This is a genomic window from Micromonospora sp. NPDC048905 (assembly GCF_040649655.1).
Lineage (GTDB): Bacteria > Actinomycetota > Actinomycetes > Mycobacteriales > Micromonosporaceae > Micromonospora.
Window position 1 is genome coordinate 227214 of the sequence record NZ_JBEZFV010000007.1, and the last position, 56813, is coordinate 284026.

Sequence of the window (56813 nt, forward strand, 5' to 3'; positions counted from 1 at the left end):
GCACCGAGAACGTCCTCGCGGTGGCGCCGCCCCAGCTCAGCCCGGACGGCCGGACCGCGCTGCTCGGCGTGGTGCCGAAGACCGGCCCGACCGACGAGGCCACCGAGACCCTGGTCCACGACATCCGCAGCGCGGTGGGCGGGATCCGCGACGCGGACGTCCTGCTCACCGGCGCCACCGCGATCGGTATCGACGTCTCCGAGAAGCTCTCCGACGCACTGCCGGTCTACCTGCTGCTGGTGGTCGGGCTCTCGGTGCTGCTGCTGATGCTGGTGTTCCGCTCGCTGCTGGTGCCGGTCAAGGCCGCGTTGGGCTTCCTGCTCACCGTCGCCGCCACATTCGGCATCACGGTGGCCGTCTTCCAGCAGGGGCACCTCGCCGACCTGGTCGGCCTGGACACGCCTGGTCCGCTGATCAGCTTCCTGCCGATCCTGCTCATCGGCATCCTGTTCGGGCTCGCCATGGACTACGAGGTGTTCCTGGTGTCCCGGATGCGGGAGGACTTCGTCCACGGCAAGTCCGCCCGGCAGGCCACCATCAGCGGCATGGGGCACGGCGCCCGGGTGGTCACCGCCGCCGCACTGATCATGATCTCGGTCTTCGGGGGCTTCGTCTTCCTGGAGGACCCGGTGATCAAGTCGATGGGCTTCGCCCTCGCGGTCGGCGTCGCCATCGACGCGTTCGTGGTCCGGATGACGATCGTCCCGGCGGTGATGTCACTGCTCGGTGACCGCGCCTGGTGGCTGCCGAGCTGGCTCAACCGAGCCCTCCCGAACGTCGACATAGAAGGCGAGGGCCTCCGCACCCACCTGGAAGAACGCACCCCGACCCACGTCTGACCCCGCCCCCGACCCAACGCGGTCGATCATGGAGTTGTGGTGCCCGTTGTGCCCCGATCAGAGGCCTTCGTCCAGCACCACAACTCCATGATCGACGCGATCGAGCGGCCGTCAGACCCCGGCCGGGTACGTCTCCATCTCGCCGGGGGCGGCCGGCACCGGTAGCGGGTGCAGAGCTGTCGTCTCGTCGCACCAGATGAAGGCGTCGTAGCGGTCGCCCAGGCGGCTCGGCACGTAGTTGCCCCAGGACTCGAAGGACGGGTCGTAGACGACCCCGATCGCCCGATGGTCCACGGTGTCGGTCACCCAGCCCGGCTGGTCGTCACCGCCGAAGATCAGCACCGCCCGGTCCGGCATCAGCTCGTGCAGCCGCCGCTCGACCGACCCCTCCCGAGCCGGTGGCACCACCATCGGCTCGGGAGGCGAGCCCCACCGGGGTGCGGCGATCACCGTGCCCCGGTAGCTGCCGAAGCCGATCAGCGCCACGGCGTCGTCGCCATGCCGTTCCCGGGCCAACTGACCAATGTTGACCATCCCGTCCGCGGCCATGTCGGTGGCCCGCGCGTCCCCCACGTGCGTGTTGTGCGCCCAGACGATGCCCCGGGCATCCGGGCCGTACCGGTCCAGCAACCGGTCCAGGGTGTCCTGCATGTGCGTGTCGCGGATGTTCCACGAGTCCGGCCCGCCGGCCACCATCGCCCGGTAGTACCGCTCCGCGCCGGCCACCACCTCCGCGTTCTGCCAGGCCGAGAAGCGGTCCGGCCCGTCGGAGAGGGCGTGTTCACGGGTCCGGGCGAGCAGACGGACCACCTCCTCCTCACAACGGGCGGAGACGAACCGGCTGGCCGCGCCGTACTCCTCGACCCTCTTGCCGTACGGCTCGAAACACCGGTACGCGTCCTGCGCCGCCTCCAGCGACGTCGGGTCCTCCTCCCCCAGATAGTCGAAGATCGCCTGCATCGACTCCCAGAGGCTGTACACGTCGAGCCCGTGGAACCCGGCGCGTTGGTCCTCCGGCCGCTCCACGTTCCAGGCCCGCAACCAGGTGGCGAACCGGGCCACCTCGGCGTTGGCCCACATCCAGGTCGGCCACCGCTCGAACTGGTCGAGCGCGAGCTGCGGCTGGAGCGCGCCGCCGGGCGCGGCGGTCACCGACCGGTGCACCCGATCACAGTCCGGCCAGTCACCCTCCACCGCGACGAAGGAGAACCCGCACTCCGCGATCAACCGTCGGGTGAGCTGCTCACGCAACCGGTAGTAGTCGTAGCTGCCGTGGGTGGACTCGCCGATCATCACCACCCGGGCGTCTCGTACGCGTTCCAGCAACGGGTCGAAGTCGCTCGGCGCGCCGAGCCGCTGAACCAGCATGCCAGCGGCTACCCGGCCGCCGCTGGGGCAAACCGTGGGCGCGTCGCGGGCCGACACGCCGACCGCCGGGCCGTCGCCCGTGCCAGCCGCCACGGTGTACGCCCACCGCGAGCGGGTAGCCGGCCGGCATGACCGTCACCGGCGTTCAGTTGCAGGAGTACCTGGCCGGGCTCGACTACCCGGTCTCCCGGGAGGACCTGGTCCGCTGGGGCCAGGAGAACGGGGCCAGCACGGCGATGCTGCAGATGTTGCAGGCGTTGCCACCCGAACAGTTCGCCTCCCCCGACGAACTGGCCGCAGCCCTGACCACCCTCAGCTAACCGCCCTCTTCCCGGTGATCAAGAGGTTTGCGTCGTTGGCAGGTCGTTTCGTGACGCAAACCTCTTGATCACCGCGATCCAGCCCTCGATCCAGCCCTCGATCCAGCCCGCGACGCAGTCCGCGATCTAGTCCGCGATCCTGCAGGGTGGGTCGGGGTTATGGGAGCAGGACGGTGCGGGCTTCTGCTCGGGCGGTTTCGGCGGCGGCGATGATGGCGACGACCTCTCGGCCGAAGTGGACGTCGCAACGGTGGTCCCGGGCGCCGGTCCGTACCTGCTCGACGAGTTGGTCGATCGCGACACCGAACGCCGTGGCGGCATCGTTCTCGCCGAACGGGACGTTCTCGATTCCGTTCTCGCCGTAGAACACGAACTCCCGGGCCATCGACTCGGTCGGGGCGTCCAGGGAGAGCGAGGCGCTGCTCGTGGCACCACCCTCGTGGGTGAGCAGCAGGTGCACCATCCCGCTCGGCCCATCCATCGCCGCCACCTGGGTCACCCGGCCCAGCACCGGCAGGAGGATGGAGAGCGCGTGCGGGGCGATGTCCCAGAGCGCGCCGTGCTCGCGACGCCACAACGACCCGCCGTACGGGCTGCCGTCCTGGAAGATCGAGGCGAACGCGGTGGTCCGACCGTGCTGCCACCCCCCGACGGCGGCGGTGGCGGCGAGGAAAGCTGTCACGTTCGGCTGGAACCGCTGGGTGAAGAAGACGACCGAGGCGACCCCGGACTCCTCGGCAGCGGTGACGACCCGGTCGGCGTCGGCCACGCTGAGCGCCAGCGGCTTGTCCAGCAGCAGGTGCCGCCCGGCGGACGCGGCCCGGACCGCGATGTCGGCCTGGACGTCCGGCGGCAGCGCGACGGCGACCGCCTCACACTGCTCGATCAGCGCGTCGACGTCGGCGTAGGCCGGCACGCCGTACCGCTCGGCCAGCGCGGAGGCCCGCTCCGGGTTACGCCCCCACACCCCGACCAACTCCGCGTCCGGGTGTGCGTGCAACGCCTTCCCGTGCGTCTCGATCGCCCAGTGACCGGTGCCGAACAAGCCGAACCGCAGCACGTGTACCTCCGCTGTTTCCCCGTCCCGCGGCAACGCCACGGACGTGATCCACGCTAGTCGCCGCGGTGGTCATGACGGCGGCGGGTTCGACCAATCGAAGCAGCTACCTCCCCGTTTCCACGGACCCGCTCCGGGCAACGCCACGTCCGATCGCCGCCAGACACCTCAAGCGCGGCGAGGCAGTCTCGACGGCATGCCGAGCACTGATTCGACACTGACCAGCGGCCCCGTCGCCTTCACACACTGGTACGACTTCGCCGAGGGCGGGCCCGTGCACAGCGCCCTGCTGCCGTTTCCGTCGACGGCACCCGCGCCGTTCGAGGTCGCTCGCTGGTCGGTGGCGCCGAACACGTCGAACGACCTCGATGTCCATCGGTCGCGCGAGGTGTGGATCATCGTGTCCGGCACCGGAACCTTGACCTTCGGCGACCAGACGAGCGTTCTGCGGCCCGGGGACGTCGCGGCGTTCGACAGCGGGGTGCCGCACCAGCTCCGGAACGACGGACCGAACCCGCTCCTCGCCGTCTCGGTCTACTGGTTGCCGGACGGCGACTGACGTCGGCCCCGGTCCGCCGAAGTGTCCCGAACGCCCGTCGACGGCCACCCACCGAGGCAGGGTCATCCGATTACTACGGCGGTTAGTAGGCTGTGCCGGTGACCGAGGCAACGACCGGGCAGGTCCGGTGACCAGCGCGAGCATCGACTCGCCGGTGGACGGAATCGTCGCGACCGTGTCGATCGTGCTGTCGCTACTCGTCGCGGTGTGGGCGCTGGTGGCGGCGGTGCGCCAACGGCCGCCGGACCGGGTGCAGTTCGTCGGCCTGGGCGTACTCGAAGTGGCATTGCTCGTGTTGAGCGTGCTGGCCCTGGTCGCGGTCGGCGGCGGGGACCGGCCCGGTGAGCCCGGGGCCTTCTTCGGCTACCTGGTCACGCTCGTGAGCCTGCCGCCGTTGGCCTGGGTGCTGGCCCGGATGGAGCCGACCCGTTGGGGTTCGGCGATCGTCTGCGCGGTCTGCCTGGTGGCCCCGGTGGTGGTGGTCCGTTTGCAGCAGACCTGGGAGGTGCTCGGTGGTTGAGACACGACCGGCCGGACGCGCCACGAACGCCGGCCCCGGTCGGCTGCTGATCGCGGTCTACCTGCTCTTCGCCATCGCGGCGACCAGCCGGGCGGGTCTGCAGCTCGCCACCAAGTTCGACGAGGCGCCGGTGGCGTACCTGCTCTCCGGGGTGGCCGCGCTCATCTACATCGTGGCGGCGGTCGGGTTGGCGCGGGCCGGGCACACCGGCCGACGGGTCGCGCTGGCGTGCTGCTCCGTGGAGTTGGTCGGGGTGGTCGCGGTCGGCATCCTGAGCCTGGCCGACGAGGAGCTCTTCCCGGACGAGACGGTCTGGTCGCAGTTCGGCAGCGGGTACGGCTACATCCCGCTGGTGCTGCCGGTGCTCGGCCTGATCTGGCTCTGGCGCACCCGCCGCGCACCCGCCTGACAACGACGACGAGGGCGCCGCCGGCAGTGCCGGAGCGCCCTCGTCGGGGGTACACAGGTACGGGTCAGTCCCGCGGGCCGCCCGCGACGTAGATGACCTGACCGGAGACGAACCCGGCACCCTCGCTCGCCAGGAACGAGATGGTGTGCGCGACGTCCTCCGGGAACCCCGGGCGACGCACCGGGATCTCGGCCGCCGCGTGCTTCTTGAAGTCGTCGAAGTCGACCTTCATCCGGGCGGCGGTGGCCGCGGTCATGTCGGTGACGATGAAGCCGGGTGCGACCGCGTTCACGGTCACCCCGAACGGCCCCAGCTCGATGGCGAGCGTCTTGGTGAAGCCCTGGAGGCCGGCCTTGGCGGCGGCGTAGTTCGCCTGACCCCGGTTGCCCAGCGCGGAGGTGCTGGAGAGGTTGACGATCCGCCCCCACTTGCGGTCCACCATGTGCTTCTGCGCGGCCTGGCTGAACAGGAACGCGCCCCGCAGGTGCACCCCCATCACGGTGTCCCAGTCGGCGTTCGTCATCTTGAACAGCAGGTTGTCGCGCAGCACACCGGCGTTGTTGACCAGGACGGTGGGCGCGCCCAGGTCGGCGGCGATCCGGGCCACCGCTGCCTCGACCTGGTCCCGGTCGGAGACGTCGGCGCCCACACCGAGCGCCCGGCCACCGTCGGCGACGATGGCGTCCACCGTGTCCTTGGTGGCCGACTCCTCGATGTCGACGACGGCGACGGCCATCCCGTCGGCGGCCAGCCGTCGGGCGGTGGCCGCGCCGATGCCGCGTGCGGCTCCGGTGACGATGGCGACGCGGGGCTCCTCCGACATGATTACCTCCCGGTAACGTGGGGTCGATCGGAGGAGCTTAACGTCAACAGGCCGGCCCCCGGCATAGGCGAATCCACCGGTATCCGTAGCCGGAGACCTTCACCGCGCCGAGCTTGCCCAGCTCGCCGTAACCGCGGTCGGTGAGCACGTCGATCGGCATGTCGGCCTCCGGTTCGAGGCTGCTCAGGTCCACCTCGACGTCGTCGGTGCCCAGGTTGTGCACGAAGACCATGGTCCCGGTCGGCCCGTCCGCCCGGTGCGCGAGCACACCGGCGGGCACCGCCACGTCGATGTGCGTCGTCGAGCCGGACCCGATCTCCGGGGCCTCCCGCAGGGTACGGATCATGCGCTCGAACCAGGCGAGCAGCGACTTCGGGTCGCCGCGCTGGGCGGTGACGTTGATGTTCTGGTAGCCGAACTCACCCTTGTCGATCACCGGGCGGACCAGCTTCTCCGGGTCCGCCGTGGAGAAGCCGGCGTTCGGCTTGTACGACCACTGCATGGGGGTACGGATGGCGTCCCGACCCCGCAGCGACAGGTCCTCGCCCATCCCGATCTCCTCGCCGTAGCGCAGCACCGGCGTGCCGCGCATCGAGAACTGGAGGGCGTACGCCAGCTCGATGCGCCGCCGGTCGTTGCCGAGCATCGGGGCGAGCCGGCGACGGATGCCCCGGTCGTAGATGCGCATGGTCTCGTCCGGGCCGAACTCCGCGTACACCTGGTTGCGCTGTTCGGTCGTCAGCCGGGACAGGTCGATCTCGTCGTGGTTGCGCAGGAAGGTGGCCCACTGCCCACCGACCGGCAGCTTCGGGGTGTCGTGCAACGCGTCGATCAACTGCTCCGGGTCCTGCCGGGCCAGGGAGAGCATGAGCCGACCGTTGAGCATGAAGTCGAAGAGCATGTGGATCCGGTTGCCGGACCCGCTGGCGTCGCCGAAGAACGTCGGCAGTTGGTCCGGCTCGACGTTCGCCTCGGCCAGCAGGACGGCGTCGCCGCGCCGCCACTGCACGTGCTGGCGCATCTCGGTGAGGAACTCGAAGTCCTTCGGGGAGTTCGGGTTGCCCGGCTCGGTCAGCTCGATGATGAACGGCACCGCGTCCATCCGGAAGCCGGAGACGCCGAGCTGGAGCCAGAACGACATGATCTTCTTGATCTCCGCCCGGACCTGCGGGTTGGCGAAGTTGAGGTCCGGCTGGAACTTGTAGAACCGGTGGTAGAACCACGCCTTCGCGGTCCGGTCGTAGCTCCAGGTCTCGTCCTGCTCCCCCGGAAAGACCATGCCCTGGCGCCGGTCGTCCGGCTCGGTGTCCGACCAGACGTACCAGTCGCGGTACGGGGAGTCCGGCGAGGACCGGGCGGACTGGAACCACGGGTGCTCGTCGGAGGTGTGGTTTACCACCAGGTCGATGATCACCCGGATGCCCCGGTTCTGGGCCTGGTGCAGCAGCTCGGCGAAGTCGCCCAGGGTGCCGAAGCGCGGGTCCACGTTGTAGAAGTCGGTGGCGTCGTACCCGTCGTCGCGGTTGGGCGAGGGGTGGATCGGGTGCAGCCACAGGCAGGTCACCCCGAGCCGGGCCAGGTAGTCCAGCCTCCCGATCAGCCCACGAATGTCACCGACGCCGTCACCGTCGGAGTCGGCGTACGTGTCGATGTCGAGGCAGTAGACGACGGCTTCGGAATACCAACGGTCACCCATGCCGAAGGAACATCTCCGTTCGATCACCGCGGCAAACCCTTGGTTATCGTGCCTGTCATGGGAAACGACCTGGTACCGCCGAGCACACCGTTGGACTGGTCCGCGGGCAGGTGGCTGCACCCACCGGTACGCGTCGAGGACGGTCCCGCCGGCCAGCTCGTCGTCGAGCCGGCGGCGGAGAGCGACTTCTGGCGGCGGACCAGCTACGGCTTCGTCCACGACAACGGCCCGGCGCTGCTGGCACCGCTGCCGGTCGACACCGCCATGGAGGTGAGTTTCCGGCTCGACTTCGCGGCGCAGTTCGACCAGGCCGGTGCGCTCGTCCGCGTCGACGAACGGACCTGGACCAAGGCCGGCGTCGAGATCAGCGACGGTGAGGCGCAGGTCGGCGCGGTGGTGACCCGGGAGTTCTCCGACTGGTCGGTGGCGCCGGTGCCGCAGTGGGCGGGCCGGGAGGTGACCGTCCGGGTCAGCCGGGCCGGCGACGCGCTGACCGTCCGTGCCCGCGCCGACGACGAGCCGTGGCGACTGGTCCGGCTCGCCCCGCTGGATCCGGCGGCCGAGGCGGTGGCCGGGCCGTTCTGCTGTGCGCCGTCACGCGCCGGCCTGACCGTGGTGTTCACCGGCTGGCGGCAGGGTCCGGCGGACACCGCTCTGCACCCCGAGGTGTAGCAATAGCCTTGCCGGGTATGACAATCCGATCCCCCGCAGCCGACCGGAAGGACGACCATGGCGTACGCCCAGAGTGGCGACCCGGCCGAGTTCACCGGGTTGACCGGTTGGGTGGCCTCGGTGATCGAGGCGATGGGACCCGTGGGCGTGGCGCTGCTGGTGGCGTTGGAGAGCATCGTCCCGCCCATTCCCAGCGAGATCGTGTTGGCGCTCGCCGGCTTCCTGGCCCACGAGGGCAAGTTCAACGTCCTGCTCGTGACGCTGGCCGCGACGGTCGGCTCGCTTGTCGGCGCGCTGGTGCTGTACTGGCTCGGTGCGGCGCTCGGCGAGGAGCGGCTCAAACGGTGGTTGGACCGCATCCCGCTCGTCGACAGCGACGACCTGGAGAAGGCCGACAAGTGGTTCGAGCGGCACGGCCGGTGGGCGGTGCTGATCGGCCGGGTGGTACCGGTGGTCCGCAGTCTGGTCTCCGTGCCGGCCGGGGCCAACCGGATGCCGTTGGGCGAGTTCATCCTGTTCACCACGATCGGCAGCGGGGTGTGGAACGGGCTCATCGTCGGGGCCGGCTACGCGCTCGGCAGCCGTTGGCAGGACGTGGAGCGCTACAGCGACTGGTTCAACTACGCGATCGGCGCCGCCTTCGTGGTGGTGGTGGTCCTGTGGGTGATTCGCAAGGTTCGCAAGCGGCGGGAGCGCGACGACCGGCGGTCGGTGACCGCCGGTCGCTGATCCGCTACCGGTCGGCCGCCGCCGCAACTGCCTGCGGGCGGCGGAGCACCGCCTGTTCGACCGCCGACCACACGCTCGTGGTCACCAGGTAGATCACCGCGGCGAGCGGCAGCACCAGCGCCACCAGCACCGTCGTGAACGGCAGCAGGGGCAGCAGCCGCCCGAGCACGGCCGCTCCCGGCCCCTCGGTGGGCGTACCGGCCACCGTGCCGACGGCCGCCGCGGCGCGCCGCGCCCGCCGCGACGACCACCAGGCCACCGCCAGCAGCACGGCCAGCAGTACGGCGAAGAGCGGGCCGGCCGCCCCGGCCACACCGTCGCTGAGATGGTGGCCCAGCGGCACCCCGGCGAGCCGCTCGTCGAGCAGCCCGGTGCCGCCCTCGTTCGTGGCGAACAGCCGGTAGAGCACCAGCAGGAACGGCGCCTGGAGCAGCAGCGGCAGGCAGCCGGCGATCGGGTTGGCGCCGGCTGCTGAGTACAACGCGAACACCTCGCGCTGAACCTTCGCCGGGTCGTCGGCGTACCGCCGCTGGAGGTCTCGCACCTGCGGGGCGAGCGCCGCGCGGCGCCGCTCGCCGCGGACCTGCGCGACGGTGAGTGGCGAGATCAGCAGCCGGACGGCGATGGTGAACAGCACGATGGCGGCGGCGGTCGCCATCGTGCCGGCCAGTGGGGTGAGCAGGTCGGTGAGCCAGGACAGTGCCGTGCCGGCAGCGCCGACGACGTCGTGCAGTGGTGCGAAGGCAAGCATGGACAAACCCCTCGGTCCGATTCCGGTGGGGTCCTCCCCCGAGCGACACCCGACAGCACGGGCGACGCTCGACAGGGGGACCTGTGACGGCGGGATCGGCCGCGCGGCGGCGTGGCGCTACGCGGCCGAGGGGTGTCCCGGGGCACGGGGGCGGGGGCGACCGGCGGCGTCCGGGTCGATCTGCCGGGGCATTCGGCGGCCACGGGACCGGGCGCGCAGCCCGGCCCACCGCGGCCCGGTGCCGGGGGTGCCCGACCTGCCCAGCACCCGCGCCGCGAGCACCACGGCGAGCAGCACCAGGGCGGTCAGCGCGGCACCGGCGAGCAGGTCGGTCGGACGGCCGGCGAGCAGGGTGAGCTGGGCGAACGCGACCATCCACGCGACCCCGACAAACCCCAGTGGCACCGGCACGGGCTCAGCATAGGACCCGCTGTCACGTCGTCCCGCCGAAATCGACGGCACACCCGAGCACGACGAGTCACGCCACGTTTCCCGGTGTCGCCACGTTGGGTAACCAGACAGCGGACCGACGCGGATGGACCGCGACCGGTAGGAACGGACGGTGGTGTCGATGACCGGTCAGGTGGCGGAGGCGCCCAGCGAGACGGCTGCGGCGACCGGATTGCTCACCGTGGGTGTCGAGGAGGAGTTCCTGCTCGTCGACCCGCACACCGGGGCCGCGGTCCCGGCCGTCGACCTGGTGATGGAGCAGGTGCCGGCCGAGCTTCGCGGGCAGGTGGAGCGGGAGTTCCAGACCAGTCAGATCGAGATCGGCAGCCCGCCCGGCCTGGAGCTTTCGTCGATCCGGCACTCCCTCGGGGTGCTGCGGCGGGCGCTGTCCGACGCCGCCGAGCGGGCCGGCGTACGCCTGCTCGCCATCGGCACGGGTCCGGTGGACGGTCCGGTGCCGCCGGTGGTGGACAAGCCCCGCTTCGACCGGATGATCGAGCGGTTCCGGCTGCTCGTCCCGGGCCCCGGCAACAACGGCATGCACGTGCACGTCGGCGTCCCCGATCCGGAGACCGGTGTGCAGGTGCTCAACCACGTACGCCCGTGGCTGCCGATGCTGCACGCGATGACCACCAACTCCCCGTTCTCCCGCGGGGAGGACACCGGCTACGCGAGTTGGCGCTCGGTGGAGTGGGAGCGCTGGCCGTCGGTGGCCCCGACCCCCTATCTGGAGTCGCACGAGCACTACCAGCGGCTGATCCGACAGTTGATCTCCAGTGGGGTGATGCTCGACGAGGGGATGCTCTACTGGTACGCCCGCCTGTCGGCGAAGTACCCGACGGTGGAGCTGCGGATCGGCGACGTCTGCCCGTCGGTGGACGACGCGGTGCTGGTCGCCGCCCTGGTCCGGGCCCTGGTGGCGACCGCGATGGCGGATGTCGAGGCTGGGCGGCCGGCGTTGCAGACCGACCACCACCTGCTGGTCGGCGCACACTGGCGGGCCGCGCACGACGGCCTGGAGGGCGACGCGGTCGACGTCACCACCGGCGAGGTGCGCCCGGCCTGGGAGCTGCTGGACCGGCTGGTGGAACGGCTGCGGCCGGCGCTTGAGCAGCACGGCGACTGGGCCGACGTGACCGACCTGCTGGGCGGGTTGCGGCGGCACGGCAGCGGTGCGGCCCGGCAGCGCGCGGTGTTCGAGCGCACCGGCCGACTCACCGACGTGGTGCAGGACGTCGCACGACAGACCCGCGGCTGATCAGCACGTGACAGGATGAGGCCGTGGCGCAACGGCTGATCGTCATCGGCGGGGACGCCGCCGGAATGTCGGCGGCGTCCCAGGCCCGACGCCGCCGCGACCGCGACGACCTGGAGATCACGGTCTTCGAGCGGGGCCACTTCACCTCCTACTCGGCGTGCGGCATCCCGTACTGGATCAGTGGCCTGGTGTCCGGCCCGGAGGCGTTGATTGCCCGGGACCCGCAGACGTTCCGCACGACGTACGCGATGGACGTCCGGCTGCGCCACGAGGTCACGGCCATCGACCTGGACCGCCGCGAGGTGGTCGCCCGCGACCTGGAGGGCGGCGGCGAGGTCCGCGAGCGCTTCGACGACCTGATGTACGCCACCGGCGCGGTGCCGGTGCAGCCGCCCTGGGCGGCCACCGACGCTGGCGGCGTGTTCGGCATGCAGACCCTCGACGACGGGGCGGCGCTGCGCGACTGGCTGGAGGGTGAGCCACGGCCGCGTCGGGCCGTGGTGATCGGCGGCGGCTACATCGGCGTCGAGATGGCCGAGGCGCTGATGCAGCGCGGCCTGTCGGTGACCCTGGTCGAGGCGGGCTCACAGCCCATGGCGACCGTCGACGGCGACATGGCCGAGCTGGTCGCCGACGCGATGCGCGGCCTGGGTGTCACGATCCGCACCGACCTGCCGGTGACCGGCCTGGAGCAGCGCGACGGCCGGGTGTCCGCGGTGGTCACGGCCGAGGGGCCGATACCGGCCGACGTCGTGGTCCTGGGCCTGGGAGTACGCCCGAACACCGCGCTCGCCGAGGCTTCCGGGTTCCCGATCGGGACGACCGGCGGCATCCGGGTGGACCGGCGGATGCGGGTGACCGGGCTGTCCGGCGTCTGGGCGGCGGGCGACTGCGTGGAGACGTTGCACCGGGTCAGCGGGATGCCGGTACACGTGCCGCTGGGCACCCACGCCAACAAGCAGGGCCGCGCGGCCGGGATCAACATCGGCGGCGGGTACGCCACCTTCGCCGGTGTGATCGGCACGGCCGTGACGAAGGTCTGCGACCTGGAGGTGGGACGCACCGGCCTGCGGGAGCGGGAGGCCACCCTGGCCGGTTTCGACTTCGTCTCGGTGGTCGCCGAGTCGACCAACCGGGCCGGCTACTACCCCGGTGCCCGGCCGATGACCGTCAAGTTGATCGCCGAGCGGCCCAGCGGCAGGTTGCTCGGCGCGCAGATCGTCGGCTGGTCCGAGGCGGCCAAGCGGATCGACACGCTGGCCGTGGCACTCTGGAACGGCATGACGGTGGACGATATGACGTCACTGGACCTGGGCTACGCTCCGCCGTACGCGCCGGTGTGGGATCCGGTGCTCGTCGCCGCCCGCAAGGCGGTCGACGCGCTCGCTGCCCTCGACCGCTGACCGGTGCCCGCCGTGGAGGACCCGTGACCCAGACTCCGACCCGGCCGACGACGCGTCGGCGCCCGACGATGGTCGACGTGGCCCGGCACGCCGGGGTCAGCCTGAAGACGGTCTCGCGGGTGGTCAACGACGAGCCGGTGGGTCAGGAGCTGGTCAGCCGGGTGCTGGCCGCCATCGCCGAGCTGGGCTTCCGGCGCAACGACATCGCCCGCAACCTGCGCTCCCGGCAGCTCAACGCCACGGTCGGGTTGCTCATCGAGGAGATCGCCAACCCGTTCTACGCGACAATCGCCAGCGTTGCCGCCGAGATCGCCGCCGCGCACGGCACGATGCTGATCACCGCCTCGTCGGAGGAGGACCCGGAGCGGGAACGCGCCCTGCTCCAGGACTTCACCCAGCGCCGGGTCGACGGGCTGCTGGTGGTGCCGGCGGGCCTCGACCACTCGTTCCTGCGGCGCGAGGTCGAGTTGGGGATGCCTGTGGTGTTCCTGGACCGGCCGCCGCAGGGGCTGCACGCCGATGCCGTGCTGTTGGACAACCGGGGCGGCAGCCACGCCGCCGTCGCCGCGTTGCTGGATCAGGGGCACCGCCGGGTGGGCCTGCTGCTCGGTGCGCCGAGCGTGCCCACGATGCGCGAACGGTTGACCGGGGCGCGGGCGGCCCTGGCCGCGGCCGGGGTCGCACCGGACGAGTCGCTGGTCTCCGAGAGGCTCATCGCGCCCGAGGAGGCCGGGCGGGCGGTCGCCGCGCTGCTGGACCTGGCGGACCCGCCGACGGCCTTCTTCTGCGCCAACAACCGGCTCACCGTCGGCGCGCTCCAGGAGCTGCACCGCCGGGGCAGCGACGCCGCGCTTGTCGGCTTCGACGACTTCGAGCTGTCCCACCTGATGCCCCGGCCCCTGACCGTCGTCGCCTACGACACCCGGGAGCTGGCCCGGGTCGCCACCGAGCGGCTGTTCCAGCGGATCGCCGGAAACGACGAGTCCGCGCCGTCCACCACGGTCCTCCCCACCCAACTCCTCCGCCGCGGCCTCCCCTAACCCAACCCCCGCTCGCCCCGCCCACCCCCACCCCCACCCCCACCCCCACCCGGTCGATCATGGAGTTGTGGTGGGCGTTTGACTGCACTTCGCGGCGTTTGTGAGGCACCATAAGTCCATGATCGACCCGGCGAGCCTGGGCCCCGGCGCGGTGGGGGGCGGGGTGGGGGCGAGGGCCGGGGTTTTACGGGGTCGGGTTGAGGAGGGCGTCGACGTCGGCGCGGTGGGGTGGGTCGGCGCCCTGGCGGGCGCAGGTCAACGCGGCCACCGTCGCGGCCTGCCGCAGCACGACGTCCCACTGCTGCTCGGTCACCCCGGCGAGCCGGTCGGCCGGCCGGTCGCCGAGCGCGTCGAGGTCGGCCAGCGCGGCCAGCAGACCGCCGGTGAACGAGTCACCGGCGCCGACGGTGTCGACGACCGTGGTGCGTACCGCCGGTTGCTCGTGCAGCGATCCGTTCGGGGCGAGCAACCAGACACCCTCACCACCCCGGGTGACCAGCGCGCAGGACACCCCGGCGTCGCGCCACTCGGCCAGTACGTCACCCACCGACCGGTCCGGGTAGAGCCACGCCAGGTCCTCGTCGCTGGCCTTCACCACGTGCGCGAGGGGCACCTGGCGTCGTACCCTGGCCTGCTCGGCCGCCCGGTCGGTGACGATGCTCGGCCGCAGGTTGAGGTCGATCGAGACGGTGAGCCCGTCGCGGCGGCGTTCGCGGGCGAGCAGGTCCTCCAGTACCTGCGCACCGGGTGCCAGCGCGAGCGCGAGGGATCCGGTGTGCAGCGCGGTCGCCCCTGACCCGGTGAGGTCGGGCAACTCGTCCGGCGTCCACTGCCAGTCCGCCGTGCCGGCCAGCCGGAACTCGTAGCTGGCCTGCCCGCTGGTGTCCAGCGTGGCCTTCGCCACCGAGGTGGGCTCCGGGGCGCGGACCGCCCAGTCCAGCTCCACCCGGTTGGCGCTCAGGTGTGCGGCGAGCTGCCGACCGTACTCGTCGGCCCCGAGCCGGGCCAGCAGCCGTACCGGCTGGTCGAGCCGGGCCAGGGTGACCGCCACGTTCGCCGGGGAGCCTCCCGGCACGGCGCGCTCCCCCTCGGCCGTGACCACCAGGTCGATCAGCGCCTCACCCGCGACCACGATCATGCGGTCACCTCGCCCGGCGCGAGCGGGCCGGGGCCACCGAGCCCGGTGGCCGAGCGGGACAGCAGCACCGCCTGGTACGCGTGGTAGACGTCCGGCCGACCGTGCCAGACCGTGTCGGCGGGCAGGTTCTGCGGGTCCAACTCGTGCCGCCAGCCGGTGCCGTCGATCAGGTAGCGGCGCGCGTACGCCCAGAAGACCCGGTACCAGTCGGCGTAGACGTCGTCGCCGGTGCGGCGGTACAGGGTCACCGCCGCTCCGACGGCCTCGGCGAGCACCCAGTGCATCCGGGAGCGCACCACCGGCCGGTCGTCCCAGTCGATCGTGTAGACGAAGCCGTCGGCACCGTCGACCGCCCAGCCGCGGCGTACGGCGGCGGCGAACAGGTGTTGGGCGTCGGTGAGCAGCCAGCGTGGCGGCTGCGGCAGGACCGCTTCCAACTCCAGCAGCAGCCGGGCCCACTCCAGCCAGTGGCCCATGGTCGAGCCGTACGGCCGGAACTGGTCGGCGGGCTGGTCCCGGTTGTAGTCGAGCAGCGGCGTCCAGTCGGCGGTGAAGTGCTCGGGCAGCCGCCAGTCGTGCCGGGCGGCCTCGGTGTGCGGCAGGTGGTAGGCGATCCGCAGGGCCCGGTCGGTCCAGCTCGGGTCGCCGGTGGCGGCGGCAGCGGCGAGGAACGCCTCCACCATGTGCATGCTGCTGTTCGCGCCGCGGTAGTCCTCGGTCACCGTCCAGTCCCGGTTCCACGACTCGCGGACCGCGCCCACCTCGTCGTCCCAGAACCGGTCCCGCACCACGGTCAGGACGTCGGCGAGCAACTCCTCCGCGCCGGGCCGTCCGGCGCGCGCGGCGCTGGATGCGGCGAGCAGCACGAACGCGTGGTCGTAGCCGGCCTTGTGGTCGTCGACGGGCGCTCCCTGCTGGTCCACGGCGCTGAACCAACCGCCGAACCGGTCGTCGCGCAGCAGGGTGCTGAGCGCGGCGATTCCGTGGTCGACAAGGGCGGCGGCGTCGGGGTCGCCGCCCAGGTGGGCGAGCGCGGCCACGTGGGTCATCCGGCAGGTGATCCAGGTGTAGACGGGTTCACCACGGTCCGGGGTGCGGTCGTCGGTCAACCACCAGAAGCCGCCCTCGGCCCGGACCGCGCGGCGGGCCGTGTCGAGCAGCGTGCGGGTCTGGTCGGCGAGGAAGTCGTCCAGGTCGGGCAGGTCGGGTGCTCCTGCGGGGTTCGTGGTGGCGTCGGATCGGGGCACGTCGGTCATCTCAGCTGGTCACCGTCGGGTAGGAAAGGGACATACGGCCAGGATCGGCGTACGGACCGGGTCCGCGCCGCAAAACCGTCAACGGTACGGCGTGACGCCGCAGACGCAAGGGAGGATCATGAGTGCGATTCATCCCTTATGACCGTTGACATCGTTGTCACTTCTCAACCCTGCTCCGGCAGCCGGCCGACTGTCAATTCCGGCCATCCGCGTTGCCTGGCGTCAGCGTTCCTCACGCGCCACCGAGGTCGGTCAGACCGATCTCGGCGGGAGGAAGCTCGTGGATGCCCGGGCCGGCACGCAGGCCCTCGAGCATGAGGACCAGGAAGCGGTCCACGCTGCGTTGGGTGAGTTCGGCGCGCAGCCCGGGTAACGGCCGCAGCAGCAGTGCCATCATCAGGGTCAGGTCGCTGGCGCCCACGTCGCGGCGCAGATCGCCGTCGGCCTGTGCGCGGCGGACGAGCCGGTCGAGGATCTTCAGCAGGGCTTGCCGCAGCCGCTGCTCCTCGGGCTCGGTGTGCAACTGCTCCCAGGTGCTGGTGAACCAGATCGACAGCCAGGTGGCCAACCGCAGCTCGGCCGCCGCCCGGCGGACGAAGCGCGCCAGCGCCCGCCACGCGTCCGGCTCCTCGTCCTCGGCGTCGCGAGCGATGGCGACCACACGGTCGAAGCCGTCCAGCGCCACTCCGCGCACCAGGGCCTCACGGTCGGGAAACCGGCGGTAGAGGGTGGCGGCCCCGACACCGGCGCGGCGGGCCACCTCCTCCATCGGCACGTCGACGCCCCGTTCGGCGATGAGCGCCCGAGCGGCCTCGATGATCTGCTCGCGGTTGTGCCTGGCGTCGGCCCGGAGCCTGCTGCCCTCGTTCGTCACTCCACCAGTATACGGATGAAGTTCTGTCACTTACACTTGCCAGGTGGAGGAACATCTATCACTTAGGAGTCCGCCGATGAGCACCGAACTGGCTCAGATGCTGCACCGAATCGGGCACCACGGGCGCGTGGCAGCCGACGTGGAGACGCTGTTCGCCCTGCATCAGGCCTGGCGGCACACCGTGCCGTACGAGAACCTCGACATCCAGCTCGGCCGGCTGATCGCCCTCGACGCGGAGGCGATCTTCGACAAGCTCGTGCGGCGTCGACGCGGCGGCTACTGCTACGAGCAGAACGCCGGCCTGGCCACGCTGCTGCGGCTGACCGGCTTCCAGGTGACCATGGTGGAGGCCGCCGTTCTGCGCGCGACGCGCGGCGAGGCGATGTGGGGCAACCACAACGCGCTCCTGGTCGACCTGGACGGTCGGCGCTGGCTGGCCGACGCCGGCATCGGCGACGGATTCGTCCAGCCGTTGCCGATGCGGGAGGGTCCGCACGCGCAGGGGCGCCTGACCTACCGGCTCGAACAACTCGACCCGGACACCTGGCGATTCCACCACCACCCCGGCGGCACCATCGCCTCCTACGATTTCCGCCTGCGACCACGGGACATCGCCGACTTCGCCGCCCGCTCCCGGGACATGTCCACGTCCCCCACCTCGGCGTACGTCACCACGCTCATGGCCGCCCGGCCGATCGCCGGCGAGACCCTGATCCTGCTGTCCCGGACCCTGCGCCGGCTGGGCGCCGACACCAGCAGCCCGCGCACGATCACCGACGTCGACGACTTCGCCCGGACGCTGTCCACGCACTTTCTCGTACCACTCGACGACCTCGGCCCGGACGGCGTCGCGCGCCTCTGGCAGCAGACCGGCACCCAGGACGACCTGTGGCGCGCACGCGTCCGCAACACGTCCTGAGCGGGAGCGGGGGCCTGGTCAGGACGTGGACGACACATGGTCCCCGCGCTCCCGGCCGAAGCCCGACTGAGCCGCGACGGCAGCCCTTACCGGTCGGGTCAGTAGTAGTTGTCGATCGGCTGACGCGCCTCGTCGAACAGCGCCGGCCCCTCGTAGCGGACCGCGGGCAACGGCGGGGTGGCCGGCTTGACCTCTTCGAACTGCTCGCTGGACAGGGCGTACACCACCCGCCCGAGCCCGGAGCGGTCGATCGCGGTCGCGCACATCGGGCAGGGCTGGCAACTGGTGAACATGGTGGTGCCGGCCGCCACGTCGGGCGCGAGTTCCCGGGCGGCCCAGCGGGCCAGCTTGAGTTCCGGATGGGCGCTGATGTCCGAGTCGGACACCACCGTGTTGTGGTCCTCGATCAGCACCGTGCCGTCCGCACCGACGAGCAACGACCCGAACGGCCGTTCGCCGGCAGCCCCCGCCTGGCTGGCGATCTCCACGGCGCGGCGGAGAAACGTCTCGTCGTCGGGTGTCATCGAACCTCCTGGGTCGTGGCGTACGCGGCCACGGCCGCGAGGGTCCGCCAGGCGCGTTCGGGTTGGCGGATCTCGGCCGGGTCACCGTTGAACGGGTCGAGCACCACCGCCTCCGCGCCGAGCAGCCGGATCTGGTCGAGGTCGGCGACGATCTGCTCGATGGTGCCGACACCGGCGAGCCGGTCCGGGGCAGTGACCGGTTCGCGGGTTTCCTGGAGCGCGATGCGCGGCACCAGCGCCGGCTCGGGGAGGCCCAGTTCCTTGGCGATGGTGCCGAGCCGCCCGGCCGCGTCCGCGAGTTCGCCGGGCGTGAGTCGCAGCGGATGCCACGCGTCACCGAGCCGAACGGCGCGACGCATGCCGGCGTCGCTGTTGCCGCCGACCCAGATCGGGACCGCCGGGCTGTCGTAGTCGCCGGTGTCCTGCCAGGCGTCGCGCATAGCGCGCAGATGGTCGTCGGTCAACGCGCCGCGTCGTTGGAACGGGACGCCGAGCGCCTCGAACTCCTGCCGGGCCCAGCCGACGCCGACCCCGAGGACGAGCCGGCCGCCGCTGAGCCGGTTGAGGTTCGCCGCCATCCGGGCGGTGAGCAGCGGGTGCCGGTACGGGACGATGAGCACCGTGGTGCCCAGCCGGAGCCGGCGGGTCACCCCGGCCAGCCAGGACAACGTGGTGAACGGCTCGTAGAACGGCGCCGGGTACTGCTGGGCCACGTCCGGAGTCACCGCGATGTGGTCGGAGACCATCAGCAGGTCGAACCCGAGGCCCTCGATTGTCTGCGCCCACCGTCGCAGCACGTCGGGGTCGGTGCCCGGGCCGAAGTTCGGGACGTTCACGCCGATCTGCACGGGCCTACGCTAGCCACTGTGGACGAGCCTGGGAACGCCCAGTCCCTTGATCGACTACTCCGCCCATGATCGCGCTCGATTCAGGATGTAGTGGTCTGCCCAACCCAGGAGGCCACTCTTTCCTTGTTCCAGCACGATCAAGGGCGGCTCGGGCGGCTCGGGCGGCCTGGGCGACGCGACCGGCTCAGCCGGCTTGGCAGGTGCGGCACCAGTAGAGGTTGCGCCCGGCCAGCTCACCACGGCTGACCTCGGTGCCGCAGACGTGACAGGGCGCGCCGGGGCGGCGGTAGACGTACACCTCGCCGCCGTGCCGGTCCACCCGGGCCGCCCGGCCCATCGCCTCCGGCAGGTGTACGTCGCGCACGGTGTCGATCCGGCCATGCTCGACCGCGAGCCGCATCAGCCCGACCAGGTCGGCCCAGAGCGCGTCCCAGCCGGCGCGGGTCAGCCGGCGGCCGGGCATCGTCGGCGGCAGTCCGGCCCGGAACAGCGCCTCGGTCACGAAGATCAACCCGGTGCCGGCCACCACCGACTGGTCCAGCAACAGCGCCGCGAGGGGCGTCGGGCTGCGCGAGATCCTCCGGTACGCCCGCTCCGGGTCGGCGTCGGCTCGTAGCGGATCCGGCCCGAGGCGGTCCCTTAGTGCGGCCACCTCGGGTGGGCTGATCAGCTCGCAGGCGGTGGGTCCGCGCAGGTCCAGCCAGTGTCGATCGCTGGCCAGCCGCAACCGCACCTGGCCGATCGGCTCGGGCGGCTCCCCCGATCCGTCGGTGAACTTCCCATAAAGCCCAAGGTGTACGTGCAGAGTCAGCTCGCCGGCGTAGTGGTGCAGCAGGTGCTTGCCGTACGCCTCGGTGCCCTCCAGCACGGTGCCGGAGAGCCGGGCCGCGCCGTCGGCGAAGCGGCCCTGCGGGCTGGCGGCGTGCACCTTGTCCCCGGCGAACAGCTCGGCGTGGCGGGCCGCCAGGCGGTGGATCGTATGTCCCTCTGGCACAGGTGCCAAGGATAGCCAGCCCGCACCGAGACGCCGATCGGCCCAGGTCACCGCCGCGCTGATCGCCGCCGGCCGGCCGCCGCCGCGCCCCTCGCCTCGGGCGTCGCCGCGCCCCTCGCCTCGGGCGCCGCCGCGCTGATCGCCTCGGGCGTCGCCGCGCCGCCTCCGGGCGTCGCCGCGCTGATCGACTCGGCTTTTAGGAAGTCGGGGTGTTCTGGTGAGCGGGACACCCCGACGTTCAGGAGGGCGAGTCGATCAAGCGGGAGGGCGCCCTGGACGGTGTAGTCAGCTCCGGCGCTGCCCCTTGACGTCGCCCACGAACGCGGCCCAGGCGGCAGGAGCGAAGGCGAGCGCCGGACCGGTCGGGTCCTTGCTGTCGCGTACGCCCACGACGCCGGGCAGGTCGTCGGCCACCTCGACGCAGTTGCCGCCGCTCCCGCCGCTGCGGGTGCTCTTGCGCCAGGTCGCACCGGCAAGGTCAGTCATGATGCTCCTCGATGATCGAAGTGATCATTTTTTCTGATTCTGCCTCACCCGAGGCGAGGGCCTCCAGATCCGACCAGACATGTTCGTAGGCGACCACCTCGGCTGGTTTGTCCAGATAGAGCGCCCCGGTGATGTTCTCCACGTAGACAGTGGTCGGCTCGGTGGACGCCCTCCCGAACGCCTGCGGGAAGTCCAGCAGGACGAAGGTGCCCGTCTCGCTGGCCAGCGGCGGACCGGCCGCGAGCGGCAGGACCCGCAGACTCACCGTCGGCAGTGCGGCCACATCGAGCAGGTGTCGCAACTGCTGAGCCATCGCCCGGCGGTCGGGGATCGTGCGCCGCAGAACGGCCTCACTCAGGACGACCCGCAGGGTGGGCGCGGTGGGCAGCCGACGCACGAGGATGCCCTGCCGTTGCAGCCGGACCTCCACCAGCTTCTCCCGATCCTCCTCGCGCAGGGTCGGATTCTTCCGGCGGAACAGCTCGCCGGCGTACTCCCGGGTTTGCAGGAGTCCGGGAATTAGCTCGGCGTCATATTGGCGCAGTGCCGAGGCGGAGGATTCCAGGCCGACGTACAGCGAGAACCACGACGGCACGACATCGCCGTACGAATGCCACCAACCCCGGGCGCGAGTCTCCTTCGCCAGCCCGGCGACAATCTCGCCCATCGCGTCGGGCACCCGATAGAGAGCACACATCGCTCGGGCGTCCACGACGCGCACCGGGACCAGCCCCTTCTCGACGCGCCACACCTTCTGCCGTGAGCAGTCCAGTGCTTCGGCTGCGGCGTCCAGCGAGACCGAGGCATCCTCGCGGAGCTGCGTGAGCAGCCGTCCGAGCTGCCGCCGAGGGACCGTGGACCCGCTTGTTTCATCCGTCATGCAACATCACCGCGTCCCTCCTGCAACACCGAATGTTTCGCCTCGCACGCAATTCTCTTCCATTCCTCGTGCGTCAATATGACGTGACGTTAGGGCGGCTGTGCGGATTGCACAAGGGGGCCAGCATGGAACAAGATGTCACGCGTTGGCGCCTCCCAGAAAGCAGAATCGGGAATAGCGTCAGCACAAGGCCACCGGGACGCTATTGCTCGGAAGGACACCGCCATGCGCGTGTCGTACAACGAATATCTCTTGGTCACCGCGCTGACCCTCGCCCGTCGACACCGGCCCGTGTGGAGCTGGGTGCGCTGGCGCACCGTGTGCCGCTGCGGCGACGAACTGCCCTGCCGGGCCCGCCACCGCATCCCGATCAGCCGTGGCCACTGGCCGACGTGACCGAGTGGAAACCCGGCGACCTGCTGCTGATCGGCGCGGCGTGCTCGGTGCAGTTCGCCGGCGAGCGGGCGCTGCGCCTACGACTGGTCAGTGTCGACAAGCGCCCGACGTACCACGGATGGGTCTGGCTGACGGGCTACGTACTGAATGGCAAGGGCCTGGCCGTCGACCGGCGGGAGGTCTTCGTGCGGCAGGCCGGGGTGCGGCGTGGCGACCCCGTACCCGAAATTGGTGTCAAGAAACGCCCAGGTGGGTAATTCAGGACGGAAGCGCGTGGGTGCCACCCCGTCCGTCGGCCACCACGCATTTATCAGGAGGTGTGTAGTGGTCAGGATTCCTTCGCTGTCCCGCCGGTCCGAGCCGGCACCGACGCGGGACGAGAACCTCGACGGCCGCGTGGACGGCCGCGACGCCCCGGTCGCCGACCGGGACAGCACGGCGGCCACCGACGCGGGCCGATTTGACGACGTCGCCGGACGGCCGGTGGTCACCGACCGGGACGCCGACCAGACGACGTACCGCAGCGCCGCAGCGCCCAGCGGCCAGCTCGGCGAGGCCGAGCGGCGGGCCGCCGAGCGGGCTGCGGTGGCCCGAGCCGCCATCTCCCGCCCGGTCGAGAGCGAGCCACGGACCGGCACCGCCCGCCCGGCGGAGACCACGTCCCCGGCCGCCCGCCCGGCGGAGACCGAGTCCCGGACCGGCATTGCGGTGGAGACCGAGTCCCGGGCCGGCACCGCCCCGACCTTGGCGCGCACCGCCGAGCGGGACGCCGACCTCGACCCCACCACCCGCCGGCCCGAGCCGACGGACGGGCTCACCACCGACCGCCCGGCCGACCCGACCCCGGGCGCGACCACGCCGGAGCCGCCGGTGACCCGTGGCCCGAAGCCGCGGGCCAGCCTGCTCGCCACTCTCGGCCTGATCGTCTCCGTCGTCGGTGCGATGTTCGTGCTGACCGGCACCCTGGCCGGGTACGGCATCGGGGTCGGCGCGTTCGGCGCGGTGCTCGCGGTGCTCGGCCTGATGGCCACCCACCGCCGGCACGTCGCCGGCAAGACCGACGCGCTGTTCGGCGTGCTGATCGGCCTGGCCGCGGTGGTGATCGGGGTGCTCGCGATGACCGGGCAGTTCGACTGGCCGACCGCCGACGGGGACTGGGTGCAACGCTTCCGGGAGTGGCTTGACTCACAGTTTGTGGATCGTTTCTAGCGGGCACTGTTCCGCTCGCCGGTGATGCACCGGCGAACAGCCGGCGGTTCGCCGGCAGCCCGAACTCATCCGGTGGTTCACCGGCCGGGCAACACCCTTTCAGGGGCGGCGGTTCGCCGCCCCTGAAGTGTTTTCCGGGCCAGGCCCGTGGCGGCTTCCGTGCCCGGTGGCCCGAAACACGAATCCTGGCCCACCCAGCCCGGAACGCAACGATTCGCAGCCGAGCCCCCCTGAGACGCAATGAATGTTCGGTCTGCGCAACTCTCGGTGGTGGATCCTGCCGCTGGGGCCGCATAGCGTTGAGTCACGGCGCCAGCCCGTGGGCCACGGTGGCCGGGCGCGCCCGACCCCTTGGAGCAGGACAATGACGATGGACGCCACCAGCCAGCGCCTGTTGATGTGCCGGCCGACGTACTTCGCCGTCGATTACGCGATCAACCCCTGGATGGACCCGAGCGCGCCGGTCGACACCGCGCTGGCCGTCCGGCAGTGGGAGCAGCTCCGCCAGACGTACCTTGATCTGGGCCACACCGTCGAGGAGATCACTCCGGTGCCCGGCCTGCCCGACATGGTCTTCGCCGCCAACGGCGGCACGGTCATCGACGGCAAGGCGATGGCCGTGCAGTTCCGCGACCCGCAGCGCGCCGACGAGGCACCGGCCTACCGGGCCTGGTTCGAGGACGCGGGCTTCGAGATGTACGACCCGAAGCACGTCAACGAGGGCGAGGGCGACGTCCTGCTGGCCGGCGACCACCTGCTGGCCGGCACCGGCTTCCGCACGGCGCACGCCTCGCACGCCCAGTTGCAGGAGGTCTTCGGCTACCCGGTGATCACCATGCAACTGGTCGACCCCCGCTTCTACCACCTGGACACCGCGCTGACCGTGCTCGACGAGCGGACCGTGGCGTACCTGCCGGAGGCGTTCTCCCCCGGCAGCCAGGCGGTGCTGCGCCGGCTCTTCCCCGACGCGGTGCACGCCACCCTGGCCGACGCCGAGGTGCTGGGGTTGAACGCGGTCAGCGACGGACAGCACGTGGTGCTGCCCGCGCAGGCCACCGACCTGGCCGCCAAGCTGCGCGACCGGGGCTACGAAACCATCGGTATCGACCTGTCCGAGCTGCGTAAGGCCGGCGGCGGACCGAAGTGCTGCACACTGCGACTCCGCCAGGGAAAGGCAATCAAGTGATCGTGGATGACATCCTGCGGACGCCGGGAGCGGTCCGGGACGCCGAGCGTTGGACGGCGCACAACTACCACCCGCTGCCGGTGGTGATCTCGTCCGCCGAGGGCGCGTGGCTCACCGACGTGGACGGCAAGCGCTACCTGGACTGCCTGGCCGGCTACTCCGCGCTGAACTTCGGCCACCGGCACCCGCAGCTCATCGCCGCCGCGCACGCGCAACTGGACCGGCTGACGCTGACCAGCCGCGCGTTCATCCACGACCAGTTCGCCGACTTCTGTCGGGAGCTGGCCGAGCTGTGCGGCAAGGACCTGGTGCTGCCGATGAACACCGGCGCGGAGGCCGTGGAGACCGGGATCAAGGTGGCCCGCAAGTGGGGCTACCAGGTCAAGGGTGTGCCCGCCGGCCAGGCCAACATCGTGGTCGCCGAGGGCAACTTCCACGGCCGGACCACCACCATCGTGAGCTTCTCCACCGACGAGGACGCCCGCGCCGACTTCGGGCCGTACACCCCGGGGTTCACGGTCGTGCCGTACGGCGACCTGGACGCGCTGACCGCCGCGATCGACGAGAACACCGTGGCCGTGCTGCTGGAGCCGATCCAGGGCGAGCAGGGCGTGGTGGTGCCGCCGGAGGGTTACCTGCCGGGCGTACGTCAGGTCTGCACCGACCGCGACGTGCTGTTCATCGCCGACGAGATCCAGTCCGGTCTGGGGCGTACCGGCGAGACTTTTGCCTGTGACCACGAGGGCGTCGTGCCCGACATGTACCTGCTCGGCAAGGCGCTCGGCGGCGGTATCGTGCCGGTCTCCGCGGTGGCCGCGAACGCCGACGTGCTCGGCGTGCTCAAGCCCGGCCAGCACGGCTCCACCTTCGGCGGCAACCCGCTCGCCTGCGCGGTCGCCATCGAGGTCGTCCGGCTGCTGGCCACCGGCGAGTTCCAGCGCCGCTCGGCCGAGCTGGGTGAACGGCTGCGAACCGGCCTGGAAGGGTTGGTCGGCAAGGGTCTGGTCGGGGTACGCGTCCGCGGCCTGTGGGCCGGTCTGGACATCGACCCGGCGCTGATGAGCGGGCGGGAGGCGTGCGAGCGGCTCGCCGAGCGTGGCGTGCTCGCCAAGGACACCCACGGCTCCACCATCCGGCTCGCCCCGCCCCTGGTCATCACCGAGGAGGAGATCGACCTGGCGGTAACCAAGCTGGCCGAGGTGCTGGCCGGCTGAAGCACACGTGCTGGAAGGCGGGCGTCGGGAGTCCCGACGCCCGCCTTCCGCGTCAGGGGCGGGGTAGGCGCATCGCCATTGTTGGGGCCTCGGCCATCACCGAGGTGGGGGTGAACGGGGCGCCGGTCGGCAACTCCTCGGCACGGCCGATCTGCACCCCCGGGTACAGCTCCACCATGTCGTTCTCACCGAGCACCCGGGACTGCTGCGGGGCCAGGGGAACCCGGTCCGACTCGGTCATCGAGCCGGCCGGACGGATGCCGGAACCGTTGGTGCTGATGTCGGTCACGATGACCTCGCCGACCCGCAGCTCGAACTGGACGTGACCACGGCTGATCCACCGCCGGGCCTCGTCGTTGAGCCACTGACCGAGCATGATCCCGCCGTCCTGCTCGGGAGCCCGGCCGGCCACGATCGGCCGCTCCTCGGTGAGCACGAACCGCCGCCGGACCAGACCACCGACGCGCACCGCGAGCACCTCGCTACGCGGACGCGGGCCACTGTCACCGAGGCGTACCCCGTGTCGGGGGCAGGTCGGCACGCCGTTGCGCAGCGCGGGCGGCGGCTGCGCGGCCGGGCCGCGATCGGCGCCCCCGGCCAGGTCGGCGAACGCGCCACCCCCACCACCGCCGCCGAACAACGCGCAACCCGACTCTGGGCAGCGCCACTGCCGGGCCAGCAGCTTCACGCCGGTCGGCGAGGGCTTGCCGGCGACCGGCGCGTGCCCACCGCCGACGTGCGCGATGAACACCGGCCCGCCGGCGCCCGGCACCGGGGCGACCACCCGACCGGGCTGCTCGACCAGCCACGGGAACCGCCCGCGCAGCCCGTCGAAGCGGACCCGGCTGAGCACCGGCAACCCGAGCAGGTCGGCCACCTCCAACATCCGGTCGCCCGGATTGTCGAGCACCTCGACGAGCCCGTCGTCGGCCCAGCGCCGCACGACCATCCGCTCGTTGGACGTCAGGTCGGCGTCGGAGAGCAACGCCCGGTGTACGACCGCGTAGACCTGGACGCTGTCCTCCTCCAACTCCCGGGAGAGCGCGTCGATGACCATGCCCAGGCGCAGCAGGCTCGCCGGCCGGCCACCGTCGATGTCCTGGTAGCGGATCACCTCGGCCAGGTCGACGACAGCCCGGGCCAGCGACGGGTCCGTGCAGACCCGACCCTCGATGGCATCCAGAACCTTGCTGATCTCGAATCTCATGCCGCACTCCGGACGATGTCGTCGATCCGCCGGGCCAGCTCGACGTCCCGGTGGGTAACCCCACCGGCCGAGTGCGTGACACAGCGGAAGGTCAGGGTCCGCCATCGGATGTCGATGTCGGGATGGTGGTCAAGCTCCTCAGCCACCGCCGCCACCCGGTCCACCACCGCGATGGCGGCCGGGAAACTGCCGAGCTGGGCCGTACGACCGATGCCGGTCGGGTCACCCGACCAGTCGGGCAACCGGCCCAGCTCTTCTCGCACCGCGTCCGCGGTGAGCAGGTCTGCCATGAGCAGACCCTACCGGTGGCGCGGCCGACGAGCCGGACGCGCCACCGGTCAAGGCCTCGACGCCGTGCCGTCGTTCGCTCGTCGCCGACGACACCGCGATCGCGACCGCACCGACACGCCCTCAGCTCACGGACCGACCTCCAGGTAGGACCTGGTTTTCTGCGGATCAAGAGACTCCGGAATGAAGCGCGCCGTCTTTCCGGTCGCCCGAGAGATGACCACCATGAACTTCTCCACGTCGTCCAGATCGGCCTTCGTGGTCACCGCGAGTGGGTCGCCCTGGAAGTCGACAAGTGACGTCGAGTAGAACTGGGTCGTCCACAGCTGGCGACCGACTCGGACATGCAACGTGCTGGTCACGTTGTCTCCTTCGGAGAAGAGCACGGGCGTTATCGACACTGGCTCCTTGTCGCCCTCGCCCTCCGTTGCCAGCGACATTTCGTAACCCGCCTGCTCGAGCGCGTCGAGGGTCGATTGCCAATCCCTAAGAGAGGCATCGAGGACACATATCTCCAGCAGTCCACCTTCTTGCAGAGATATCCGACGGAGAAGCTCAGCGTGGTTGCCGGGGCTCACGGCTGGCCCCTTCGATAGTCCGTGTGATCGAGGAATCCGACGAAGTCGCCGTTCGCCTTCCATCTCGCGCCGATGTCCGGAAGGAGTTGGTCGATCACACCCCCATGTTCGGGGTGGTTCCACCTCTGAGTTGCCGTCTTGGAATTCGTGAGGAGGTCTTCGATCAGATGATTCGACATCCCGACCCGATCCTTGCCGGAACGCAGCGGGATGAGTGACGTGTTCGGTCGGCCCATGTGCTTCTGGTACGCCCGCGAGGCAGCGGAATCTCCTGCCTTTCCGTTCAGTGGGTCGGTGGCGCTCTTGTGCATGGCACCCGCATCGGGGGTGCAGTTGTGCACGAGCACCGAGGTCGTGCCGGCCAGCACATAGTACGTGTGGATGTCGTCGACGGTCAGGTTGTAGACCGTCGCGTGCTCCGTCCAGCGGCGCGTACTCACCACTGACAGCTCGCGGCCGTCCGAGCTGACCACCTGGTCGCCGGCAATCAGCTGCCCGGCCTCGATCCACCGCTGCTCGTCCTCCACCCAGAACGGGTGACCGGCGGTCGCGGTGATGTCGGCGGTCTCGCCGTCGGCCGCACCGTCCACGGCGACGGCGACGTCTACCAGGTCCCGCTCACCCTCACCACGGATCAGCCTGGTCACGGGCTTGGCCTCGGTCTCGCCCGTCTCGGGAGAGCTGGCCAGCACCTGATCACCGAGTTCGACGGCCTCGATGGGCTTGGTGCTGCCGTCGGCCATCAGCACCAGGGTGCCCGGCACGAAACTGTTGGACAGGCAGTTCCCGCCGGTCTTTGAACCGAGCTTCAGGCCGCCGCCACCGGCCCCACCCTTGGCACCCGTGGCTGCGGCCCCCTTCGCCGCGCCGCCCCCGCCGCCACCGGCGGCGATGCTGAACGCGTCGAACAACAGGTGCCCGGCTGCCTTACCCGGATGACCGGACTTGACGTCGTTGGTCAGCCCGTCGGACCAGTCCTTCACGGCCTGACCCGGGTTGCTCAACGTCTTCTTCAGCGACTCGCCGCGCTCCTTGTTCCGGCCCTTGGCCGCGTCGCTGGTCTCCTTGTCGACCGCGGGGCTGTCGGCGACAGCGGTGTCGTACGCGGCCTGCGCGATGTTCTGCCCGGCCTCCTTCACGTCGGAGCCGATCGCCGAAGCCGCGTCCTTCACGAAGTCACCGACCTCGTCGGCGGCGTCGGAGAGCCAGTTGTGGCCGTCCAGCTCCACGTTGCTGATCGGGTTGCCGCCGGCGAACGCGTACCGGTTGCCGGTGTACGGGTCGACGGCCAGGCCCAGGTCGTCCAGCGCCCCGTTGTACGAGTCCCGGGAGAGGAACTGGTTGATCCCCGGGTCGTAGTCCCGGAAGCCCATGTCGTAGTCGCCGGTCGACTGGTCGAAGCGCTTGGACTGGAACCGGTACGCGTTGTACGGCGCCTTGTCCGGGTTCTCGGGGTTACCGGCGTCGGGCTTGTCCACACCGGTGAACTGACCGGCGTCGTTCTTGCCGTAGGCGCTGTAGCCGTAGGTGGCCCGGCCGTCGCCCTTGTCGTCGGTGATCTGCCCGATGTCGGAGGACCCGTCGTAACCGACGTACGAGTCCTCCTGGGTGTCGTCGGTGTTGGTCTTCACCTGCGACAGCAGGTCACCGCCCGGACCGCGCTGGTAGGACTTGACGACCTTGGTGCCCTCCAGCTCGGCGGAGATGTCACCGGTCAGCCCGAGATACGCGTACGTGGTGGTCTTGCCGCCGTAGGTGCGGGTCGCCTGCCGGTCCAGCGGGTCGTACGTGTAGTTGGTGGTCTTGTTGCCCGGGTTCTTGACGTTGGTGACGACGTGGTCGAAGCCGTCGTAGGTGTAGCTCTCCAGAGTGATTCCGAGCGAGGTCACCGTCTTGAGCCGGCCGTACGGGTCGTACGCGTAGCTCGCCTCGACACCGTCGATCTTGGCGGACTTCAGGCGGTTCTTGTCGTACTCGTAGTCGGTGGTGACACCGCCGACGGTCTGCTTGACGACGTTGCTGTTGGCGTCGTGCACGTAGCTCTCGGTGCCGGCGCCGCTGCCGGTCTTCGTGACCGTACGGATCCGGTCCTGCGGGTCGTAGGCGAAGGTGCTCGTCGTGTCGACGTACGCGCTGCGGTTGTCCGCGTTCTGCTTGTGCGAGACGTCCTTCGACTTCTGCCCGTTGGCCTCGTACTCGTAGGTGTGCTGGTTGACCACCGCGCCGCCGGACTTCTTCTCCACCTGGCTCTGCACCGAGCCGTTGAGGAAGTAGTCGGTGGTGACGACGTTGCCGTTGCCCTTGGTCTCGGTCGCCGTCTGCCCGCGCTTGTTGTAGGTGTAGCGCGTGTACTTCGGCTTCGGGTCCGTCGGCGACGTCGAGTTCTTGATCTCGCTGGCGAGGTCCCGCTCGGTCTCGTAGGTGTACTCGGAGATCTGCGTGTCGTGGGTGCGCTTCTTGAGCAGATCGTTGGGCTCGTACGAGAACGTGGTGGTGTTCTTGACCGCCGTGCTCTTCTTCTCCTCCACGCTGGCGACGCGGTTGAGCATGTCGTACGACACGGCGTAGGTGTCGATGGCCGCCCCGGTGCTGGTGTCCAGCATCTTGGCGAGGTTGCTGTTCACGTCGTACTCGTAGGCGAAGTTCTTGCTCGGCGTGCCCGAACCGGCGCCGTTGTCGGACTGGCTCTTCTTCTTGCCGTCCGGGTAGTAGGTCCAGTCCATCTGGCGCGGGGTGCCGCTGGCGCCGGCGACCGTCCGGGAGGTCTGCGCGCCGTTGTTGTCGTAGTCGTACGTGGTGGTGATGTTCCAGCCGACGTCCTTCGAGGTGCGGATCCAGCCGTTGTCGAAGAACGTCTGCACGGTGTCGTTGCGGGCCGACTGGTCGTTCGACGGCGGTGCGGAGATCAACTCCAGGTTGCCGACCGTGTCGTACTGGTACTTCGTGACCGACGGCGTGGTGAACTGCGAGTCGTCCCGGTCGTACGGTTGCTGGACCTCACGGACCCGGTTCACGGCGTCGTAGAGCGTGACGGTCGTGAAGTCGTCCGGATCGTTCGTGGTCTCGACCCCGCGTGGGCTGATCTGCCGGCTGAGGTTGCCGACCCCGTCGTACTCGTACTTGGTGGTCCGGTAGGTGATCGTGCCGCCGGACGACTGGTACGGCACCTTCTGCTCGATCAGGGCCGAACGCTCGTCGTAGTTCATCAGCGACCGGTTGCCGTCCTGGTCGATCGCGACGGTCGGGTTGCCGTCCCGGTCGTACTCGACGCCGGTGCTGTTGCCCTTCGGGTCGATCGTCGTCTTGACCCGACGGTTCAGGTCGTAGGTGAACTGTGCCGTCCAGTCGTTGGGGTCCGACGTCGCGTTCTTCCGCTGGTCGATCTGCTGCCGGACGTTGCCGGCCAGGTCGTAGTCGATGCTGAGTCGGCCGTTGAGCGCGTCGGTGACCTCCTTGGGCCGGTTCAGCTCGTCGTAGACGTACACCGTGGCGTAGTCCAGCGTGTCGGCCGGGGTCAGCATGCCCTTCGGCTCGGTCACCTTGATGACGTTGCCCACCTGGTCGTAGTCGTACTTGGTGGTCGACGCCTCGGAGTTGGAGGTGTCCTTCGGTGTGGTGACCGTGCTCGGCCGGTCCAGCGCGTCGTAGACCGCGGTGGTCACCGCCCCGGTCGGTGACGTCTGCTGGGTGGCGTTGTCGTTCTTGTCGTACACCGGAGCGGGGGTGGTGATGTACACGCCGTTCGCGGCGTCCTTCGGGACCTTCTGCGTCAGGGGACGACCGAAGCCGTCGTACGTGTAGGTCGTGGTGCGCTCTTTCGGGTCGGTGACGGTGAGCACGCTGCCGATCGACGAGTACGTGTACTTCGTGACCTCGGTCAACGGGTTGGTGATCTTGCGCGGGTAACCGACCGGGTCGTAGTCGGCGTAGTCGGTGCTGTGCTTGTTGGCGTCCGTCGCCTTGGTCATCCGCCCGAACGGGTCGTACGCGTAGCTGGAGGTGTAGTCACCCTCGAGGCTCGTGGCGGTGCCCTTGGGGTCGGTCACCGAGGTGAGGTTGCCGACGGTGTCGTACCCGAACTTCCAGTGCCGGCCCTCCGGCGAGTACTTGTCGGTCAGCTCGGCGGTGTGCCCGGCCAACCCGTACCGGTAGTCCATCCGCAGGCCGGGGGTGTTGTTCCGGTTCGCCTCGGGATCCTTGACCTCCAGCGGGTAGCCGGTCACCTGGTCGAACCGCCAGGTGCTGATCGCCCCGCCGGCCTCCTCCAACCGGCTGACGTTGTTGTCCGCGTCCCAGCCCAGCAGGGTGGCCTGGTTCAGGGCGTTGGTGATGCGCGTGGCCCGACCGAAACCGTCGATCAAGCTCTCGGTGGCCCGGCCCTTGGGGTCGGTCACCGTGGTGAGCACCCCGTCGCTGGCGTCGCCGTCCGGGTCCTGGTAATCCACCAGGGTGTTCTTGAGCAACCGGTCGGTGACCATGTTCACCTTGCCCTGGAGGAACTGGTCACCTGCCTCGTTGTAGGCGATCTTCGACACGGCCGTCCGCGGGTCCACCACCCGGGTCAGGCGGGCGTTCTGCGGCCCCTGCGACTCGTCGTAGACGAAGCCGAAGGGCTTGGCGTCGGCAGTGCCGGACCCGTCGGTGACCTCCCGGAGCAGTCCACCGTCGCTGTAGACGAAGGACATCACCCGCCCACTCACGTCGGTGATCGACTTGAGCTGGTTGATGATCCGCCGGTCCTGCAGGTTCGTCAGGCTCTGCTTCGTGCCGTTGACGAACGCGGTGTAGCTGTCGCCCGCGGCGTAGTAGTCCAGGGACAACGTCCGCCGGTTCTCCGGATCGGTCAGGTAGCGCAGCATCGCGGTGTTGCGGTAGTCGACCTGCATCCGCTCGTAGGTGAACAGGAGCTGGTTGCCGTTACGGTCCCGCACGGCACTCTGGTAGCCCTGCTCGTCGAAGACGAACTGGCTGCGGTCCGGCCGCGTCATCGTCCACGCCTGGCTGGTGTCGCCGCTACCGGTGCGTTGCAGGTACAGGTGCACCCCGGCGGGCTGCACGTAGCGCCAGTCCGCGGTGTTCGCGCTGTTGTGCTTGTCCAGGTTGAACAGGTGGGTGGTGCCGTCACCGTCGGTCATCGCGACCTGCTGCGGCCACGTGCTGTCCCCGCCCCGGAACTGCAACGGCGACCCGAGCCGGACCGCGCTCGTGGTGGACAACGACCAGCCCAACCCCATCGACGAGGTGGACGTGTCCTGGCTGTTGTAGGTCAGCCGGACGAATGTCGACACGCCCCGGCTCGGGTTGGCCAACGGGTTGTAGCCGAACACGGCGTTACCCGAGAACTGGTTGACCATCAGCGACGAGCCGGAGCCCGCGCTGCCGCCGGCGTACTGGTAGAACTTCTCCAGCCCGAGCTGGTCGGAGGTGGGGTCCTCGACGGCCACCGCCTGGTCGAGGGGTTGGATCTGGGTGCCCTCCGACAACCACTGCCCGGAGTTCTTGTTCCGCAGGTCCCACTTCAGGACGTAGTCCTCCCGGCGATCGCCGTCACCACCGCCGGCGGGGGCCTTCACGGTGGCGTTGATGGTGACCACACCGCCGGGTGCCTGCGCCGACGGCAGAGGCGTCTCGATCGGGTTGCCCGCGTTGGTGGCGGGGGTGCCGTCCGGACGCGTCCAGTGGTACGACAGCACCCAGTCCGACGGCGACCACACCGACGACGACGTGGTGTTGGTGACGGTGACCGGCACCAGGTACTGGTCACCCGGGATCATCCGGCTCGGCGTGTTCGGCGCGTGGTAGGTGCTGGCGTTGTTCGGCACGGTGTAGATGACCCGCAGCCGGGGCCGCAGCGACGGTTCGGCCGCCTCGGCGGAGAGGAACAGCACCCGCTGCTCCACACCGGCCTCGTTGGCAAGCCGGATCTGGACACCCTTGTTGTTGCTCGCGCTGTCCACCCAGCGCTGCACCAGCGGGCCGGCCTCCCAGTTGACCCAGCCCGGGTCGCCGTTGAGCGAGCTGACCGTGGACTGCACGGTCGACTCCACGTCGCCGCCCGCCGTGTTCCAGGCGATCCCGGACTGGGCGCTCTTCCACGTCGAGGTCGTCTCGCTGAAGTTCTGGGTCAACCCGCGGAGCTGGAACTGCTGCTGGCCGGCGCCGTCGCCCTCGGTGTACCAGCCCCACAGGCCGACCTGCGCGTTGACGATCTTCGCCTGAGCGGGCAGTCCGGTGACGTTGGGGAACTTCAGCACCACTCGGCTGTTGCCGTAGATCGAGCCCTTGTTGCCGACCTGAAGCTCACCGCCGGCATCCAACTTGTCCCAGTTGTTGTCCGGTTTGGCGCTTGTCAACGTGTTGTCGTCCGCGCCGGTGAAGAACCTGATCACCTGGCCGGCCTTGGGCAGCCGCACCATCTGGGTCTGCGCCGGGATGACCGTGCCGTCGCGCAACCGCACGGCGACCATGTAGAAGTAGGCCTCGCCGAACTGGGTCGACGAGTTCGCCGGGGTGGGCGTCGCGTGGGTGTCCGAGTACGTGGTGCGGCCCGGTCGAATCGGGGCGACCAGGGTGGACGCGTTCGGCATGAAGTTCTGTGTCTTGCTGGAGTGCACCTGGTACTCGACCAGGTCGTCATCCGGCGACGACGAGGGGTCGGTGTAGGACGACCAGGACAGGTCGGCGCCGGTGGCCCGGACGGTGGTCACCGGATTCAGCGCGACCCCGGGCTTGCCCCAGGTCAGCACCAGCTTCGGGCCGTGGTCGTCCTCACCACCGTAGGAGAAGTCGCCGGACTCGTACCGTGGGCCGCCGTTCTTGTTGGTCTCGTCCTTGCCCTTGAGCATGAAGCCGTAGTTCGTCGCGGGATTGTCCAGCCAGCCCTGCACGATCGAGCGGACGCTGTAGCTGTGCCAGGCGTTGGTCTGGTTCAGTGGCTTGGTCACCTCGGCCCGCTTGACCAGCCGCACCGCGTCGGCCACGACCTTCTTGTTGGCCACGTCGCCGAGCACCACCTTGTGCGTGGTGCCCGCCTTGAAACCGTAGGTGCCGATCGACACCCAGTTCTGACTGCCGGAGCCGGTGGTCTGGTTGACCGTCTTGACCACCGAACCGCCGTCGTGGAACACGGTGTAGGGCGCGTTCGTGGCCCGGTCCGAGCCCGGCACGTAGTGCACGTACACCTCGTACTGGCCGTCCTCGGTCAGGCGCGGCACCCAGGTGAACGTCTGACCGGTGGACGCGTCGGCGTTGTACCGGTACGCGCCGTTGTTCGCCAGGCTGCGGTCGGTGGCCGTGGCACCCACCCACTCACCGCTCGCGGACACCTTTGCGGTCTCCGCCTCGTCGACCTGCTCCCGGTTCTCCCCGACTTCGGCGAACTTGGCGCTCATGCTGCTCCACGTCGCGGTGGTCTCGTTCCACGCCGCGGTCACCCGACGCGCCTCGAACGCGATCGCGCTGTCGTCGGCGCCACCGTGGGTCTGGTCGAAATACATCTGCAGCTGCGCCGAGTCCAGCACGGTGTTGGCCGGCACCTTGGACAGGTCGAACTTGGTGAGCGAGCGGAACGTGCCCCCGGTGGAGGCGCCGGCGGACAGCTTCCAGGTGCTGTCGAAGTTCTCCGTCGGACCGCCGGAGGCGAGCATCACGTCCTGGGCCTGGTTCAACGTGGGTTGGACCTTGATCGTCGGATCGATCACCACCGGGTACTTACGGGCGGGGTCGCGCAGCCAGGCGTCGTCCGCGCTGACCGTCACCACCGTGCGACCGTCCTGCTGGCTGACCCGCTGGCTGACCTGGTAGCTCATCGCCTTGCCGACCACCGACGCCTGGTCGTCGGCACTGTCGTACATGTACGGCCGAGGCATCGTGAAAAGCGCCGGACCCTGCCAGTCGGTGGCGAAGAACGACAGCGAGCCGTCGGCCTCCGGCACCGCGCGGACCGAGTCCACGTCCAGCGTGAACGTGTACGTGGCCGGCCCGCTCGGCGCGGCGGCCAGCACGATCTGCTCCTTGATCGCCGACGGGGTCACCTCGTAGACCAGGTCGGCGCCGCCGAGCGCGCCCGGGTAGGTGACCCGGGAACCCTTGGCGGTCGGGCGCAGGGCCTGCGGGCCGCCGGCGAGCCCGAGGGTCAACCCGTAATCCCCCATCGAGTACGACAGCACGCGGTCACTGCGGTCGCCGAACCTGCCGGCGAACGTGTTGCGGGTGGCGGCGAAGGGGTAGCCAGAGCTGTCCCCGGCGGACACGGTCGACTGGATGTCCTGCCAGCGGCCCTTGCCGTCGCGGTAGTGGACCGGCTCGCGGCTGGCCTCCGCCTGCATCCGTCCGTCGGCCAGCAGGTAGACCTTGGTGCTCGCGGTGCGGCGGTCGACCAGCTCCCGGACCCGGCGTGCCGGCGGTATCGCCTCGGCGGGTGTCGGCTGGGCCACCGAGGGCAGGACCTTCGCCGGACCCGGTGGGGTGTCCGGCACGTCCCGGCCCTGCGGCGTCGGCGGGCGCAAGACCGTGCCCGCCCGGGGTGCCGACTCGGCGCCACCTGCCGGCCGCGCGTACGCGGGGCTGCCCGAGACCACCAGCACGACGCCGACCAGGACCGCAATTAGGCGGCGTCCATTACCGACAATGCTCATTTGTTTTCCTTCACGCGATGCCGACAACGAAGACACAATTGCCCACGGCACTTGACGTGCCGGTCACACTGCCGCGAAGAAGGAATCGGACGCGCAGAAACAGCGCCGGACACCGCGACGAGGCTCAGAGAATGAGTCAGATCAGCGCCCCCCGTGGGTGCCGCAGTGAACCTAGCAAGCCATGATTGACCATGGCAACTATTGACCTGAGGCAATTTTTGCGATCGCTGCTTTTCCCCCGAGACCGGATATGCCGGCCAGAAACACATCGATGGGGCGGCATCATCAGATGCCGCCCCATCGATCAGTACTCACCACCGCCGCAGCGGCGGTGCCGTTCAGCCGCGCAGCGGCCGGCCCACCTCGTGCAGGTGACCGAGCGCCTGCCGGTACGACTCGATCAGCCCGGTCTCGGCGTACGGGATGCCCTGCTCGGCGCAGTAGGCGCGCACGATCGGCTGAGCCCGCCGCAGGTTGGCGCGGGGCATGTTCGGGAAGAGGTGGTGCTCGATCTGGTAGTTGAGCCCGCCCAGCGTGGTGTCCACCAGTCGACTGCCCCGCACGTTGCGGGAGGTCAGCACCTGCTTACGCAGGAAGTCCAGGTCGTCCTCGGCGGTCGGCATCGGCATGCCCTTGTGGTTCGGTGCGAACGCGCAGCCCATGTAGAGGCCCCACAGCGCCTGGTGCACGACGGCGAAGAGCAGCGCCTTGACCGGCGACATGACCGCCAACAGCAGCGCCACGTAGCCGACGGTGTGCGCGACGAGCAGCGCGGCCTCGACCGCCCGGTGCCGCATCGGGACGGCGTACTTGCCGTCCTCCCGGCCGACGATCGCCCGGATGCTCGCCACGTGCAGGCTCAGACCCTCCAGCAGGAGCATCGGGAAGAAGAAGTACGCCTGCCGCTGCGCCATCCAACGGCCGAACCCGCGGGTCTCCAGCGCCTGCTCGTGCGTCCACACCAGGGCGCCCGCGCCGACGTCCGGGTCCTCGTCCTCGTGGTTCGGGTTGGCGTGGTGCCGGTTGTGCTTGTCGACCCACCAGCCGTAGCTGATCCCCACCGCCACGTTGCCGGCGAACATCCCCACCAACTCGCTGGCGCCCCGGCGTCGGAACATCTGCCGGTGACCGGCGTCGTGCCCGAGGAACGCGACCTGGGTGGTGGCCACCGCCATCAGTGCCGCGAGCGGCAGCTGCCACCAGGAGTCGCCGAGCAGGAACACGGCGATCCAGCCGGCCACGAAGGCGCCGAGGGTGAGCGTGATGCGGGCGACGTACCAACCGGGGCGTCGCTCCAGCAGGCCCGCCTGGCTGATCCGCCGGGACAACTGTGCGTAGTCACTGCCTCGCCGTCGTACCGGCGGTTCCGCCACCGCTCCGAGCGCCATTGCTGCTCCCGATCCGCTTGTGCCTGAACCAGGACGGTTCGGGCTTATCGTCAAGTCTCCCGTCCGCGGTAGCGCTGAGAAAACCTGGCAACCCCCGAATCGGGGGTAGGGCGGGCACTACCCCCGATGGCGTGACTCAGCCCAGCCGGGCCACCGTGGCCCGCAACCGAGCCAGGTCACGCCGCCGCCGCTCGTAGGTCGCGGCCAGCCCGACCAGCGCCAGCCCGCCCACACCGAGGTAGATCCACCGGGGAAGCAGGTCCCAGCCCCGGGCCACCTCGTGCAGGGCCAACAGCGCCAGCACTCCCCCACCGAGCAGCACCGGCGCCTGCCACCGGCGGCTGGCGCCGGCCAGCACCGCGCCCAGGGCCGCCGCGCCGAGGAACAGTCGCCGCCACGGCTGCGGGTCCGCCCCGGCCAGCACCGACACGAGGCTCGGGAGCAGCGCCGCGACCAGCCCCGGGCCGAGGGCCGGCCAACTGGTCAGGCCCGGCCGGGTGCGCAGCGCCAGCAGACCAGCGCCGAGGGCGAGCGCCGAGGCCGGCAGGGTGTACGCCTCCAGCACGGTCACGCCGCCGGCGGACAGCAGCACCCACGCACCGAGCAACTCGCTGCCGGCGGCGATGCCGGCGAACACCCACCGCCGACCGGCCGGCTCACCCCGTCGCAGCAGCCGCAGCGCGACGGCCACGCCCCAGAGCACACAGACGGTGGCGAGGTGCCGCGCCACCTCGACGACGAGCACCGCCGCCACCAGCGCCACCGCCTGCGCGGCAGCGTCCAGCACCCGCCCGACCCGGTCTCGCGGCGAGGCCACCGCGGCGACGGCCAGCACGAGCGCGGCCACCCCCAGCAGCGGGTACGCCGCCGCCCGCAGCGGCAGCCCTCCGGCGAGCGGGGCGGTCACCGCCAGCGCCGACGCCGCCCCCACCGCGGCCAGGCACCCCGCGACCCGCACCTCGACCACGCGCGCCCCGACGGCGACGACGACCGCCGCCACCAGCAGCACCCCCTGCGCGGCGAGCGTCCCGGCCGGGGTGGCCAGCAGCCCCGCCACACCGGACGTGGTCAGCACCACCCCCACCGGTACGACGACAGGTGCGCCCGCCGGCCGCGCGGCAAGTGCCGCGAGCAGCAGCGCGGCCATTCCGACGAACAGCACAGCCGCCGGCAGCACCGGCCACGGCGTGCCGATCGCGAGGAGCAGCACCGGCAGGGCGGCCGCGACGAACGGCAGCGCGAGCAGCACGCGTGGGCGGATCCCCCGACCGGCCAGCACGACGGCCGCCCCCAGCACGGCCAGCGCCAACCCGCGAGGGAGCGCCATCGGGTCGGTGACGATCGTGGGCACGCCCGACCACACCCGCTCCCGACTGCCGTACGGCGACCCGAGCGCGGTCAACACCGTTGGCAGGGCCGCCAGGACCGTGACCACCGCCAGCAGGCCCCCCGCCGCCAGCAGCACGGCCCGCCGGACCGGTTCCTTCTCGCCGGCCGCCGGCCGCTCCCACCGGGCGACGAGCGCGACACCGAGCGCCGCCAGCGCGGCGTACAGCGGCAGTGGCTCGTTGCCCGCCACGACCAGCGGCGTGAGTCCGGGCACGGTCACCGCGACCACGGCGCCGGTCACCGCGTACCCGGTCAGCTCCACCCGGTGGCGACGCGCCGCGAGCACCGCGACCAGCGACAGCCCGGCGGCGACAAGGGCCAGCCGCGCCTGCCACCAGGGGGGCGCACCCGCGGCGAACAGCGCCACCGTGGCGACCCCGGGCAGCGCGAGCTGCGCGACCAGCAGCCCCACGCCGGCCACCTGCCGGTACGGCCCGGCGCCCCGTCGTACGGCGAGTGTCAGCCCGACCACGACGACGCTGCCGAGCGCCACCAGAGCACCGGTCGGGGTGGCCAGCGCGACGAGCAACCCGTGCCCGAGCAGGACGGCGGCACCGAGCGCGCTGGTGCGCAGCGAGGCGGCGCGTGCCGCCGGGCGGGCCAGCACGGCGACCAGCAGGGCGACCCCGCCGACCAGGTCGACGGCCACCACCGCCGGCCAGGGGGCCGCCCAGCCGGTGGGCACGGCGAGCAGCACCGCCACCGCGCCGGCCGGGGCGAGCACCGCTCGCGCCCTCCCGGGCAGCAGCAGGACCGTCGCGCCGAGCACCAACGCGACGGCGGGTGCGAGCTGCCAACCCCAGTCCAGGTCCGGCCCCGTCCCGGCCCCGCGCCACGGCGGCAGCGAGCGGCTCACGGCCGCGACCGCGAGCACGGCGGTGATCAGCGCGGCCACCTGCGCCGTGCCGGCCGCGACCAGCAGCGCACCGGCGCGCGGGCCGGTCCGCCAACCCCCGGCACCCGGCAGCAGCCGCACCGCACCGGCCAGCACGAGGGCCACCGTCGCCGCCGCGATCAGCAGCAGTGCCGGCCGCAGCTCGGCCACCGGGCGCAGCAGCGCGGCGGCGAGCACCGGCACCAGCACAGCGCCGGCCACCGCCCGCAGCGCCGGTCCGCCGACCAACCAGGCCGCACCGAGCCCGGTCAGCGCGACAAGCAACAGCGGCAACCCGGCCAGCAGCGGCGAATCCGCCGCCCGTCCGAGGACCAGCGGCACCAGGGCGCAACTCGCGGCGCCGACGAGCGCGGCCACGTGCCCGACCGCCGCCGACACCCGGCCGACCAGCACCGCCACACCGTCCCGGCCGCGCAGCGCGACAAGCACGCCCAGGTCCAGCAGCGCCACGGCGAGCAGGACCAGCGCCCATCCGGCCGCACCCGGTTCGACCGCGACGGCGAGCAGCGGCAGCACCGGCTGGGCGGCCAGCAGGGCGGCGAACCACGGCCCGGTCAACCCGCTCCACCTGCCGTACGCCACGGCGACCGCCGCGCTGGCCCCCCCGACCAGCGCGGCGTACCGGCTGCCCGGCCAGCCGGCCACCCCGGCCAGGTCCACCGACCAGGCCGCGTAACCGTCGAGCACCACCAGCAGCAACCCGACCGCGGCGAACGTCTCCGCCGTGCCGCGCAGCCCTCGACGGACCGCCAGCAGCGGTACGGCCAGCAGCAGCGCGGTGAACGCGGTCAGGATCGACGCCCGCCCACCGACGCCCACCGACGCCCAGGCCACCGCGGTGAACACCACCGCCGCGGTGCCCAACAGCAGTCCACCGAGGACGAAGAGCAGACCCTGGATCGTCCGGCTGGACGTCTCCGCAGCACCCGGTGCCGCATGCTCCGCAGCACCGGGGCCGCCGGTCGGCACCGGCCCGACGACAGGCGTCGGGCTCGGCACCACCGGAACAGCCAACCCCGCGCGGACGACCGCCGCCAGCTCGGCCCGCCGCCGCGACAGCACCGAGAGGCGTCCAGCAAGCTCGGTGTACGCACGGCGGGCGCGCTCCACCTCCGGCTCGAGCTGGGCGACCTCTCGGCCCAGCCGGAACACCTCGGCGGCGACCGGATCGGGTGCGCGCCGGCAGCCGGTGCAGCCGGTGCTCAGGCCGGCCGGGGCAGCGCAGGCCGGGCAGGGATAGCGGGTGTCATCCACCCGGTCATCATCGGGAGCAGACCGGGGCGCGGCCCAGAGTCCGCGTACTCAGGGTCGGGTGTGTTCGAAGACCCAGGTCGCGTACGCGGGATCACCGCTGTCCACCCTGGACACCAGGATCTCCGGCACCTCGTACGGATGGCTGACCCGGATCTGATCCACCAACGCGGCCAGCCGGTCCGGTGCGGTCTTGAACTGCACCGACCACTCGGAACTGGTCTCCACTCCGGACCGCCACCAGTAGGTGCTGTCCACCTGACCGCCCACCTGTGCACAGGCGGCCAGCCGACCGGCAACGGCCGCGGCCGCCAGCACGTCGGCGACCGAACGCGCATCCACCACCGTCGTCACCACGCAGATCTGATCCACGCCCGCACCCTACGCGGCGCCACCCCGTCGAGCCGGCTTTTCGCTCCCGACCGCGAGGCCGCGCGGCGCACGCTCATCGATTGGCCGCGATCCAGGCGTCGATCCGTGCCCACCAGTCGAACAGCCAGTCGATGCGTTGCTGCCGTCCGACCGGCACGTCCTCCGGCGGCACCGACCAGAACCGCATCACGATCTGCTTGTCCATCGGCAGTTCCCGCCACACGTCGGCGACGGTGAGCATCCGGTCCAGTCCGGTGTGGGCGACGAAGATGACCCCGGCGTCCGGGGCGGCGTCCAGCGCGGCGAGCATCCCGCCGGGCTGCGGGGCGAGGACGTGGCGCATCCGCTCGGCGCGCAGGGCCATCCGTTCCAGGCCGAGGGAGCGCAGCCGGGCGATGGCGCGCAGCCGCCGTTTGGGGGTGAAGTTACCGCCCTCGGGGAAGATGACGAACGCGTCGTTGTCGTCCAGGCCCGCGGCCAGGTGCCCGACCTGGCGTACCGTCTCCTCGCCGCGCTCCGGCGTCGGCGCGATGAAGCGGTTGGGCAGCCGGTTGAGCAGCACGTCGATCGCCGGGTCCCACTGGAGGCTGTCCTTCAGGACGATGCGTGGCTCCCGCTTGAACCAGTTGACCAGGCCGTGGATCAGGATGAACGAGTCACCCGGCCCGGCGTGCCGGCAGAGCACCAGCTCCGGCCGGCCGGGCAGCGCGGTGTCCGGGTCGGTGCCCACCACGTCGATGCGCAACCGCAGGGTCCAGCGGGCCTGCCAGAACAGCACCCGCAGGAACCAGCCGGCCAGCACGTAGTGCGCACGCTGGAAGGCCGGGGACCGGACCCGCAAGCCGAAGCCGGAGACCACCCAGAGCACGAAGAGCGCGAGCAGCGCGGCAGCGTTCCAGACCAGGTACACGCAGCCGATCCAGAGCAGCCGCAGTGGGCGCAGGCGACCCGGGACCAGCGGCGACGCGGCTGCGGCGAGGAGCGCCCAGACCGGCAACGTGGTGACCACGACGAAGGCGAGCACCACCACGGCGGGGGCGAACAGCAACCGGCGTAGCCACCTGGGGGGCAACGGCATCACCGCTCCAGGTGGGTGGCGAGGTAACGCCGGGAGGCGGTGTACGCCCGGCTGATCCGCCGCCCCACCGCCGCCATGTCCCGGTACGCCCACGGGGTGTCGTCTCGTGGGTTCAGCCCTCCGGTGGGCAGGACGTGCACCTCCACCCCCTCGGGCAGCGCGGCCATCTCGCGGAAGAAGCGGTGCCGGCGGGAGATCTCGAAGGCGACCTGCGCGATCTCCCACGGCCGTCGGGGCGGCGTCAGCTCGCGTTCGATCCGACCCACCTGGAGGACGTAGATCCGGCGCGCGCCGACGGCCACCGCCTCGCCGATCGGGATGGAGTTGACGATGCCACCGTCGACGTAGTGCGCGCCGTCGATCTCCATGGGCGGGAGCAGGCCCGGCACCGAGGCCGAGGCCATCACCGCCGGCACGACCGGACCGGTGTCGAACCAGTGCTCGGCGGCCCGCTCGATGTGCGCGGCGCAGCAGCGGAACGGGACCCGCAGATCGGCGAAGGTGGTGTCCACGCCCAGCTCGGTTTCGAGCAGGCGGCGCAGCGGCCGGGGCGAGTGCAGGTGGGTGCGGGCGGCGAAGCGACGCAACTGCCGGGCGACCGAGTCGCCGTACACCTCGCTCGCCTCCGGCGAGGCCCACAGCCGGACCAGCCGGTCGGTCACCGCCTCCGACGGGTCGGCGGCGACGAGCGCCCCGTTCACCGCGCCGATCGAGGTGCCGAGCACCATGTCGGGCTGGATGCCGGCGCGGAACAGCGCGCGCAGCATGCCCACCTCGACCGCGCCGAGCACTCCCCCGCCGCCGAGCACGAACGCCACAGGTCCCGCCGCCATGCCCCTCATCCTGGCACGGGTCCGCAGCCGACCGGCCAGCCGCCGTCGCCGGACGGTCGGCGCACGCCAGACACCGCCCGGCGACCGGAGCCGGTGACGGCGTTGACAGGCCGAACGCATTCGCGCAACCTGATACCGCTCCCACCCCTGAGGCAGGTGCGATCCGTGAAGGCAGCGCTGCATCCGGGCCGATTGCTGGCTCGCAGATACCGACTTCTGGACCAGATCGGCGCCGGTGGCATGTCCGTGATCTGGCGTGCCCGCGACGAGGTGCTGGACCGGGTCGTCGCGCTCAAGGTGCTCGCTCCCTCGCTGGCCGCCGACGCGCGATTCCGCGGCATGGTGCGCGAGGAGGCCCGCGCTGCCGCCCAGTTGGTACACCCACACGTGACCTCGGTGCACGACTACGGGGAGACGGTCGCCCCGGACGGCTCGATCACCTCGTTCGTGGTGATGGAGCTGCTCAACGGCGAGGAGTTGGAGCTGCGGCTCACCGAGGGGCCGTTGCCGTGGGCCGAGGCGGTCCAGGTGGGCGCGCAGGTCGCGGACGCGCTGGCCGCCGCGCACCGACTCGGCATCGTGCACCGCGACATCACTCCGGCCAACGTGATGATGACCGGTTCGGGGGTCAAGGTCCTCGACTTCGGCATCGCCACCCGGATCGGCGCGCCCGACGAGGACGAGGACGGCGGCACCTTCGGCACTCCGGCGTACGTCGCTCCGGAACGGCTCGACGGCGCACCGGCCCAGCCGTCCACCGACGTGTACTCACTCGGCGTCCTGCTGCACGAGGCACTCACCGGCCGGGTCCCGTACCCGGCGGAGACCTGGGAGCAGCTCAGCGCCGCGCTGGCCAACGGTCCGGCGCCGACCCTCGCCGAGCTGCCGGACCTGCCTCCGGCGGTGACCCGGATCTGCCTGCGCAGCCTCGCCCGCAACCCGGCGGACCGGCCGACCGCCCGCCAGGTCGCCACCACGCTTCGCGAACAGCTCGTGCCGGCCGACCCGCCACCCACGACCGTCCCGGTGCCCGCTCAGCCCCTGCCGTCGCAGGCGGTAACCGTCGCGGCGGCCCCCGGAGAGACGGCCGCCGGCGGAACAGCCGCCGCCGGCGGAACGGCCGTCGTCGGGACCGACGCGGGCGAGACCGACGCGGGGTCGCGGTGGTCGCGACGGCGACTGGCGCTGCTGCTGGTGCCCGTGGTCCTGGTGGTCGCGGCGGTGCTGATCGGCGTGGCCCTGCGGCCCGACCAGCAGCCCACCCGGCAGGCGCAACCCTCGGCCGGTCCGGTGACGACTCCGACGACCGCCCCGCCGACCTCCGCGCCGCCCGAGCCGACGACGGCACCGCCGGCCGGGCCGAGGACCACGTCGCCCCGCTCCGATCCGGGCACCCTCGTGGAGGCCGCCAACCGGGTCGACGAGCTGATCACGGCGGGGCTGAGCGCCGGGGAGATCCGCAGCGACGTCGGCCTCGACCTGCGCAACGAGCTGCGCAACCTGACCGCCGCGGTCAGCTCCGGCCGCGACGAGCTGGCACCACCGGTGGCCCGGCTGCGCAACAAGGTCGCGGTCCGCCTCGGTGAGGGTGGCATCAGTCCGGCGTACGCGCAGCAACTCGACGTCGCCGTCGCGGAGCTGGGCATGGCCCGGGTCTGACCGCACGGTGACGCCCCGGCGGGCAGGGTCAGCGGGCCGACACGTGGGCCGACTCGCGCACGTCGTGGCCGCCGGCGGCGAAGCGCCGGTAGATCTCCGCGTACCCGTACGCCATCCGCTCGACCGAGAAGTTCCGCGCGACGTGCGCCACGCAGTCCTCCGGGTCGAGTTGCTCCGCCGCGCGCAGGGCCGCGGGCAGCTCGTCCGCGTGCGCGCAGGCCAGCCCGGTCACCCCGGGCCGGACCAGCTCCGGCACCGCACCCCGGTTGAGCGCGACCACGGGTGTCCCGGTCGCCATCGCCTCCAACATGACCATGCCGAACGGCTCGTCCCACTGGATTGGCATGATCAGGCAACGGGCGTCGACGAGCATCCGCAGCGTCGCCGCGCGATCGGCGTTGAGGACGACTGTCACGTTCTCGTCGACGAGCGGGGCGACGACCTGCTCGTAGTAGCGGCGCTCGGCCGGCTCGTTGCACTTGCCGGCGAGCAGCAGGGGCAACCCCGCCTCCCGGCAGGCCCGGATGGCGACGTCGGGACCCTTGTCCGGGCTGAACCGGGCCAACCACAGCACCGGCCCTCGGCCGGGCACGGTCTTACGCGGGAAGCCGCGGATGTCCAGCGCGTTGTGCACCGTGCCGGCCCAGGGCAGGCTCGGATTCAGCCGACGCTGGGCGTGCGAGATCGCCACCAGGGCGACACCCGAGTCGATCTCGTCGAGCACATCGCCGTACTCCCCCACGGGGTTGCCGTGCACGGTCGCGACCGTCGGCACGGCCCGGCGGCCGGCGATCAACGGACCGATCGTGGTGTGGTCGTGGATCACGTCGAAGTCGGCCGCCGTGATCAGCCGGTTGACCCGGGCCAGGTGGGCCAGTTCGGGCAGTGACTCGCCAAGCCGCTCGTACTGGACATCGGGCACGGTCGAGACGAAGCCGTCGGCATCGGTGCCGTGGTGGCTGCCGGCGCCGAACAGGGTCACCGCGTGTCCGTGACCGCTCAACGCGTCCACCAGTGCGGCGACGACCTGCTCAAGGCCGCCGTAACCGGGCGGCGGCACGGACAACCACGGCGGAACCACCATCGCGATGCGCAGCGACCGCTCCGGAGGGCGGCCCGCGGGCGGGTGGGTCACGGCCACGAGTCCTCCCCGTTGATCCCCGGTACGGCGTGACCGCCGACCGGCGTGGTCGGCGGCGGGTTCCCGGTGGCGTCCCGGGTAAACCGGACAAGGCGGACGCTCACCCGCCGACCAGGAGTTGGTCGTGCACCACCCGCACTCCCGGCGCGCTCCACGCGACCCGCTGGACCTGGTCACGTTCCCACCAGGAGCGGACCACCCCGGCGAGGACCAGCGTGTCGCCGTCCACCTCGACGGTCACCCGATCGCCACCGATCGTGCGGGCCAGCGCCCGCTGGACGTCCCGACGCAGTCGGTCAGCGACCGGCGGGGCCGGCGGCCGTACCTCGATCAGGTTGGTGATCCCCCGTACGCCGTCGAGCCGGCGCACCTCCCCCTCGGCGGCCCGCCGCTGCCACCCGAACTCGACCTCGCCACGCAGCATCAGCCAGCCGTTGGCCACCGTCACGTCGAGCCGTTCGGCGGGCACGAAGCTGTCCCACTCCAGAGCCCGGGAGGCGGCGATGGCGACCTCGGCGTCGGTACGCCCCGGCGTACCGGGCAGCCGCACCTCGATCTCGTCGGCCACCGCCCGTACGCCACGGACCCGCTGGGCACATCGGGTCGCGGCCCAACCGCGGGCGGCACCGTCCACGTACCCGGTCAGGGTGACCACGCCCTGGTCGACGGTCACACCGATCTCGTTCGGTTGCAGTTGGGCGTCCCAGGCCAGCTCCGCCAGGACGTCGCGTTGGATCCGCTGGTCGTCGCGGACGTCCACCACCTCGGTCATGGCACCCACCCCCGGTTTCGGTCGCCGAGACTCGCGCACCGAAATCTGCCGGGCACACGGGTGACGGCGGCTCACCCGATCCGGGTGAACCGCCGTCCTGGCCGAAAAAGCGCGGCGGGTGACGGAGCCGACCCCCTCGGCCCCGCCACCCGCCGCCGGAGGGAGGAAGCAGGTTCAGATATCTGTCAGTTCGTCTCGGCGAGCGTCACGGACACCGACTTCTCGGCGCCGTTCCGCTTGAACTGCACCTCGACCCGGTCGCCGACCTTGCCGGCCTGGACCGCGCCGACCAGGTCGTCCGAGTCGTTGACCGGCTTGTCGCCGAACCGGGTGACGACGTCGCCGCGCTGGAGGCCGGCCTTCTCGGCCGGGCTGCCCGGGGTGATCGACGCGACCAGCGCGCCGCCGCCCTCGGCCTGGTTGACGCCCACTCCGAGCGACGGGTGGCTGACCTTCTCGCCGCGCTGGAGCTTGCCGGCGACGTCCTTCGCCTTGTTGCTGGGGATGGCGAACCCGACCCCGATGTTGCCGGTGCTCTGCCCGGAGGTCGCGATGGCGGTGTTGACGCCGATCACCTCACCCCGGGTGTTGACGAGCGCGCCGCCGGAGTTGCCCGGGTTGATCGGCGCGTCGGTCTGGAGCAGACCGGAGATCGAGCTGACGGGCTGGCTCTGCTGGGTCGGGTCCTGCTGCTGGCCCTCGCCGGCCCGGATGGTGCGGTCCCGGGCGCTGAGGATGCCCGAGGTCACCGAGCCTTGCAGGCCGAGCGGGCTGCCCAGGGCGAGCACCTGGTCGCCGACCTGCATGGCGTCGCTGTCGCCGAACTTGGCCGGCTTGAGGTCGGCGACCCCGTCGGCCTTGACCACGGCCAGGTCGGTCTTCGGGTCGGTGCCAATGATCTTCGCCGGTGCCTTCTTGCCGTCGGCGAAGACCACCTCGACGGTGTCACCGCTGGCCGAGGCGACCACGTGGTTGTTGGTCAGCACGTAGCCGTCGGTGGTGAGCACCACGCCGGAGCCCTCGCCGCTGCCGGTGGTGATCGAGACGACGCTGTCCTGTACGGACGCGGCGATCTTCGGCAGGTCGGCGCTGTTGAGCACCGGTGCCGCGGTGTAGGTGCGGGTGACGCCACCGCCGTCGCCGTCGAGCGCGAGGGCGAGCGCCCCACCGGCCACGCCGGAGCCGAGCATCAGCGCGAACACCGCGACGCCGGCGCCGGCGAACTTGGCGATCCGGCCGGGCCGGGGACCGCTGCCGGGCGGCGCGACCTGCGGACCCCACGGCGGGACCGGCTGACCCGGGTGCTGGGCGTGCTGCCCGGGGTGCTGCTGGTGCGGGGCGTGCTGCTGCTGGTGCGGCGGGTACGCCATGCCCGGCTGTCCCCCACCGGCCCAGCCGGACTGCTGGCCGGCGTACCAGGGGGCACCGGGGTACCGGCCGGCGTTCGGCTGCGGGTAGCCGGACTGGCCGGGCGTGGGATAGCCGGACTGGCCGGGTGCCGGGTAGCCGGAGACCGGGTACGGCGGCGCGGATCCAGCGGTGGCCGGCGGCTCGTATCCGGTCGGCTGCGCGGGGGTCGGCTGCGCGGCGGTCGGCGGCTCGTACCCGGTCGGCTGCGTGCTGGCCGGCTGCGCGCCGTAGGCGGCGGGTGCGGCCTCGGTGACGGCGGTGGTCGAGGTGTCGCTCGTGGTCGGCGCGTCACCGGCGGCCTGCGCGTCACCCGTGGTCGAAACGACCTGGATGGGAGTGGTCGGGGAGTCGGACTGCGCGCGCTCGTCGCGTGGCAGCTCGGCGGTGGGGTGCGACGGCTCGGCGTCGGTGGGGGCCGGCCGGCGCTGCGGGTCGGACTCGTACTCGGTCATGGCACTACCTTCTCCCTTGGCACTGCAATCAACCTGGAACCGTCCTGGAAGTTGGCTGAAAGTCACTCGCCGACGTCGTCGACCTGCGGCAGCAGCGGCAACCGGACCCGGAAGGTGGCCCCGCCGCCGGGTGTCTCGACCGCCTCGACCGAGCCGCCGTGCGCGGCGACGAGCGCTGCCACGATCGCCAGGCCGAGGCCGGTGCCGGTGTTGCCGTCGGCCCGCCGGGTGCGTGCCGCGTCGGCCCGGTAGAACCGCTCGAAGACCCGTTCTGCCTGCTCCGGCGAGAGGCCCGGACCGCTGTCGGCCACCTCGATGACGGCCTGGCCTCCCGGCTCGGCCCGCAACCGCACCCGGATCTCGGCGTCCGGCGGGGTGTGGGTGAGCGCGTTGGTGACCAGGTTGCCGATCACCTGACGCAACCGCGGGTCGTCGGCGGAGACGACGAGCGGACCCGATCCGGGGGCGATCTCCAACTCGATCCGGCGGTCCGGGGCGATCACCCGGGCGGCCTGTACGGCGTCGGAGGCGAGCACCGGCAGTTCCACCGGACTCAGCGCGAGTGGCCGTTCCCGGTCCAGCCGGGCGAGCAGCAGCAGGTCCTCCACCAGCAGCCCCATCCGGGCCGCCTCGTCCTCGATGCGGCGCAGCAGGCCGGCGGTCTGCTCCGGCTCCCGGGCCGCGCCCTGGCGATACAGCTCGGCGAAACCACGGATGGTGGTCAGCGGGGTCCGTAGTTCGTGCGAGGCGTCCGCGACGAAGCGTCGCATCCGCTCCTCGGAGCGGATGGCCCGCGCCTCGGATGCCTGAGCGGCGTAGGCGGCGTCCCGCGCGGAGCTCTCCGCCGAACGCGCCGACGCCTCCGAGGCGGCTCGGGCGGTGAACGCCGCCTCGATCTGGGTGAGCATCGCGTTCAACGCGCGGGAGAGGCGGCCCAGTTCGGAGGTGGGCTCGGCCTGCCCCTCCTCCGGGTCGGGCACGCGCCGGGTCAGGTCGCCGCCGGCGATGGCGGCGGCCGTTCGTTCGATCTCCACGAGCGGTTTGAGGCTGGTCCGGACGATCGCCGCGCCCACCGAGGCCAGCATGATCAGCACCGACCCGCCGACCAGCAGGTCGATCCAGACCAGCCGCTTCACCGCCAGGTCGACGTCGGTGAGGTGCTGACCGATGGCCAGGGGCTGACCGTTGGGCAACTGGGTGTAGAGCATCCGCCAGCGCACCTTGCTGTCCCGGGCCCGGACGGTGAAGGGTTTGCCCTCCAGCTTCTCGAAGCCGGCGGCGTCCGACGGGAACGGTGGCAGGTCGCCCAGCACGAAACGCTTGTTGTCGTAGACCAGGTCCCGGCCGTTGCTCGAGTTGATGGCCACCACCAGGTAGTCGGTCGGGAAACCCACACCCACACTGCCCTGCTGGGCGGCGACGACCTCGTCGAGGCTGCGTGCCGAGCCACTCAACTCGCTGTCGACCTGGGTGACCAGGTAACTGCGCAGGAAGACAGTGGTCAGCGAACTGATCACCAGCAGCGCGGCGGCGACGAGCAGCAGCACCGCGGTCACCAGCTTGACTCGCAGCGGTACGCCCCGCAGCCGTCCCTTCGCCTGCTGGACCGCGTTCACGCCGCCGGCTTGCGCAGCACGTACCCGACGCCACGCAGCGTGTGGATCAACCGGGGTTGGGTGGTGTCGACCTTGCGTCGCAGGTAGGAGATGTAGGACTCGACGATGTTGTCGTCACCGCGGAAGTCGTAGTTCCAGACGTGGTCGAGGATCTGCGCCTTGGACAGCACCCGGTTGGCGTTGAGCATCAGGTAGCGCAGCAGCTTGAACTCGGTCGGCGACAGCTGCACGCGCTGGCCGGCCCGGTGCACCTCGTGGGTCTCCTCGTCCAGCTCCAGGTCGGCGAAGGTGAGCCGGGAGGGCGCCTGCCCGCCGGTCGTGGTGCGGCGCAGCACGGCCCGGATCCGGGCGGTCAACTCCTCCAGGCTGAACGGCTTGGTGACGTAGTCGTCACCACCCAGGGTCAGCCCACGGATCTTGTCGTCGGTGGCGTCCCGGGCGGTCAGGAAGACCACCGGGGTACGCGTGCCGCCCTCGCGGAGCATCCGGATGACCTCGAAGCCGTCCAGGTCCGGCAGCATCACGTCGAGCACCACCAGGTCGGGCCGGTGGTCCTTGGCGGCGTTGAGCGCCGCGCTCCCACTGGTCGCGGTGGCCACGTCGAACCCCGCGAAGCGAAGGCTCGCGGAGAGCAGTTCGAGGATGTTGGGGTCGTCCTCGACGACGAGAAGTCGCGCCTCGGTCTGGGTAGCGGGCATGCGCCCATCATCGGTGACATCACTGCGCCAGCGCTGGACACTTCCTGCAAAAAACCTGTGAGTCACCGCCGTACGGCGACTCCGGTCAGCGCCGTTCGGCGACTCGGGTCAACGCCGTTCGGCGACTCGGGTCAACGCAGCAGGCGGCGCAGCCCGTCCAGGGCGCCGTCGAGCAGCCGGATCGCGGTGCGCAGCTGGGTGTCGCTGAACTGCCGGGCGCGCGTCAACCGGCCCACCTCGGCGCTGAACGCGAGCAGCCGCTTGTCGAGCTCGTCGAGCAGCTCCGCCTGCGGCCCGACGGTCGACGCCGGCCGGGGCGGCGGCGCCGGCGCGTCCCACCGGGTGCGTCGGGTCTGCCGGGTGGCCTCGCTCAGCTCCCGCTTGAGGTCGCGAACCGAGCCTCGTACCTCGCTGCGGATCTCACCGGCCAGGGTGGAGAGGTCGGCCACCGAGGCCGCGATGTCCGCCTCGAGGGCTTCCAACTCGCCGGCCCGTTGGCGCAGCTCCGCCCGGCCGGCGTCGGTGATGTCGTACGTCTTGCGGCCGCCGGCCGCGGTGTGGCTGACCAGGCCCTCGACCTCCAGCCGTTGCAGGCGGGGGTAGATGGTGCCGGCGCTGGGCGCGTAGAGCCCGAGGAAACGGTCCTCCAGCAGGCGGATCAGCTCGTAGCCGTGCTTCGGGCCGTCGTCGAGCAGCTTGAGCAGGTAGAGCCGGAGCCGCCCGTGGCTGAACACGGCGGTCACGGCAGCTCCTCCCCATCATGGTCGACGGCTCGGGCGAGCAGGGCGATGCTGCCCGAGGTCGCGGAAGCCCAGAGCTTACCGTTGCCGGCGCCGAGCACTCCCTCGCTGTTGCGCACCGGGAACGTCGAGCTGCGCAGCTGCGGAAAGCCGCTGGTGATGCGCCCGGAGGCGGTGTTCAGCTGGACGGCGAGGTCGCTGTCCGCGCGGACCCGGACGGTGATGCCGCCCGAGATGGTGCTCAGCCGGATCTCGCTGTGCCGGGGGTTGTCCAGGTCGCAGGTGATGGCCCCGGAGACGGTCTGCGCCCGTACCCGGTCGGCGGCGCTGTCGGCGAGGATCACCTCACCGGAGACCGTCTCCAGGGTGAGGTCGCCGCGGACGCCGAGAGCCTCCACCGGGCCGGAGGTGATGTTCGCCGTGGTGTTGCCCCGCAGCCCCATCAGGGTGATCTGGCCGGCGGTGACGTGGACCCTGGTCTGCCGGCGCAGGCCGGAGACGACGAGCGAGCCCGCGACCAGGCCCAGGTCGGCGAGGACGTCGGCGGACACGGCGATGGAGACGTCCACCCGGGGGTAGCGGTGGATCATCCGGAACCACCGCAGGACGTCCGACCAGCTCCGACCGCGTTCCTGACGGATGTTGAGCCGGCCGTCGGCATGCTCGATCAGGACCGGCCGACGGCCGACCTGGGTCACGTCGATCCGGGTCGGGCCTTCGGCGGCGACCACGTTGAGCCGCCCACTGACCAGGCGGACATCCAACCGGGTGACCGGTCCGTCCACGGTGAGCCGCTGCGGGCTCTCGACCGTCCATCCGGCCATGGCGCGTCCTCCTCTCGACGGCGCGCCAACGCGCGCCGGACGAGCAGACAGTAACGCGATACATCGCGACAGCACAAGACAGATCGCGAGTTGGCGGCCATCCTGCGCGCGCCAAGATCCGCCCCCAAGATCCGCCCCGAAGATCCGCGCATCTTCCCGGATGTTGCTGCCTCAGACGCGCACCAGGCAGCAACATCACCGAAGTTGCGAAGATCTTGCACCGCGAACCCAACCTTCACACCAAGATCGCGCTCGATCCTTGATGTAGTGGCATCCCACATCCCCGAGGCCACTACATGCTGGATCGAGCGCGATCTTGGTGGGCTCGGAGCGCAGGACACGGGCGCGGGCGCGGGGCGCAGGGCGCGGGCGCGGAGCGCGGAGCGCGGGCGCGGAGCGCAGGGCGCGGGCGCGGAGCGCAGGGCGCGGGCGCGGAGCGCAGGGCGCGGGCGCGGAGCGCAGGGCGCGGGCGCGGAGCGCAGGACGCGGGCGCGGAGCGCAGGACGCGGGCGCGGAGCGCAGGACACGGGCGCGGAGCGCAGGACACGGGCGCGGAGCGCAGGGCGCAGGCGCGGAGCGCAGGGCGCAGGCGCGGAGCGCAGGGCGCAGGCGCAGGGCACGGGCACGGCGCAGGGCCGCCGTCTCAGGCCGCCAGGTCCAGCCCGCCGCCGACAACCGGCGTGGGCACGGGCACCGCCGGGACCGCCGTGGGCACCGCGACCGCCGGGGTCGCCGTGGGCACCGGGTGCGGCCGGGTCCGCGCCCCCGCCCCGGCCGCGGGCACCAGGTGTACGGCGGACTCGGCGGCCCGAGCCAGCAACCGCCGGTCGGCGGTACGGGCCGGATGCAACGCGGCGGCGATCGTCACCGACACCACCAGATCCCGCGCCGTGACCACCCGGACCATCGACCGCAGCAACGTGTCCGCACCGAGGAAGGCAGCGGCCGTGGTGGTCGTACCGGTGGCCGCACAGGCGTAGGCGAGCCGCAGTGGCACCACCGGGCTGCCCGTGTCGATGGCCGCCTGGAACGTCGCGGGCCGGAAGCCGCCGCCGGGGCGGCAGTCGGCGGCACCGGCGCCCGCACACCAGGTCGTCCCCTCCGGAAAGACCGCCACCGACCGGCCGGCGCGCAGCGTGTCGGCGATCCGGCCGACCATGGCCGGTAGCGCGCGCGGCCGGGCGCGGTCCACGAAGACGGTCCCCGCCACCGCGGCCAGCAGGCCGAACACCGGCCAGGAGCGGATCTCCCGCTTCGCCACCATCCGGGTGGGCGCGACGGCCAGCACCGCGAGGATGTCCAGCCACGAGACATGGTTGGCGACCAGCAGCGCCCGCCGCCGGGGCAGTCGGCCCCGGATCACCAGCCGGACCCCGAAGGCCCGCGCGGTGGACCGGGCCCACCCGCGCACCGCCGCGTGGCGCTCCTGGACCGGCAGTACGGGCAGCAGCACCACCAGGCCGACGCCGGCCAGCAGCATGCCGGACACGGCGACCAACCGCAGTACCCGACGGGCCACCGACACGGTGGGCACCCCGCCGGTCGGTGGCAGACAGTCGTCGTCGCAACCCGACGACGGCCGCCACAGGTCGTGCGACCCGGCGGTCATCGCTGCGCCTCGCCCAGGAAGTGCCGCAGGTAACGCGGGTTCATCCGATCCAGGCAGAACAGCACGTAGAAGTCCGCGCAGCCGAAGTCGGGGTCGTACGACGGCTCGCCGCAGATCCACGCGCCCAGCCGGAGGTAGCCACGCAGCAGCGGCGGTACCGCGACGCGGCCCGCCGGATCGGCGGCCACCGGTCCGGCGGCCGACTCGGTGAACCAGGGCCGCAGCGGGCGGACCCGCAGGGGCGGCGGCGACAGGTGCCGGGTCTGGGCCTGGGTCCACACCTCGGCGACCGTCCGCCCGCCGTCGGCCACCGGCACCGACGCGCAGCCGCCGAGCCAACGGGAACCCCGCAGGTGCAGGTATCGGACGATGCCCGCCCACATCAGATTGATCACCGCGCCGGAGCGGTGGTCCGGGTGCACACACGACCGGCCCGCCTCGACCAGGTCGTCGCGGAGCGGATCGAGCGCGCCGAGGTCGAACTCGTCCTCGGCGTACCGCCGGGTGCTGCGGCCCGGTGGCAACAGACGGTACGTGCCGACCACCTGGCCGGTGCTGTCCTCGCGGACGATCAGGTGGTCGCAGTGCGCGTCGAAGGGATCCACGTCCAGCCCGGCGGTATCGGGGAGGAGAGTGGCGCCGAGCTCGGTGGCGAACACCTCGTGGCGCAGGCGTTGCGCGGCCGCGACCTGGATGGGGTCGTCGGCGATCAGCAGGGTGTATCCGCTGGTCGTCAGGGGTGCGCCAGCGGCATGCAGAACGGCCATGGGATCTGTGTAGGTGCTCGGGTTGCCATTCACTCAGACCACCGGTGTCGGCAGGATGAACGCCGGCCGGCAGATGCGTCCCACCGGTGGTCGTGCGAGGCTGCCCGACGAACCGGCGACGACGCCGGCACGCCCCACCGGAGGTCGACGATGCGGATCGAGTCCCGCTACAACGGGCCGCCCGGCTCGGGCAACGGCGGCTGGAGCGCGGGAGTGTTCGCCGCCGAGGCGGGCGGCACGGGCCCGGTCGAGGTGACGCTGCGCCGACCGCCACCACTGGACACCGAGCTGATCCTGACCGACGGCGAGGTCCGTGACCCGGCCGGCGAACTGGTGGCCGAGGTGCGCCCGGCCGGCGTGGTCGACGTCGTCGTACCCCCGGTGGACCTGGACACCGCGGTGGCCGCGGCGACGCGCTACCCCGGCCTGGTCGAGCATCCGTTCCCCGGTTGTTACGTCTGCGGGCCGCAGCGGGCCGACGGGCTGCGGATCTTTCCCGGCCGGTTACCTGATGGGCGGACCGCCGCGCCGTTCCGGGCGCCCGAGCGGGTCAGCGCACCCACGGTCTGGGCGGCGTTGGACTGCCCCGGCGGTTGGACGGTCCTCGCGCCGGGCCGCCTGTACCTGCTGGGTCGGATCGCCGCAGTGGTCACGGCGCTGCCGGGGCCGGGCGACGACTGCGTGGTGACCGGGGCGTTGCTCGACGTCGATGGCCGCAAGGCGCTCGTGCACACCAGCCTGTACGGCCCGGACGGCGCGTTGCTCGGCGCGGCGCGGGCGACCTGGATCGCCCGCTGAGACCGTCCGTCGTCCGCAGGGTGGAGTCGCCTCCGCCCTGCGACGGAGACGAACATAGGAACCGAGCCTGATTGACCTTGATGCCCCGGGCCGTCACGCTGTGCCACGGCGTACCTCGACGCCGTACACGGGAGGAGAACGATGACTGACGGGCAGCGAAGCCCCACCAGCGACGGTCAGATCGTGGTGTCCGGTCTGACGAAGCAGTACAAGAACGTGCGGGCGGTGAACGACCTGTCCTTCACCGTGGCACCGGGGCGGGTGACCGGCTTCCTCGGCCCGAACGGCGCTGGCAAGACCACCACCCTGCGCATGCTGCTGAACCTGGTCACGCCGACCGCGGGCACGACCACCATCAGCGGCCACCGGTACGCCGATCTCACGGACCCGCTCCGGCACGTCGGCGCGGTGCTGGAAGCCTCCAGCGCGCACAAGGGCCGCACCGGCATCAACCACCTGCGGGTCATCTGCGCGGCGGCCGGGCTGCCCCGGCAGCGGGCCGACGAGGCGCTGGCCCTGGTCGGGTTGACCCCGGCGGCGAAGCGCAAGTTCAAGGGCTACTCGCTGGGCATGAAGCAGCGGCTGGGCATCGCC

General features: G+C 71.4%; 51 protein-coding genes (2 of these 51 cut by a window edge). 19 read left to right on the forward strand and 32 right to left on the reverse strand.

Annotation, left to right across the window (positions count from 1 at the left end; genetic code table 11):
- Positions 1-839: the 3' end of an MMPL family transporter gene (locus AB0C01_RS20295; RefSeq protein ID WP_357246467.1), read on the forward strand. The gene continues 1384 nt to the left of window position 1, outside the view; 839 of the gene's 2223 nt are visible here — the last part of the coding sequence; the start codon falls outside the window, past its left edge; it ends in the stop codon at positions 837-839.
- 111 nt (positions 840-950) lie between these two features.
- Here the strand turns inward: AB0C01_RS20295 and AB0C01_RS20300 are convergent, their stop codons facing one another.
- Positions 951-2207 carry an erythromycin esterase family protein gene (locus AB0C01_RS20300; protein ID WP_357246470.1) on the reverse strand — a complete coding sequence of 419 codons (1257 nt, stop codon included), beginning with the start codon at positions 2205-2207 and terminating at the stop codon, positions 951-953.
- 128 nt (positions 2208-2335) lie between these two features.
- Between AB0C01_RS20300 and AB0C01_RS20305 the strand changes: the two genes are divergently transcribed.
- The gene (locus AB0C01_RS20305; protein WP_357246473.1) at positions 2336-2527 is read left to right on the forward strand and encodes a DUF2795 domain-containing protein; all 192 of its coding nucleotides are present in this window, start codon (positions 2336-2338) and stop codon (positions 2525-2527) included.
- A gap of 157 nt (positions 2528-2684) precedes the next feature.
- On the opposite strand, the gene AB0C01_RS20310 is transcribed toward AB0C01_RS20305, so the two are convergent.
- Positions 2685-3587 (reverse strand): Gfo/Idh/MocA family oxidoreductase, encoded by a 903-nt coding sequence (locus AB0C01_RS20310; protein ID WP_357571812.1) that lies wholly within the window; start codon positions 3585-3587, stop codon positions 2685-2687.
- 193 nt (positions 3588-3780) lie between these two features.
- On the opposite strand from AB0C01_RS20310, the gene AB0C01_RS20315 reads away from it, so the two are divergent.
- From AB0C01_RS20315 to AB0C01_RS20325, 3 genes are all read left to right on the forward strand, one after another.
- Positions 3781-4143 carry a cupin domain-containing protein gene (locus AB0C01_RS20315; protein ID WP_357246478.1) on the forward strand — a complete coding sequence of 121 codons (363 nt, stop codon included), beginning with the start codon at positions 3781-3783 and terminating at the stop codon, positions 4141-4143.
- 127 nt (positions 4144-4270) lie between these two features.
- Entirely contained in the window at positions 4271-4663 is a 393-nt protein-coding gene (locus tag AB0C01_RS20320) for a hypothetical protein (RefSeq protein WP_357571813.1), read from the forward strand.
- Positions 4656-5072 (forward strand): hypothetical protein, encoded by a 417-nt coding sequence (locus AB0C01_RS20325; RefSeq protein ID WP_357246483.1) that lies wholly within the window; start codon positions 4656-4658, stop codon positions 5070-5072. The genes AB0C01_RS20320 and AB0C01_RS20325 overlap by 8 nt, the downstream gene beginning before the upstream one ends.
- Before the next feature lie 64 nt (positions 5073-5136).
- Here the strand turns inward: AB0C01_RS20325 and fabG are convergent, their stop codons facing one another.
- Both fabG and AB0C01_RS20335 read right to left on the reverse strand, forming a co-directional pair.
- On the reverse strand, positions 5137-5895 hold the full coding sequence (fabG, locus tag AB0C01_RS20330; protein WP_357571814.1) for a 3-oxoacyl-ACP reductase FabG: 759 nt from the start codon (positions 5893-5895) through the stop codon (positions 5137-5139).
- A gap of 43 nt (positions 5896-5938) precedes the next feature.
- On the reverse strand, positions 5939-7591 hold the full coding sequence (locus tag AB0C01_RS20335) for an alpha-amylase family protein (protein ID WP_357247149.1): 1653 nt from the start codon (positions 7589-7591) through the stop codon (positions 5939-5941).
- A 57-nt stretch (positions 7592-7648) separates the two neighbouring features.
- On the opposite strand from AB0C01_RS20335, the gene AB0C01_RS20340 reads away from it, so the two are divergent.
- Positions 7649-8263, forward strand: coding sequence for a DUF1349 domain-containing protein (locus AB0C01_RS20340; protein WP_357571815.1), 615 nt, complete (start codon positions 7649-7651; stop codon positions 8261-8263).
- 57 nt (positions 8264-8320) lie between these two features.
- A complete protein-coding gene (locus tag AB0C01_RS20345; RefSeq protein ID WP_357571816.1) occupies positions 8321-8992 on the forward strand; it encodes a DedA family protein in 672 nt (223 codons plus the stop codon).
- A 4-nt stretch (positions 8993-8996) separates the two neighbouring features.
- Here the strand turns inward: AB0C01_RS20345 and AB0C01_RS20350 are convergent, their stop codons facing one another.
- Complete coding sequence (locus AB0C01_RS20350) at positions 8997-9743, reverse strand: membrane protein insertase YidC (protein ID WP_357571817.1); 747 nt, start codon at positions 9741-9743, stop codon at positions 8997-8999.
- Between the two features lie 117 nt (positions 9744-9860).
- Positions 9861-10154: a DUF6412 domain-containing protein gene (locus tag AB0C01_RS20355; protein ID WP_357246498.1), complete on the reverse strand. Its 294-nt coding sequence runs from the start codon at positions 10152-10154 to the stop codon at positions 9861-9863.
- 160 nt (positions 10155-10314) lie between these two features.
- Here AB0C01_RS20355 and AB0C01_RS20360 point away from each other — a divergent pair, with 160 nt between their 5' ends.
- The 3 genes from AB0C01_RS20360 (at position 10315) to AB0C01_RS20370 (ending at position 13894) form a co-directional block, all read left to right on the forward strand.
- Positions 10315-11451: a glutamate--cysteine ligase gene (locus AB0C01_RS20360; protein ID WP_357246501.1), complete on the forward strand. Its 1137-nt coding sequence runs from the start codon at positions 10315-10317 to the stop codon at positions 11449-11451.
- Positions 11452-11474: 23 nt separating this feature from the next.
- Positions 11475-12854, forward strand: a complete 1380-nt coding sequence (locus AB0C01_RS20365; protein WP_357571818.1) for an FAD-dependent oxidoreductase — start codon at positions 11475-11477, stop codon at positions 12852-12854.
- 68 nt (positions 12855-12922) lie between these two features.
- The gene (locus tag AB0C01_RS20370) at positions 12923-13894 is read left to right on the forward strand and encodes a LacI family DNA-binding transcriptional regulator (RefSeq protein WP_357247151.1); all 972 of its coding nucleotides are present in this window, start codon (positions 12923-12925) and stop codon (positions 13892-13894) included.
- Positions 13895-14078: 184 nt separating this feature from the next.
- Here AB0C01_RS20370 and AB0C01_RS20375 read toward each other — a convergent pair whose 3' ends face one another.
- The 3 genes from AB0C01_RS20375 to AB0C01_RS20385 all read right to left on the reverse strand — a co-directional run bounded on the left by AB0C01_RS20375 (position 14079) and on the right by AB0C01_RS20385 (position 17162).
- A complete protein-coding gene (locus AB0C01_RS20375; protein ID WP_357571819.1) occupies positions 14079-15032 on the reverse strand; it encodes a carbohydrate kinase in 954 nt (317 codons plus the stop codon).
- Positions 15029-16288 carry an AGE family epimerase/isomerase gene (locus tag AB0C01_RS20380; protein ID WP_357571820.1) on the reverse strand — a complete coding sequence of 420 codons (1260 nt, stop codon included), beginning with the start codon at positions 16286-16288 and terminating at the stop codon, positions 15029-15031. The genes AB0C01_RS20375 and AB0C01_RS20380 overlap by 4 nt, the downstream gene beginning before the upstream one ends.
- Before the next feature lie 232 nt (positions 16289-16520).
- Positions 16521-17162 (reverse strand): TetR/AcrR family transcriptional regulator, encoded by a 642-nt coding sequence (locus AB0C01_RS20385; protein ID WP_357246513.1) that lies wholly within the window; start codon positions 17160-17162, stop codon positions 16521-16523.
- 76 nt (positions 17163-17238) lie between these two features.
- Here AB0C01_RS20385 and AB0C01_RS20390 point away from each other — a divergent pair, with 76 nt between their 5' ends.
- Positions 17239-18081: an arylamine N-acetyltransferase gene (locus AB0C01_RS20390; protein WP_357571821.1), complete on the forward strand. Its 843-nt coding sequence runs from the start codon at positions 17239-17241 to the stop codon at positions 18079-18081.
- 98 nt (positions 18082-18179) lie between these two features.
- Here the strand turns inward: AB0C01_RS20390 and AB0C01_RS20395 are convergent, their stop codons facing one another.
- From AB0C01_RS20395 to AB0C01_RS20415, 5 genes are all read right to left on the reverse strand, one after another.
- Positions 18180-18605 carry a nucleoside deaminase gene (locus AB0C01_RS20395; RefSeq protein ID WP_357246523.1) on the reverse strand — a complete coding sequence of 142 codons (426 nt, stop codon included), beginning with the start codon at positions 18603-18605 and terminating at the stop codon, positions 18180-18182.
- Positions 18602-19453: an LLM class flavin-dependent oxidoreductase gene (locus tag AB0C01_RS20400; RefSeq protein ID WP_357571822.1), complete on the reverse strand. Its 852-nt coding sequence runs from the start codon at positions 19451-19453 to the stop codon at positions 18602-18604. The genes AB0C01_RS20395 and AB0C01_RS20400 overlap by 4 nt, the downstream gene beginning before the upstream one ends.
- A 184-nt stretch (positions 19454-19637) precedes the next feature.
- Positions 19638-20447, reverse strand: coding sequence for a DNA-formamidopyrimidine glycosylase family protein (locus AB0C01_RS20405; protein ID WP_357571823.1), 810 nt, complete (start codon positions 20445-20447; stop codon positions 19638-19640).
- Positions 20448-20732: 285 nt separating this feature from the next.
- Positions 20733-20933: a DUF397 domain-containing protein gene (locus AB0C01_RS20410; protein ID WP_357571824.1), complete on the reverse strand. Its 201-nt coding sequence runs from the start codon at positions 20931-20933 to the stop codon at positions 20733-20735.
- The gene (locus AB0C01_RS20415; protein WP_357571825.1) at positions 20926-21813 is read right to left on the reverse strand and encodes a helix-turn-helix transcriptional regulator; all 888 of its coding nucleotides are present in this window, start codon (positions 21811-21813) and stop codon (positions 20926-20928) included. Before AB0C01_RS20415 ends, AB0C01_RS20410 begins: the two co-directional genes overlap by 8 nt.
- Before the next feature lie 225 nt (positions 21814-22038).
- Here AB0C01_RS20415 and AB0C01_RS20420 point away from each other — a divergent pair, with 225 nt between their 5' ends.
- The 5 genes from AB0C01_RS20420 (at position 22039) to rocD (ending at position 25818) form a co-directional block, all read left to right on the forward strand.
- Complete coding sequence (locus AB0C01_RS20420) at positions 22039-22209, forward strand: hypothetical protein (protein WP_357246539.1); 171 nt, start codon at positions 22039-22041, stop codon at positions 22207-22209.
- A complete protein-coding gene (locus AB0C01_RS20425) occupies positions 22206-22466 on the forward strand; it encodes a hypothetical protein (protein WP_357246542.1) in 261 nt (86 codons plus the stop codon). Before AB0C01_RS20420 ends, AB0C01_RS20425 begins: the two co-directional genes overlap by 4 nt.
- Before the next feature lie 67 nt (positions 22467-22533).
- Entirely contained in the window at positions 22534-23418 is an 885-nt protein-coding gene (locus tag AB0C01_RS20430) for a thrombospondin (protein WP_357571826.1), read from the forward strand.
- A 370-nt stretch (positions 23419-23788) separates the two neighbouring features.
- Positions 23789-24604 carry a dimethylargininase gene (gene ddaH / locus AB0C01_RS20435; RefSeq protein WP_357247154.1) on the forward strand — a complete coding sequence of 272 codons (816 nt, stop codon included), beginning with the start codon at positions 23789-23791 and terminating at the stop codon, positions 24602-24604.
- Complete coding sequence (gene rocD / locus AB0C01_RS20440) at positions 24604-25818, forward strand: ornithine--oxo-acid transaminase (protein WP_357571891.1); 1215 nt, start codon at positions 24604-24606, stop codon at positions 25816-25818. Before ddaH ends, rocD begins: the two co-directional genes overlap by 1 nt.
- Positions 25819-25870: 52 nt before the next feature.
- Here rocD and AB0C01_RS20445 read toward each other — a convergent pair whose 3' ends face one another.
- From AB0C01_RS20445 to AB0C01_RS20485, 9 genes are all read right to left on the reverse strand, one after another.
- A complete protein-coding gene (locus tag AB0C01_RS20445) occupies positions 25871-27025 on the reverse strand; it encodes an FHA domain-containing protein (protein WP_357246548.1) in 1155 nt (384 codons plus the stop codon).
- Positions 27022-27315 (reverse strand): 4a-hydroxytetrahydrobiopterin dehydratase, encoded by a 294-nt coding sequence (locus tag AB0C01_RS20450; protein WP_357246551.1) that lies wholly within the window; start codon positions 27313-27315, stop codon positions 27022-27024. Before AB0C01_RS20450 ends, AB0C01_RS20445 begins: the two co-directional genes overlap by 4 nt.
- A 126-nt stretch (positions 27316-27441) precedes the next feature.
- A complete protein-coding gene (locus AB0C01_RS20455) occupies positions 27442-27675 on the reverse strand; it encodes a hypothetical protein (RefSeq protein ID WP_357246553.1) in 234 nt (77 codons plus the stop codon).
- A gap of 212 nt (positions 27676-27887) precedes the next feature.
- Positions 27888-36527: a DNRLRE domain-containing protein gene (locus AB0C01_RS20460; RefSeq protein ID WP_357571827.1), complete on the reverse strand. Its 8640-nt coding sequence runs from the start codon at positions 36525-36527 to the stop codon at positions 27888-27890.
- A gap of 338 nt (positions 36528-36865) precedes the next feature.
- On the reverse strand, positions 36866-37915 hold the full coding sequence (locus AB0C01_RS20465) for an acyl-CoA desaturase (protein ID WP_357571828.1): 1050 nt from the start codon (positions 37913-37915) through the stop codon (positions 36866-36868).
- Between the two features lie 136 nt (positions 37916-38051).
- Positions 38052-41453 (reverse strand): hypothetical protein, encoded by a 3402-nt coding sequence (locus AB0C01_RS20470; RefSeq protein WP_357571829.1) that lies wholly within the window; start codon positions 41451-41453, stop codon positions 38052-38054.
- Positions 41454-41501: 48 nt separating this feature from the next.
- On the reverse strand, positions 41502-41822 hold the full coding sequence (cutA, locus tag AB0C01_RS20475) for a divalent-cation tolerance protein CutA (RefSeq protein WP_357066756.1): 321 nt from the start codon (positions 41820-41822) through the stop codon (positions 41502-41504).
- 73 nt (positions 41823-41895) lie between these two features.
- Complete coding sequence (locus tag AB0C01_RS20480) at positions 41896-42900, reverse strand: 1-acyl-sn-glycerol-3-phosphate acyltransferase (RefSeq protein WP_357571830.1); 1005 nt, start codon at positions 42898-42900, stop codon at positions 41896-41898.
- The gene (locus tag AB0C01_RS20485) at positions 42900-43733 is read right to left on the reverse strand and encodes a patatin-like phospholipase family protein (protein ID WP_357246566.1); all 834 of its coding nucleotides are present in this window, start codon (positions 43731-43733) and stop codon (positions 42900-42902) included. The genes AB0C01_RS20480 and AB0C01_RS20485 overlap by 1 nt, the downstream gene beginning before the upstream one ends.
- A 165-nt stretch (positions 43734-43898) precedes the next feature.
- Between AB0C01_RS20485 and AB0C01_RS20490 the strand changes: the two genes are divergently transcribed.
- On the forward strand, positions 43899-45392 hold the full coding sequence (locus AB0C01_RS20490; protein WP_357246569.1) for a serine/threonine-protein kinase: 1494 nt from the start codon (positions 43899-43901) through the stop codon (positions 45390-45392).
- 28 nt (positions 45393-45420) lie between these two features.
- Here the strand turns inward: AB0C01_RS20490 and AB0C01_RS20495 are convergent, their stop codons facing one another.
- The 9 genes from AB0C01_RS20495 to AB0C01_RS20535 all read right to left on the reverse strand — a co-directional run bounded on the left by AB0C01_RS20495 (position 45421) and on the right by AB0C01_RS20535 (position 55421).
- The gene (locus tag AB0C01_RS20495; protein WP_357571892.1) at positions 45421-46476 is read right to left on the reverse strand and encodes a glycosyltransferase family 4 protein; all 1056 of its coding nucleotides are present in this window, start codon (positions 46474-46476) and stop codon (positions 45421-45423) included.
- Between the two features lie 157 nt (positions 46477-46633).
- Positions 46634-47305, reverse strand: coding sequence for a BON domain-containing protein (locus AB0C01_RS20500; RefSeq protein ID WP_357571831.1), 672 nt, complete (start codon positions 47303-47305; stop codon positions 46634-46636).
- Positions 47306-47490: 185 nt separating this feature from the next.
- Entirely contained in the window at positions 47491-49167 is a 1677-nt protein-coding gene (locus AB0C01_RS20505; protein WP_357571832.1) for a trypsin-like peptidase domain-containing protein, read from the reverse strand.
- A gap of 62 nt (positions 49168-49229) precedes the next feature.
- Entirely contained in the window at positions 49230-50783 is a 1554-nt protein-coding gene (locus tag AB0C01_RS20510; protein WP_357246579.1) for a HAMP domain-containing sensor histidine kinase, read from the reverse strand.
- A complete protein-coding gene (locus AB0C01_RS20515; RefSeq protein ID WP_355033347.1) occupies positions 50780-51481 on the reverse strand; it encodes a response regulator transcription factor in 702 nt (233 codons plus the stop codon). The genes AB0C01_RS20510 and AB0C01_RS20515 overlap by 4 nt, the downstream gene beginning before the upstream one ends.
- A gap of 131 nt (positions 51482-51612) precedes the next feature.
- Complete coding sequence (locus AB0C01_RS20520) at positions 51613-52224, reverse strand: PadR family transcriptional regulator (protein WP_357246582.1); 612 nt, start codon at positions 52222-52224, stop codon at positions 51613-51615.
- Positions 52221-53045 carry a DUF4097 family beta strand repeat-containing protein gene (locus AB0C01_RS20525; RefSeq protein WP_357571833.1) on the reverse strand — a complete coding sequence of 275 codons (825 nt, stop codon included), beginning with the start codon at positions 53043-53045 and terminating at the stop codon, positions 52221-52223. Before AB0C01_RS20525 ends, AB0C01_RS20520 begins: the two co-directional genes overlap by 4 nt.
- Positions 53046-53688: 643 nt before the next feature.
- Positions 53689-54654, reverse strand: a complete 966-nt coding sequence (locus tag AB0C01_RS20530) for a lysophospholipid acyltransferase family protein (RefSeq protein ID WP_357571834.1) — start codon at positions 54652-54654, stop codon at positions 53689-53691.
- Positions 54651-55421, reverse strand: a complete 771-nt coding sequence (locus AB0C01_RS20535) for a GNAT family N-acyltransferase (protein WP_357246590.1) — start codon at positions 55419-55421, stop codon at positions 54651-54653. Before AB0C01_RS20535 ends, AB0C01_RS20530 begins: the two co-directional genes overlap by 4 nt.
- Positions 55422-55571: 150 nt before the next feature.
- Between AB0C01_RS20535 and AB0C01_RS20540 the strand changes: the two genes are divergently transcribed.
- Both AB0C01_RS20540 and AB0C01_RS20545 read left to right on the forward strand, forming a co-directional pair.
- Positions 55572-56219, forward strand: a complete 648-nt coding sequence (locus AB0C01_RS20540) for a hypothetical protein (RefSeq protein WP_357571835.1) — start codon at positions 55572-55574, stop codon at positions 56217-56219.
- A gap of 141 nt (positions 56220-56360) precedes the next feature.
- Positions 56361-56813: the 5' end (the start) of an ATP-binding cassette domain-containing protein gene (locus tag AB0C01_RS20545; RefSeq protein ID WP_357571836.1), read on the forward strand. It continues 483 nt past the right edge of the window; the window shows 453 of its 936 coding nt (coding positions 1-453); its start codon is at positions 56361-56363; its stop codon lies off the right edge, out of view.

Excerpts from the sequence above, each read along its gene's own strand:
- AB0C01_RS20300 (WP_357246470.1), bottom strand. The coding sequence starts at position 2,207 with ATGCTGGTTCAGCGGCTCGGCGCGCCGAGCGACTTCGACCCGTTGCTG.
- AB0C01_RS20305 (WP_357246473.1), top strand. The coding sequence starts at position 2,336 with ATGACCGTCACCGGCGTTCAGTTGCAGGAGTACCTGGCCGGGCTCGAC.
- AB0C01_RS20315 (WP_357246478.1), top strand. The coding sequence starts at position 3,781 with ATGCCGAGCACTGATTCGACACTGACCAGCGGCCCCGTCGCCTTCACA.
- fabG (WP_357571814.1), bottom strand. The coding sequence starts at position 5,895 with ATGTCGGAGGAGCCCCGCGTCGCCATCGTCACCGGAGCCGCACGCGGC.
- AB0C01_RS20335 (WP_357247149.1), bottom strand. The coding sequence starts at position 7,591 with ATGGGTGACCGTTGGTATTCCGAAGCCGTCGTCTACTGCCTCGACATC.
- AB0C01_RS20340 (WP_357571815.1), top strand. The coding sequence starts at position 7,649 with ATGGGAAACGACCTGGTACCGCCGAGCACACCGTTGGACTGGTCCGCG.
- AB0C01_RS20345 (WP_357571816.1), top strand. The coding sequence starts at position 8,321 with ATGGCGTACGCCCAGAGTGGCGACCCGGCCGAGTTCACCGGGTTGACC.
- AB0C01_RS20350 (WP_357571817.1), bottom strand. The coding sequence starts at position 9,743 with ATGCTTGCCTTCGCACCACTGCACGACGTCGTCGGCGCTGCCGGCACG.
- AB0C01_RS20360 (WP_357246501.1), top strand. The coding sequence starts at position 10,315 with ATGACCGGTCAGGTGGCGGAGGCGCCCAGCGAGACGGCTGCGGCGACC.
- AB0C01_RS20370 (WP_357247151.1), top strand. The coding sequence starts at position 12,923 with ATGGTCGACGTGGCCCGGCACGCCGGGGTCAGCCTGAAGACGGTCTCG.
- AB0C01_RS20375 (WP_357571819.1), bottom strand. The coding sequence starts at position 15,032 with ATGATCGTGGTCGCGGGTGAGGCGCTGATCGACCTGGTGGTCACGGCC.
- AB0C01_RS20380 (WP_357571820.1), bottom strand. The coding sequence starts at position 16,288 with ATGACCGACGTGCCCCGATCCGACGCCACCACGAACCCCGCAGGAGCA.
- AB0C01_RS20390 (WP_357571821.1), top strand. The coding sequence starts at position 17,239 with ATGAGCACCGAACTGGCTCAGATGCTGCACCGAATCGGGCACCACGGG.
- AB0C01_RS20395 (WP_357246523.1), bottom strand. The coding sequence starts at position 18,605 with ATGACACCCGACGACGAGACGTTTCTCCGCCGCGCCGTGGAGATCGCC.
- AB0C01_RS20410 (WP_357571824.1), bottom strand. The coding sequence starts at position 20,933 with ATGACTGACCTTGCCGGTGCGACCTGGCGCAAGAGCACCCGCAGCGGC.
- AB0C01_RS20415 (WP_357571825.1), bottom strand. The coding sequence starts at position 21,813 with ATGACGGATGAAACAAGCGGGTCCACGGTCCCTCGGCGGCAGCTCGGA.
- AB0C01_RS20420 (WP_357246539.1), top strand. The coding sequence starts at position 22,039 with ATGCGCGTGTCGTACAACGAATATCTCTTGGTCACCGCGCTGACCCTC.
- ddaH (WP_357247154.1), top strand. The coding sequence starts at position 23,789 with ATGGACGCCACCAGCCAGCGCCTGTTGATGTGCCGGCCGACGTACTTC.
- AB0C01_RS20445 (WP_357246548.1), bottom strand. The coding sequence starts at position 27,025 with ATGAGATTCGAGATCAGCAAGGTTCTGGATGCCATCGAGGGTCGGGTC.
- AB0C01_RS20450 (WP_357246551.1), bottom strand. The coding sequence starts at position 27,315 with ATGGCAGACCTGCTCACCGCGGACGCGGTGCGAGAAGAGCTGGGCCGG.
- AB0C01_RS20460 (WP_357571827.1), bottom strand. The coding sequence starts at position 36,527 with ATGAGCATTGTCGGTAATGGACGCCGCCTAATTGCGGTCCTGGTCGGC.
- AB0C01_RS20465 (WP_357571828.1), bottom strand. The coding sequence starts at position 37,915 with ATGGCGCTCGGAGCGGTGGCGGAACCGCCGGTACGACGGCGAGGCAGT.
- AB0C01_RS20480 (WP_357571830.1), bottom strand. The coding sequence starts at position 42,900 with ATGCCGTTGCCCCCCAGGTGGCTACGCCGGTTGCTGTTCGCCCCCGCC.
- AB0C01_RS20485 (WP_357246566.1), bottom strand. The coding sequence starts at position 43,733 with ATGGCGGCGGGACCTGTGGCGTTCGTGCTCGGCGGCGGGGGAGTGCTC.
- AB0C01_RS20495 (WP_357571892.1), bottom strand. The coding sequence starts at position 46,476 with ATGGTGGTTCCGCCGTGGTTGTCCGTGCCGCCGCCCGGTTACGGCGGC.
- AB0C01_RS20500 (WP_357571831.1), bottom strand. The coding sequence starts at position 47,305 with ATGACCGAGGTGGTGGACGTCCGCGACGACCAGCGGATCCAACGCGAC.
- AB0C01_RS20505 (WP_357571832.1), bottom strand. The coding sequence starts at position 49,167 with ATGACCGAGTACGAGTCCGACCCGCAGCGCCGGCCGGCCCCCACCGAC.
- AB0C01_RS20515 (WP_355033347.1), bottom strand. The coding sequence starts at position 51,481 with ATGCCCGCTACCCAGACCGAGGCGCGACTTCTCGTCGTCGAGGACGAC.
- AB0C01_RS20525 (WP_357571833.1), bottom strand. The coding sequence starts at position 53,045 with ATGGCCGGATGGACGGTCGAGAGCCCGCAGCGGCTCACCGTGGACGGA.
- AB0C01_RS20530 (WP_357571834.1), bottom strand. The coding sequence starts at position 54,654 with ATGACCGCCGGGTCGCACGACCTGTGGCGGCCGTCGTCGGGTTGCGAC.
- AB0C01_RS20535 (WP_357246590.1), bottom strand. The coding sequence starts at position 55,421 with ATGGCCGTTCTGCATGCCGCTGGCGCACCCCTGACGACCAGCGGATAC.
- AB0C01_RS20540 (WP_357571835.1), top strand. The coding sequence starts at position 55,572 with ATGCGGATCGAGTCCCGCTACAACGGGCCGCCCGGCTCGGGCAACGGC.